This is a genomic window from Rhizobium sp. ERR 1071 (assembly GCF_007828675.1).
Taxonomy (GTDB): domain Bacteria; phylum Pseudomonadota; class Alphaproteobacteria; order Rhizobiales; family Rhizobiaceae; genus Rhizobium; species Rhizobium dioscoreae.
Map to the genome: position 1 here is coordinate 57672 of NZ_VITM01000015.1, position 45575 is coordinate 103246.

Sequence of the window (45575 nt, forward strand, 5' to 3'; positions counted from 1 at the left end):
GGCGGGCCGCAAAGGTAGACGTCGACATCACCGCCGTGCAGGACTTCCGCGGGCATATGCTGCGTTATCCAACCTTTGCGCGGGTGGCTGGACGTGTTTTCGGCGACGACGGTGCTGAAGCTGAAATTCGGCAGGCGATCGGCATAAGCCTCTATCACGTCGACGAGAACGAGATCGAGATCTCGCGTCACCCCATAGATCATATGGATCGACTGGTCAGAGCCGGCGCGAGCGAGCGTTTCAAGCATCGAGAGGAAGGGCGCGAGCCCTGTCCCGCCAGCAAGAAACAACAGGGGACGTTTCACTTCACGCAGATAGAAACTTCCCAGCGGGCCCGTCAGGTCAAGCTTGTCGCCAGGCTTCGCGCCGGCGAGCCAGCCGCTCATCGCACCGTTGGGAATCCGCTTGATGAGAAAGGCGACGCGCTGATCACCCGGAGCCGAGGAGAAGGAGTAGGAGCGGTTCTGACCATAGCCGGGAACGTCGATATTGACGTATTGGCCGGGCAGGAAGGCCGGTAAGGATGCCGCATCCACTCGCAGTTCAAGGACAATCGCAGCATCTAGGTGCGGCGTCACGGCGGTAACGGTGGCCGCGAACTTCTGATGGCCGGTCTTGCAGGCAAGCGAGGTCGCGGGCACTGAAAGAACGCAATCCGATGTCGGTCTCATCTGGCAGGTGAGCACCAGACCGCTTTCCGCCTCGTCCGCGGTCAGGGCGTCGTCGATAAAATCATCACCGAGGTCGTAGCTGCCGCTTTCAGCGCGGCACTTGCACGTGCCGCACACGCCGTCGGAGCAATCCATCGGGAGGTTGATCTTGGCGCGATAGGCAGCGTCGAGAACCTTCTCGCCGCTATTGCATCCGATGAAACGGGTAACGCCGTCCTCGAAGTTCAAAGCGATGTTGTAGCTGGTCATGGAAGCCTCCTCATGCGTTCCAATGCCGTCAGGAGATGCCTGTCAGATGTGATAGACGTCGATGACCTGGCGAATGTAGTCATTCTTCAGCACGATCTTCTTGTTTGAGATCAGCAGTTGATCGCCGCTCCTGCGCAAGGTGACAAACATGGTTCCGAAGAACTGGTCCGTCACCTTGTAGCGGTGATTGAGCGTGTGGAAGTTGCAGCGAATGTCGACCTCCGCTTCGCGGCGAGCCAATACCTCGACATTGGTGACGTTGTGGCTGGTGCGTGGTTCAGGCGTCGATGCACCGGAGCGCTCGGTCTTGATACGGAACACCCGGTCTTCCAGCCCGTCCCGGCTTGGATAGAAAATCAGCGATATCTGGCTATCCGGGTCCTCGGTCAGTTGATCGTCATCATCCCAGGCCGGCATCCAGTATTCGACATCCGGTGCATAGCAGGTCAACCATTCATCCCATTCGCGATCATCGAGCAGTCGCGCCTCGCGATAGAGGAAGGCGCGGATCTCGTCATAGGAAATGCTCATGAGAGGACTCCTTCCTTCTCGGCCGCGAGCGCCTCGCGCATCACCTTCGCCCAATATTCATGCTGGCGGACGAACAGTCCCTCGTCCTCGCTGCGTTCCCCTGACAGCAGCGGCTCCAGGCCCATCCGCCTGGCATTCTCGTCCGGGCCGTCGATCCAGAGGGGCGCCCCGCGCGACAGATCATTCCATAGTGCCGTCGTTCCGGCGTAACCGGCCTGGCAGGCTCGGAATTCCTCCAGGTCATCTGCGGTACCCATGCCCGATACATTGAAGAAGTCTTCATATTGCCGGATACGAAGCGTGCGATCCGCCTCGCTTTCGCCCTTCGGCGCAAAGCAGAAGATGCTGATCTCTGTCTTGTCGACGCTGATGGGGCGGGTCACGCGGATCTGGGTGCTGAACTGGTCCATCAGGAACATATTCGGATAAAGGCAGAGATTGCGGGTCTGGTTGATGATGAAATCCGCCTTGTCGGCGCCCATGCGGGTTTCGATCTCGTCGCGACGGTTATAGACCGGCCTGACCTCCGGGTTCATCGCCCGGGTCCACAACAGGATATGGCCGTTCTCGAAACCGTAGACGCCGGCGATGGACTTGCTCCAGCCATTGGCATCGACGGCCTTCGTGCCCTCCTCGTTGCGCCGTCCCATGGTGGCGGCGTAGTTCCAGTGGACGGAGCTGACGTGATAGCCGTCGCAACCGTTCTCCATCTGCAGCTTCCAGTTTCCGTCATAGATGTAGGACGAGTTGCCACGCAGGACTTCCAGGCCCTCGGGCGCCTGATCCACGACCTGGTCGATGATGACCTTGGCTGCGCCGAGATAATGCTCCAGTGAGGCAACGTCTCCGTTCAAGCTGCCGAAGAGGAAGCCGCGATAGCTCTGGAAACGCGGAACCCGCTTGAGATCGTGCGAGCCATCCTTTGCGAATTGCTCGGGATATTGCGTCGTCTTCTCGTCCTTGACCTTCAGCAGCTTGCCGGTGTTGGAGAAGGTCCAGCCGTGGAAGGGGCAGGTGAAGCTGCCCTTGTTGCCATGCTTGCGGCGGCAGAGCATGGCGCCGCGATGAGCACAGGCATTGATGACGGCATGCAGCTCTCCAGTCTTGTCGCGAGTGATGACCACGGGCTGGCGGCCGATATAGGTGGTGTAATAGTCGTTGTTATCTGGAATCTGGCTTTCATGCGCCAGGTAGACCCAATTGCTCTCGAAGATATGCTTCATCTCCAGCTCGAACAGGTCTTCATTAGTGAAGATGTCGCGGCGGCAGCGGAATATTCCCGCCTCCTTGTCATCCTGCACCGCGGTTGCAAGCAGATGATCGAGATCTCGGGCCTTATCGATGATCGCAGACATGGTTTTTCTCCCGCTCGCGGCGCCTCGGCGCGGCACTAGCAACAATGTCGATGATGAAGAGAGGGGCGGTGGCCGTCCCGGCCACCGCGTCATGCGGTTAGGCTGCCGCGCGCTTGCGCTGCTCGTTGATCTGGTTGTCGACGCCGTTGACGAGGGCTGTCAGATGGAAGTCGAACTTGATTTCGGCATAGGGGCCACTGAGATTATTGGCCTTGATACCGGCCTCGTCGGTGCGTTCGGTGACCTCGGGCACGAGGCCGTCCCTGGTCGCATAGGCAAAGTCGTCATTGACGAGCGGATCGCCGGCGATGTTGATCTGGGTCGTCAGCTTGCGATGGTCGTCGGCGCTGATGAAGAAGTGGATATGAGCTGGGCGCTGGCCGTGGCGGCCGAGTGCCGACAGCAGCTTTTCGGTGGGGCTGCCCGGCGGCACGCCATAGCCATGCGGCACGATGCTCTGGAACTTGTAACAGCCGTTGACGTCGGCGATGATCGTGCGACGCATGTTGAACGGGGCCTGCTTTCCCGTGGGGTCGAAATGCGAATAGAAGCCACGGGTATCACAGTGCCATACCTCGACGCTTGCGCCGGGTAGCGGCTTGCCATCGGCGCCATGGACGGTGCCGTGCATGATGAGCGCGTGGCCGTTGGCATCGGTGCCGTCGTCAAGGCGGGCAAAGCCGTGCGCGACCGGCGCGCCGGCCACATAGAGCGGCCCTTCGATCGTGCGCGGCGTCTCGTTCTTGATGCCGAGCGCGTCGTCGATGGCATCGAGGCGTTCGTCGAGAAAATGGTCCAGCCCGAGGCCGGGCGAGATGAGGCCGGCCTGGCCGGCCGCGCCGAGTTCGTTCAGCCAGGCGATCGCCGTCCAGTATTCGTCGGGTGTGATGTCGAGGTCGTCAATCGCCCTGAACAGATCCGACACCAGCCGGTGGATGACCTGCTTGACGCGCGGATTGCCGCCATCATTGGTCAGGCCGCTGAGCACCTTCAGGAAATCCTGTACGTCAGGCCTGTCAAAAATCCTCACACTCATGTCGTACTCCTCCTCTTTTCCGATCGTTGCGATAGCCGCTTCGAAGACCCTGCGAGCGGCAAGGCCCTCTTGCGGGTCGTCGCCTCAGGTGTCGTCGTCGCGGATCGACGACGGATGCCGCAAAAGCGGCGTGACTTTGATGGTCATGAACTTGAACAGCGGCAATCCACTCAGGATCGCATGCAGCTCTTCATTGTCCTTCACATCGAAAATACTGTGGTTCGCGTATTCGCCGGCAATGCGCCAAATATGCCGCCATTTGCCGCTGCGCTGCAGTTCCTGAGAATAGGCCTTCTCTCTAGCGATAATCTCACCCGCGTCGGTCTGCGGGAGATCCCAGGGGATGTTAACGTCCATTCGCACGAGAAAAAGCATGACCCCTATCCTTTACATAGCGACGCTGACGGTCTTGCGCGGCCCATCGCGCAGGAAGAATTTCACGCGCTCATCGTCGAGCGCGATGCCGAGGCCTGGCCCATTTGGAACGGCGAGCTCGAATTCGCCATAGTCTAGCGGCGTCGCGAGAATTTCCTCGGTCAGCAGCAGCGGCCCGAAGAGTTCCGTTCCCCATTGCAGATTGGCGAAAGTGGAAAAGACGTGAGCGGAAGCGGCGGTCCCAACGACGCCCTCGAGCATGGTGCCACCATAGAGTTCGATGCCGGCTGCATCGGCGATGGACGCGACGCGCTGCGCATTGAAGAGGCCGCCGCTTTGCTCGATCTTGATGGCGAAGACATCCACGCCGTTGGTCTTCGCGAGCTCGAAAGCGGTTTCTGGACCCTGTAGGGATTCATCGGCCATCAGGGCGATGGAAAAGCGGCGCACGAGCCGCGTCAATGCCGCCGCGGAAGCGACTGGCTGTTCGACCAGCTGGCAGCCCGCATCAGCAAGCGCGGCCATGCCGTAGGCCGCTTCGGTTTCGCTCCAGGCCATGTTGACGTCGACGCGAACCGCACCGCGGTCCCCAAGCGCGCGCTTGATCGCCGCGACATGCGCGATGTCTTCGCTGAGCGTCCTGGCGCCGATCTTCAGCTTGAAAATCCTGTGGCGGCGAAGGTCGAGCATCTTCTCGGCCTCGGCTATGTCGGTGGCCGTATCGCCGGAGGCGAGTGTCCATGCGACTGGCAACCGGTCGCGTACGCGTCCTCCCAGGAGTTCGCTGACCGGCAAGCCGAGACGCTTGCCGTGCGCATCCAGCAGTGCCGTTTCGACGGCGCATTTGGCGAAGCGGTTTTCCTTGATCCTTTTACCGACGCGCGCCATCAGGAGCTGTATACGGGTGGCGTCCTGGCCCATCAGAGCCGGCTGAAAATAGGTATCGATCGCGAGTTTCATACCCTCCGGGCTTTCCCCGCCGTAGGAGAGCCCGCCGATCGTCGTTCCCTCGCCAATGCCAACGATGCCGTCGCTGCAATGGATTTTGACCAGCATCAGGCTCTGACCATGCATCGTCGTGACGGAGAGCCTGTGCGGCCGGATGGTCGGCAGGTCGATCAGCAAGGTTTCCACCCCGTCGATGACCGGGGCTATGGGTGCGTTCTGAGCAATGGGTGCGAAAACCGTGTTCATGACGCAAATGTGCGCCGCGGCCGAAGGATCGTCCAACACTGAATAGGTTTATTATAATACCCTGTAGGTATAATGTGCTTCAACCTGACCGGAATGCAGGCTTTCCGCACTACACAACACCAGACGAGTTTAAAAATAAGCGGTGAGTAGGAGGCGTCGAAAGGGACTTCGTCAACTCCGCTCCTCGTCGGCCGACGAGCACCCAAGCGATCCGGTATCAGTTATCGATAATCGCTACCGCGCGGCACCAGCCGGCGGATGCTCGCTCGATCTTGACGGGGAAGCAGCTGATCGTGAAGCCGGCCGAGGGGAGTTCCTCCAGATTGTGCAGCTTTTCGATATGGCAATAGCCGGTGTGCCGGCCGGCCTTGTGGCCTTCCCAGATCAGCGATGCATCCCCGGTCTCGATATATTTTTTTGCGGTATGCACGAACGGAGCATCCCAGCTCCAGCCGTCCGTGCCGGTGACGCGGACGCCCCGGTCCAGAAGGTACATGGTCGCTTCATAGCCCATGCCGCAGCCGCTTGCGACATAGTCCGGCTGGCCGAACTTGATGCCAGCGGATGTGTTGACGACGACGATTTCCAGGGGCTTCAGCACGTGGCCGATACGCTTCAGCTCGGCTTCGACGTCGGCCGCCGTGGCGACATAACCGTCGGGAAAATGGCGGAAGTCGAGCTTCACCGCCGGCTGGTAGCACCATTCGAGCGGCACCTCGTCGATACGCCAGGCCGGTTCGCCATGGTTCATCGTCGGATGGTAATGCCACGGCGCGTCAAGATGCGTGCCGTTGTGGGTCGAAAGCACCACTTTTTCAACCGCCCAGCCTGCTCCTTCGGGCAGGTCCTCGGCCTTCAACCCTGGAAAGAAGGACAGGATCTGGTCGAGGCTTTGGACGTGGTCGATATAGCTCACGGACGGAATCTGGATCGGCGGGTCGGCCGGGATGTCGTTGGCAATCGGGACTGAAAGGTCGATGATACGGTGCGCCATTGTTTCCTCCCAAGGCGATGCGTTCGCGCAATATGGCGTCAGGCGAATTGCCGGACGACCTTGTTCTTCAAGATGCCGATCTTCTCGATCTCCAACTCGACGATGTCGCCGTCCTCCAGGAAGTGGCCGGTTTCCAGGCCGCATCCGTTGCCGATCGTGCCCGAGCCGATAAATTCGCCAGCATGGACGGTTTCGTCCTGCGACATATGCGCCAGGATCTGCTCGAAGCTGAAGAGCATGCCAGCCGTCGTGCTTTCGCAACGGACCTCGCCGTTCACTCGGACGGCAGCCTTCAGCGAATAGGGATCGGGTATCTCGTCCCGGGTCACGATCCAAGGACCGAGAACGTTGGCGCCGTCGAAGCTTTTGCCCTTGGCCGGGCCGAGCCATCCCGGCATTTCCTTGCCCTGCTGGTCGCGCGCCGAAAAGTCGTTGAAGATCGTGTAACCGAAGATGTGGTCTCGGGCGTCTTCGACGCTGATATTGGCGGCGGTCTTGCCCACGACGATGCCGTATTCGAGCTCGTAGTCCATCACCCTGGAATAACGGGGCCATGCCACCGTGGCGCCGGGGCCGCCCACGATCAGCCGGTTTGTGATGTAGTAGATCGGCAATTGACGATAGATATCCGCAAGCGGCGCAAGCGGTTCGGCGTCTATGGCCGCAATGGCCTCGCTGTCGCCCGCGGCCATCAGCCGCCGCATGCCTCGGCCCGACTGCCGTATATGGGTTTCGTAGCTCATGCCGTCGCGCATCTGACGCGGTTCGGGAAGCGGCGCCAGCAATTCGGCCGAACCGACCGGCAGCCCGAGCGCGGCGTTGTCGCCGTGTTCGGCAAACAGGCGCCGGGCTTCCTCAAGCGCGCCATCGCCGCCGTCGATCAGCGCCAGCATCGAAGAAAAGCTTCGCGCATTGTCACTGTGAAGCTCGGCCGCGTGTGTCAAGTCGAATAGGCGCGTATCGCCTTCATGCACGATTCCGACACGTGGGGAACCGTCCGCGTTTCGAAAAGTCGCCAGTTTCATCAGTCTCCTCCGACTTGCGATCATATATATTTTGTGACTATATCGATATTTGATATCATCCCGATTGGGAAGCGGGATTTTGGGAGGAATTTAAATGACGGTTTTCGCGAGGGCCGCGTTCGGAGCGGCACTGGTACTTGCTGCGTGGGCGGACAATGCTACGGCGCAGACGAAGGTCAATATCGGCTGCACGGCGACGACGGATTGCGCATCCGCCGCGGTGGCGCTGCAGGAGGGCATCTTCAAGAAGAACGGTCTGGACGTCAGTCTGACGCTGATAGGGCTGAATTCCAACATTCCCGCGGCCCTGCTCTCGGACTCGATCCAGATCGGGGGGCCGACGCCGTCCGTCTTCTTGCAGGCCATCGATGGCGGGCTCGATCTCGTCGCGGTGGCGGGAGCCAGTTCCACCGCCAACAGTACCTATGACTCGGCAGGGGTGATCGCCGCGCCGGCAAGCGGGATCAGGGGCCCGAAGGATTTCGTTGGCAAGAAGGTGGGCGCACCCGGTATAGGGGCCTTCCTCCAGGTCCTTTTCTCCAAGTGGCTGATCGATAACGGCGTCGATCCCAAACAGGTGAATTTCGTCGAGGTCACCTTTCCGACGATGAGCGATGCACTGAAATCCGGAGCCGTGGATGCCGTGGTCGGGGCCGAGCCGTTCATGTCGCGCATTCTGGCGAGCGGCACAGGCAAGATCGCGGGCTATTTCCTCGAAAAGCTGCCGGAGCGCCGACCGCAGATCCTTTATGCGTCCACTCGTGTCTGGGCGGATGCGAATCCGGATGCCTTGAAGGCGTTCCGGGCCTCCATCCAGGAAGGCGCGAAGATCGTCAACGAGTATCCCGACAAGGGCCGGAAAGCCATCGCCAATTTCACGAAGATTTCGATGGACGTGCTTTCGAAGATGAAGCTTTCTGTTGCGGATCCAGGGATCGATCAGGAACAACTTGATTGGTGGGTCAGCACCATGAGCGAGCAGAATATGCTGCAGGGAAAGCCGGATACGGCGACACTTATCCAGAAATGATCGAAGCTAAAATCAATCCACTGTTCGGGGAGGCTGCGACGGCCTCCGATACCTTGAGCGAGCGCGCCGCGGCGGTTGTCGAGCAGGATATTCTGTCGGGCATCTGGCCGCCCGGGGAACGCCTCGGTATTCAGGCCCTCTCCGAGCGTTACGGCATCGGTGCCACGCCGCTCAGGGAAGGTCTGTCTCGTCTTGTCTCAAGAGGATTGATTTCGGCCGTCGGCCAAAAAGGTTTCCGGGTCGCCGGTGTTTCGAAAGCCGATCTTGCCGACATCACGCTCGTGCGAACCCTGACTGAGCTGGAAGCCCTGCGGCTTTCAATGCAGCAGGGAGGCGATGAATGGGAGGCGGGCATCCTGTCGGCTCTCCACCGTCTTGTCCGGTCCGTCGAACGCGATCCTGAGACGATGCGGGAAGGAACTCCGGAGTTCGACCGCCTGCACAAGGCCTTCCATCGGGCGTTGCTCGAAGCCTGCGGCTCGGAGCGCCTGCTGCGAATACACGATGATCTGTATTACCAGGCTTATCGCTACCGACGGGTGATGATGAGTCGCCTTGCGCCGCATCACGATGCTTTCCTGGAAGCCCACAAGGCGCTTGCCGATGTCGTTCTGGCGCGGCGGTTCGACAAGGCCGAGGCCGAGCTCGCCAGCCATCTCGCCCAGACCCTCGATGTCGTCTACGGCCGAACAGAAACATAAGGGGAAACATGAACATGGCCGTGACAGCCAATCCAACGGCGATAAGCAGGGATGCCGCGCAGTCGGTGATAAGCTTCGACGGGGTTAGCCTTGCCTATGGCGGCCGGGTCATCATCTCCGGATTGAGCTTCGACGTCCGCCGCGGCGAAATCGTCTGCATCATCGGGCCTTCGGGCTGCGGCAAGACCACGGCGCTTCGCATGGCCGGGGGCCTCGTGCGTCCGAGCGCCGGCACGGTGAGGCTGCTCGGCGCCCCGCTGACCGCCCCACGGCAGGACGTGGCGATCGTCTTTCAAGACTACGCCAAGGCGCTACTCCCTTGGCGCACGGCGGCCGCGAATATCTCGCTGGCGCTTGAGGCGGCCGGCGTACCGCGTGGCGAGCGGCAGGCCCGCATCGGGCCACTTCTCACCAAGGTTGGGCTTGCGGGACACGAAGATAAATATCCTGGGGAGATGTCGGGTGGCATGCAGCAGCGCATTCAGATTGCCCGCTGTCTGGCCCAGGAGCCGGCCGTGTTGCTGATGGACGAACCGTTCGGAGCTCTCGACGCCATGACCCGACAGGGCCTGCAGGACGAGATGCTCTCGCTGGTGGCGGAAACAGGGACGACCGTCTTCTTCGTGACCCATGACCTGGAGGAGGCGGTCTATCTCGGCGACCGGGTCATTGGCCTCATGCCTAATCCCGGCCGCATCGGCATCGACCAGCCGGTAGATCTGCCCCGCCCGCGCAATCAACTCGAGACCCGCGAAATGCCCGAATTCCTGCGGCTTCGGCGCGCGCTGTTCGATTTCATTGAGAAGGCTGAACCATGAGCGCTAGCCGATGGAAAGGTTTCGTTGTGCCGGGAGCGCTGCTGATTGCGGCGGAAATCGCCATGCGGACCCGTGAATCGGATTCTCTGTCGCTTGCTGCACCGAGCGACATCGCTGCTGCTCTAGTCCGGATTCTGGTTGACGGATCACTGCTGGCTGCAACGCGTGATACGCTGGTGACCGCAGGTGTCGGCCTGTTTCTCGGCGGAGTGATCGGTTTGATACTCGGCATGCTGTTTGGTCTGGTCGAGACGGTGGATCGTCTGATGGAGGTGACTGTGGAAGCGGTACGCCCGATTCCGTCGGTCGCGGTTCTGCCGATCGCCATGCTGCTATTTGGTTTCGGTTATCGCATGGAGATCGCCATTGTCGCCTTCTCCTGCCTTTGGCCGATCATGATCCTGACTCGCTCGGCAATGAGTGGCATCGAGCCGCGACTGATGGAAGTCGCGCGAGCACTTAGGCTGTCGACCTGGAGCCAGATGCGAAAGATCGTGCTGCCCGCAGCGCTGCCGCGCATCATGGTCGCATTTCGTTTGGCGGCGGCGATTGCGCTTGTCGTGTCCGTCACAGTCGAAATCGCCGTCAATCCAATCGGACTGGGCTACGGCATCCTGATCGCGCAGCAGGCCCTGCAGCCAGCCATTATGCTCGCATATCTGGTCTGGATCGGTATCGTGGGATGGGGGCTGAACGGTCTGTTGTCGCTGGTGCAGAACAAATTTTTTGGCCGCATCGGACGAGTGGAGACCATTACATGAAGGCCTGGCGCGTGCTCTGGCTCGGATTGAGCTTTCTGATCGCCGTTCTCCTCGTCTGGGCATGGCAGATGCTGGCGGAATATAAACTGGTCAGCCCCGTTTTCCTGCCCGGGCCGGATCGCGCCTGGGGCGCTTTGATGAAAGGCTTCATGACCGGCGATCTCGGGAGAAAGCTGCTCTCGACAGTGGGGCGGATGTTCTGGGGATGGCTGATCGCCTCCTTACTCGGCATTATTCTAGGCGCCGCCATCGGCACCTCTCCGCGCCTGCGCGCCTATCTTTCGCCGATGCTGGAGTTCCTTCGCCCGCTGCCGGCCTCCGCGACGATTCCCGTGGCCATCGCGATACTCGGCCTGTCGGACGGCATGGTGCTTGCCGTGATCGCCTTCGGCGCGCTTTGGCCGGTGCTCCTTGCCACCGTGCATGGTTTTTCGGGGGTTGAACCGCGCCTCTATGAGGTCGGGCGAGCGCTAAAACTTTCGCGAGTGGCCGTGATCGGCAAGATTGCATTGCCATCGGCGAGCCCGGATATTCTCGCTGGTATGCGCCTCGGGCTCACGGTGGCTCTCATCCTGTCAATCGTATGTGAGATGATTGCAGGTCGGGATGGACTCGGTAACTGGATTCTGCTCGCCGCACGCTCGTTTCGTGCCCCGGACCTCTATGCTGGCGTGATCCTGCTCGGTGTGCTGGGATATCTGACCGCGGTTGCGATTGGACTTGTCGAGGCCCGATTGCTTGACTGGCGACGGCGCACGAAATAACTCCAAGCAACAGACGTTGAATCTGCTCACGCGCGGCCACGACGGCACTGCTTTTGCAACCTCCGGCGAGCAACCTATCGCTACGGTTCGGAGGTTGGTCAACGGCGCTGTGTCGCAACGCCAGGCCTATTCGGACCCACAGCTAAAGCGGCGCTGGCAGACTTGGAGCGCTTCGACATCATCAAGGAAATAACGGGTCGCAAGCGCGGGAGAGTCTTCAGCTATGGCCCGTACCTCGCAATTCTGAGTGAGGGCACCGATCCGTCGTCCCCGGTCGCGTGAAAAAACAGAATATTTATAGGTCGCTGGGTCGAATCCGTTCAGCTGCAAACAGTACCGGAGATTGCGATTGCTTCTGGCCCAAATCTATTAAGCTGATGCATGACCTGAGATTGATGCGCGGGCGCGACTGGTACCTAAATTTATGACGCCACAAGCCACATATACGCTGCCGCCGTCCAGGAGAAGCCAAGGCCGCCGCAGCCTTCACCAGTGACAGGGTCGAAATATTCAGCAAAACCCTCCGCCTCGATCGCCGAGATGGTCGACTTGCGCAGCTTCTCGGCATCATCTACGCGGCCATTGCGCTTCAGGCCGTCGATCAGCAGCCAGTTGATGATCGCCCAGGCCGGGCCGCGCCAGTACCGTTTCGGCTCCCAGCTGTCGATGCCGGGCTTTACTGTCGGGAAGGCGACTTTCATCCCCTTGGACCAAGCCTTCATTTCATCGGCGAGAGCGCCGACGACTGCCTTGTCGAGATCGAGCGACAGAAGCGGGATGAAGCCCGCCTGTGTCGGCGCCACGATATCCTGGCCAGAAACGAGATCGCGGGATACGAAACGCGACAGATCGGGTCGCCACTGGGCGAGGATCGCGTTACGAGTTTTTTCATTGAGCGCGGCGATCTCGGACGCGTCTTCCATGCGGCCAAATTCGTGGGCGAGTGCAGCAAGGTCTTCGCCGGCCTTGAGCAGGATCGCGGTGGTCTGGATCTCGGCGACCTTGAAAGGTGCCTTCGCCCACTGTCTAGCTGGCTCCCAGGCGCAGGCGGCATAGGTATCAACCAGGTGGATGAAGCGCTGATAGTCCTCGTTGCGGGGACGCATCAAAGCGTTCACGTGGCCGGTATCCTTGCGCACGACCGGCGTGTCGGTGGTGGTGGGAACGCGGGCGAGCGCGACGTCCCATGCGGGAGAATTGTCGCTGCCACTTTCCCAGGGATGGAGCAGGGCAACGAGGCCTGTTCCTTGCGGGTCGCGGGCCGCATACCACCAGCGCTGCCATTTCAGGGCCGCCTCGTAGAGCGGCAGGGTGCGGGTCTTGTCACCGGTGGCTTGGTGCAGCTTGCGCAGCGCGATGGCGAAAACCGGCGGCTGGGTGATGCCGGAGGTGGGGATCGTGTGGTGGGTGCGCCAGACGTTCGGGCCTGGAAAATAGGTATCGCTCGCCTGGTGGAAGACGATATGCGGGATCATGCCGTCCGCCCACTGGCCCTCGACCAGCCGCTCCAGTTCGCGATAGGCGCGGTCCGTATCGTAGAGCGCGAAGCCCATGGCGACGAAGGCGGAATCCCAGTTCCATTGGAAGGGATAGAGCCGGTCCGTCGGCACCGTATAGCCGCCGCGGTCATTGGCGACGAGAATGCGCTTGGCTTGATCGATATGCAGGTTCATGTGGGTACTCCGGTATTGGGGAGGGACGCCCCTAGGCCGTCACGGGCGGAAAGGATTGGCCGCTTTCGGCGGAAAGCCAGGTGATGCGCTTGCGATCGAGCTTCAGGCCGATCGTATCGCCGCTCCTGACGGTTTCGGAGGCAGGCAGGATGACGCGGACGGGCTGATCGTGGATCGAGCCGGTCAGGAGCAGGTGCGAGCCCATCGGTTCGGCGACCCGCACTTTCATTTCAAGGCCCTCGGGCAGGCCCGCGAGCTCGACCGCCTCGCCGCGCAGGCCGAGGATGATCTCCTTGCCGGCTTCCCGCGGTGTATTCAGTTGCTCGATCCCGGCAGCGACCTGGCCGTTCAGGACGGGGACCTTGATGAAGTTCATCGGCGGATTGCCGATGAACCCGCCGACGAAGCGCGTTGCGGGATGATTGTAAACATCGACCGGCGAGCCGACCTGCTCTACGATCCCTCCGTGCATGACGGCGATGCGATCGGAAAGGCCCATCGCCTCCGTCTGGTCGTGCGTGACGTAGATCGTCGTCGTGCCGGCCGACTGCAGCACCGTCTTGAGTTCGGTGCGCATTTCGAGGCGAAGCAGCGCATCGAGGTTGGAGAGCGGTTCGTCCATGAGGAGTACCTTGGGCTCGACGGCAAGCGCGCGGGCAACGGCGACGCGCTGGCGCTGGCCGCCCGAAAGCTTGTTCGGGTAACGGTCGAGATATTGCTCGATATGCAGCAGGCCGGCGGCCTTTTCGACTTGCGCCTTGACGCGTGCCTCGTCCGCCTTCTGCATGCGCAACCCGAAGGCGACGTTTTCATAGACCGTCATATGCGGGAAGACCGCGTAGTTTTGGAAGACCATCGCGAGGCCGCGGTCCTTGGGAGCGAGCCCGAGGACCGACTTGTCGCCGATGCGGACATCGCCGCCGGATGCGGTTTCGAGACCGGCGATGATGCGAAGGAGCGTGGTCTTGCCGCAGCCGGACGGGCCGAGAAGCGAGACGAATTCACCGTCGTTGATCGCCAGCGAGACCTCTTTCAGGGCCTGGAATGTTCCGAAACTCTTGCGGACACGGTCGATGACAATATTGGCCATGGAGTTGGTCCCGTTATTTGGAGGAAATGCCCCAGATCGCGAAAAGGTAGCGCCTGACCGCGAAGATGAAGACAACAGAGGGAAGGATGAGCATCAGGCCGCCGGCGAAGCGGTAATGCATCGGGCTTTCGGAAAGCACCGTCAGCAGATAGGCGGTCAGCGTGCGATTGCGCACCGTCAGCACCGAGGCGGCGAAGACTTCGTTCCACGAGATGACGAACGCGAAGACCGCCGTCGCGACGATCCCCGGCAAGGCGAGCGGCGCCACGACCTTGAAAAAGGCCTGGATGCGGGTGCAGCCGAAAACCCATGCGACTTCTTCCAGCTCCTTCGGGACGCCGAGGAAAATGCCCTGGGTCACTAGAGCCGCGAAGGGGAGCGCCAGGACCGTATGGATCAGGCCGACGCCGACGATCGTATCGTAAAGGCCGAGCCGGATGAAGGAGACGGTGAGCGGCAGCGCCAGGATCGCCAGCGGGAAGGCGCGCGTCAGCAGAACCAGCAGCCGGTAGCTGTCCTTGCCCGGAAAATTGTATCGGGCGAGCGCATAACCGGCAGGTGCCCCGAGCAGGATGGAGAGCGCTACCGTGATGCCCGCGGCGCCCAGCGAATTGAGGAACGAGCGGACGACCCCTTCCGTCTGCAGGAAGAGCATGAAGGGTTCGAGCGAGATACCGGTCGGCAGGCCGGTCTTCGGCCAAATGTAAACGCCCTGTCGTCCGCCGAGCGCGCCTAGCGCCACGAGATAGATCGGCACCAGAACCCAGGCGCAAAGCGCGCCGATACCGCTCCAGAGCAACCAGCGGCGCGATGAAACGAAGCTTGCGGGATTGGCTGTTGCTGCTTCGGAACCGATGGCTTGTGTACTCATGGCAGGCGCTCCGGATCGACCTTGAAGGCCTTGAGATAGACGAGGGTTGCGGCGAGCGAGATGACCATGATCAGAACCGCATAGGCGGCCGCGACGCTGTAATTCTGGTTCTGGTTCTGCCAGTTGTAGGCTTCGCCCACGAGGACCGGGAAATTACGGCCGCCCAGTGCGTATACGACTGCGAAGACCTCGAAGGCGAGCACGGTGCGCAGGATGAGGGCCGATTGCAGCGCCGGGCGGATCAATGGCAGGGTTATTTTCCAGAAGCGCGTCCATGGACCAGCCCCGAAAATTTCGGCGGCCTCCTTGAACTCCTTCGGCACCTGGTTGAGGCCGGCGACGATGATGACCATGACGATCGCCGTGCCGCGCCAGATCTCCGCCACCGCGATGGCGACGAAAAGCGCGACCGGCGTCTGATAGGAGAGCCAACTCGCCTGCCGGCTGATCACGCCGAGGCTGAAGAGCAGCGAGTTGAAATAACCGGTATTCTGCAGGATCGACAGCCAGACGAGGCCGGCGGCGAGATCCGAAATGCCGAGCGGAATCGTCCAGATCCAAAGGATCGTCTCCCGCCCGCGACCGATCTTGGCGACCATCGTGCCCATGGCTAGCGCGATGGCGATCTGGACCGGTACGACCATGATCGTCAGCAGGAAGGTGTTGCGCACCGATTGGATGAAATTGATGTCCGCTACCATGCGCTGCATGTTTGCAAGCGACGGCGCGCCGTCATCCGAGACCGCCAGCCAGATCGTCTGCACCAGCGGCACGATGAAAAGCAGGCCGAGGAAAACGACGGATGGCAGGATCAGCAGATAGGGGATCCAGGGTCGGTTTTGGCTCATAGGCTCCCGCCTCGAAAAGCAGGGTTACGGAAAGAATGACCGGACATTCGCGTCCAGGCACCCCAGGAAGGGTTATTGAACCGGACAGGCGCCGTCACTCTTGGCATCCGGTGCCCAGCAGGAAGCCTTGGTGTCGGTCATCAGCTTGGCCATGACGGCACCCTGCTTGGCGAGCACGTCGCCAACGGGCTGATTCTGCAGCACGATCAGCTGGAAGCTGTCCATATAGATCTTGTTGAACTCGCCGCCCTTGTCGCCGAGGCCCACTGGGAGAAGCGAGATCACCGCGTCCTTGGCGGCCTGGGTCTTGGTGACGGCACCGGCGAGAAGCGCGATGCCCTGATCGAGATCCGGCGGCAGCTGAACGTTCAGCGTTGGAAAGAAGCCGACCTTGGACGCGGTGAGCAGCTGGATCTTCTCAGTCGTCAGTGTTTCGATGATCTTCATCGCGCCCGCCGCATCCGGGGCGCCCTTCGGGATCGAAAGGCCGGCGAGAACGGGCATGTATCCGCGCCCCTTGGGGCCGGCCGGAGGCGGGAATACGACATAGTCGTCTGGCGAGGCGGAAATGGCATTCTTCAGGCGGGCGACATGGTCCCAGGCGACCATGACTTCACCGGCGGCCAGCGGCTCCTGCATGAAGTCGTAATTGGTTGAGTTGGGGTTTACATAGGCCCAGAGCGACTTGAGTTTCTCCCAACCTGCCACGGCATCGGCGTTCTTGAAGGTGCGTACTACGCCGCCGGTGAAGGACGGATAGAAATAACCCTGGAAGTAACGTGCCATCAGGCCCTTGGGACCGGCCGGGAAGCCGATCTGCGGCTGGCCAGTCGCCTGCTGCATGTTCTTGCCCCACTCGATCAGCTGATCGTAGGTGATGGCGTTGATATCGGCGCCCTTTGGCAGGTATTGCAGGGCTTCCTTCTTGGCGGCCATGACATAGGTCGCCTGCATCCACGGAATGTATTGCTGGGTGGATTTGCCGAGCTTGCCGAGGTCGAGGAGCGATTGCGGCATGCCGCCGGCAGCGAGCGTCTTAGCGAGATTATCAAGCGGTTCGAGCTGATCCTTGTCGGCAAGTGGCGAAAGCTCACCGTGCAGCGCGCCGATCAGGCTGACGGTGTGCTTGCCGGCCTTGGCCTCCGCTTCCATGCGTACGGCGAACTGCGGCGGTTCCTCGACCACATAATCCACCTTGCCGGCATCCTTCAGCAGGTCCTGCCGCACGACGGTTGCCTCCTCGATCGGGCGAAGCTGGGTGGATACGAAAACCGTCTGGGCAAGCACCGGCGAAGCAAAGGCCAGCACAGTGGAAGCCAGAATTCCGAATGACGTGATGCGTTTCATGTTCTCTCCTCCTTCATTGTTTTTATCTGTGATGCACTGTGTCGGATCATGCCGCCTTCATTGGACGGCGATGACTGTCGCGATCAATGAATTCGATCGCGTGAAGCTCCTGCAGTTCCTCCGCGGGCTCGCCGGCGATCGCCCGCAACAGCAGCGAGGCGAAGCTCGCGCCGAGGGTTTCGCCGGTCATGCGCATGGTCGAGAGGGAAGGGCTGGTGAAAGCGCCCGTCGGCAGGTCGTCGTGACCGACAATGCTGATCGCGTCGCCGCCGTCGATCTCGCGTAGCGCCCTCAGCGCTCCGATCGCCATTTCGTCCGTGGAGCAAACGAGCGCAGTGGGACGCGAAGGCTGCCGTAGCAATTCCAGTGCGGCGAGATAACCGCCCTGTTCCGTGGGCGCGCCTTCGGCGCAGAGATCGGCATTCAGACCTGCCTCATCCATCGCGGCCTTCCAGCCCGCGCGGCGCGCATGCGCGAAGTAATATTCCTGAGGCCCGGCAACATGGCCGATGCGGCGGTGGCCGGCGGCCTGAAAGCGGACCGTTGCCGCGTGGAACCCGGCAAAGCCGTCGCCGTCGATATAGGGATGCGGCACGAGGCTTTCGGTGCGGCCGTTGGTGACGAAGGGAATGCCACGCGACTGGAGAAATTCGACGCGTTCATCCCGTCGCCTGGTGCGGACGAGAAGCATGGCGTCGACGCGGCGGCCATCAACGAACCGACGGCAGATGTCGAGTTCGCTCTCACCGCGTGGCACGGGTGCGATGACGAGATTGAGGCCAGCACTTGCAAGATGTTCAGCACAGTTGGAGAGCATGTCGAGGAAATGCGGCGGACCGATATGGCCGGGGTCGCTCGGCAGCGTGACGGCAACCAGTTCCGCGCGTTGTTTTCTGAGCCTGCGCGCCGATGCGTTGGGACGGTAACCAGCTATGTCCGCGGCCTCTCTGACCCGCTTGCGGGTCGCGGCAGAGACATCGTCATAACCATCGAGTGCACGGGAAACCGTGGTGATCGACAGTCCGAGCGACTGCGCGAGCTGCTTGAGATTGGCCAAGATCATCCTCCAAAACAGCAAGAAAGATTCTCCAAAACGTTTTGGGAGTCAAGTCAAAACGTTTTGGGTCCATCGATGGGCAAGCTAAGGTGAACACCTGCCGCCTCCCGATGCGCATGTTTCAGATCCCGTTCGCGATCTGACACCAGCCATGTGATCTCATCTATGGAGATCGCGGCTTTTGCATAAGGCCGCGCCGCCTGCTGACAGATCGTCATGCTGGGAAGGTCGATGCTTTGAAGAAACGTCCTTGGAACAATGGTCAATCCGAAGGGCGGATCAAGCGCCTCGAGATGCCGAAGCGAGCCATGGACGGCCGCGCGGCCCAGACTGATGAGAGAGAATGCTGCCGATGAATCACGGAAATCGAGGATGAGCCCCGAGAAGTTACTCGGCTCAGTTCCGCATTGAAACCGACAGCGTGAGTTCTTGGATCTCGGACCCGCCATGCTTCTGTCCCGACGTTTTGCTGCAGGGCCGAAAGCAAACTGGACCCGACGGAGGAGCAGCGATCGAATAACAGGCGCGAGACCCGGACACTATTTCAGACGGAAAGATATCTTATCTCGCGCAGCACGCGCTGTGTCGTCCTTTCGAAAGCGAATATCTTGGCATCGATTATATCCGCTCGAAACCCGATGAAGAGCCTTCCGTTCTCGATATCCGGCGTGCAGGAAAGGGATTGGACCGTTCCGGCCGCCACATAGCGGTTGGCAATGGACGTAGGTAGAATGCCGACGCCAAGAGCCGCGGCAACCAGCTCGCCAATGACCGCGACGCTGTTGCAAATAATAATGCGCTCCGGTTTCAAGCCTTCAAGTGCAAACCAATGCGTCACCTGCCGGTACATCGCGGATGGTGGCGGGTTCGAAATGATCGGCCTGTCGGCCAGCACCTTGGGTGTGATCTCGCCCGGCAGGTGCCACGCCCTCGGAGCGACCCATTGTGTCGGCTGAGGTCCGAGCGGCCGCAGATCGAGCTTCTCGTCGCCCAGCGGATTCAACAGCACCGCCACGTCCAGCCGGTTGTCGATCAGCATCCCCTCTAAGAGCGTACTGGTCGTGACCGTCCACTCGGGCTCCAAGGCAGGATGATCGCCGGACAATCCGGCAAGCAATGGTGCGAGGCAGGTGACGGCGAAACCTTCCGCAAGACCTACGCGCAGTGGACCGACAACCTTCGGATCGAACTCCCGCTCCTTGATGCCTCGCATCTCGGCCATGATGGTTGCCGCGCGTGGCAGCAGGTCGCGTCCCTGCGCCGTGATTTCCAGCCCTCGGCTTCCCCTGTGAAACAAGTCGCTCGCCAGCGTCGTGCTCAGCTCCTTGAGTCTCAGGGATACCGTGGGTTGGGCAACGTGAAGCTGGTCCGCCGCCTTCTGGACCGAGCCCAGCTGGGCTGTCCAATAGAAGGCCTCAATCTGGGCAAAGGTGATCCGCATTATTTAAAAAACCTATATGACGAGCTCAGAATAACAAATTTGCTCAGGAAAATAAATGATTATATAAAAATATCTCGACGGCATGTGAAGGGCCGCTGGGAGGAGCAAGATCATGACTGAGCGTTCGGATATCATTCTCAAGGTAAGGAGGAGGGTCATTCCGATCCTGCTGCTTTGCTATTTCGCGGCCTTTCTCGACCGCGTGAATATCGGCTTTGCGGCACTGACCATGAACGCCGATCTCGGCTTCAGCGCATCCGCTTTCGGCTTTGGCGCGGGAATATTCTTTCTCGGGTATGTTCTTTGCGAGCTACCGAGCAACCTCATGCTTGCAAAGGTGGGGGCGCGGCTTTGGATTGCGCGCATATTGATCACTTGGGGCATTCTTTCGGCGCTCACCGCATTCGTCTGGTCGCCCGCCAGCTTCTATGTGGTCCGGGTACTTCTCGGTGCCGCGGAAGCCGGTTTCTTTCCGGGCATCATCTTCTACATTACGCTTTGGTTTCCGAGAGCATATCGTGGCTCGACCTTCGCACTCTTCAATGTCGCCGTTCCTTTGGCCTCGGTAATCGGTGCGCCGCTATCTGGATTGATTTTGCAGGGGTTCGACGGCGTGGCAGGCCTCCATGGCTGGCAGTGGATGTTCCTCATCGAGGGGTTGCCCGCATTCATCATGGGCTTCGTGGTCCTCTTCGCCTTGCCGGAATTACCTGAAACAGCGCGGTTTCTCACCCACGATGAACGGGGCTGGCTCGTCGACGCCCTGCGAAGCGATCGGCAGATGCAGGAAGCATCCGGACGTTTTTCCGCCGTGCAGGCGCTCTTCGATCCCAAGGTATTGTTGATGTGTCTGATTGCCGTCGGGCTGGTCATGGGCACGACCGGCATTGCCATCTGGATGCCGCAGTTCATCAAGCAATTCGGCCTCTCCAATCTGCAGACCAGCTTTATGGCTGCTATTCCATCTGCTTTCATGGCAGTTGCAATGATCGTGGTGGGCCGGAGTTCGGATCGCAGGCACGAGCGCGTCTGGCATACCGCCGGGCCATTTATGGTGAGCGCTCTCGGATTTCTGATCGCTGCCTTCTCGGGCAATCCGGTTGTTTCGGTGGTGGGCCTGACCCTGGGGGCGGCCGGAATTGGCGGCGCGTCGCCGACTATCTGGACATTCCCATCGACGCTGTTGACGGGCACCGCCGCCGCTGCTGGAATCGCACTCATCAACTCGGTCGGCAGTACCGGCGGTTTCTTTGGGCCCTCGATTATCGGTTGGGTTCGCGACGCGACGGGCGGCTTTCAGGGAGCACTCATATTCCTGGCGATCGTCATGGCGATCACCGCCAGTCTCATCCTCATTCTCGGCAGAAGCATGCGAGAGCTCCTTTCCCCGCTCGGTCGGGGCCGGACTCCGACAAAGGCATGATCATGAAAATCGACGAAATACGCCTCTATCATCTAGTCGCCATGTTGCCGGAGCCAATCGGCAACGCGCTGGTCTCCTTTGCGAAGCGGGAAACCTTGCTGGTGGAAGTCGCGGCCGGTGACCTGACGGGCTGGGGGGAGGCGTGGCTCGCGCCCAGAACCGCGGCTGCCGCCATCGAGTTTCAGCTCGCGGGGCGGATACTCGGGCAGGATCCCTCCCACATATTGTCGGTGTGGCGAAATTTGCGGCAGGCCGTCGAGGGAGAAACCGCCGCACCTGCCATCGCCGCCCTGGATATGGCGCTGCACGATCTGACCGCGCGCGCCTACAAGATTCCGGTGTCCACGCTCATTGGCGGCGCCCGGCGCCAACGGGTGACGGCCTATGCAAGCGGGCCGTTTTTCAAGCCTGGCGGACATCCTTACCGCGACTTTGAGCGGGAGATCGATGGATATCTCGAGGCGGGCTTTCGGGCCATCAAGCTGAGAAGCGGATACACGGTTGAAGAAGATGCCAAGACGGTCCTCGCCTCTCGACGGCAAATCGGCGCTGATCGCGATCTGATGGTCGACTTCAATCAGTCCTGCTCGGCCCGGCGCGCCATGCGAACCGCCGATCTCATGAAAGATGCCGAACTGCTGTGGATCGAAGAGCCGACTAAGCCGACGGATATCGGCGGTTATCATGCTTTCGCTGCTCATGCCGCAACCGCGCTTGCTGGCGGAGAGACATTCACCAATGCATCGGCGTTCCTCCCGTTCCTAATGGGCGGATGCCTGGATATCCTGCAACCCGATATAGCGATCTGCGGCGGGCTGACCGGGGTCTCACAGGTAGGCCTGCTCGCCGACCTTTACGATCGACCGCTTATACCGCATGTCTGGGGAAGCATCGTCAATTTGCATGCCGCCCTGCACTTTGTTTCGACATTGCCGGAACATAGAGGCGGTGGGCAAGCGCATTTTCCCTATCTGGAATTCGACGTCGGTCCCAATCCCTTGCTCGATCTTGCGCAAAGACCTGTCCTGAATGCCGATGGAACGATCAGCGTGCCGGACCAGCCAGGCCTTGGCCTGAATCTCAAGGCGGAAGACTTGCAACCCTATACCGCCGAATTCAGGAGGATCGCCTGATCGGGCATCACGACGCCGGCTATGCTTGCCGCCTACAAGTTCACGCTTAGCGAAGTCGCCAACCTCTCCGAAGGTTTCGATCCGCTTCATTGGGGTGCCGTTTGACTATCCTTGGATTGAGCGCATTAGCGGCCTCAAGATAGCGCGCTATTTCCGGACCAAGCTGAAGGTGAAGTGGCTGCCGCGATGATAGTCGACGGCGTAGATCACGGGAACTCCGACATCATTAAAGCAGGTTTCAGTAATGAGGAGGGCAGGGCCGAAATCCTTGAGATCGTGGCGCTCAGCCACCTGTTGGGGAAGCATGACGGCGCTAACGGACGCGGACGACATTCGGGGGCGGTGCCGGTATTGCTCCAGCAGAGACAGTAGCGATCCGCTCCAGTCGATATCGTATAGCCGAGCGGGAACGATACGACGTGGTACGAAGTCAAGGCAATACATGATCGGATTATCGTTCTCGAGGCGTACCCGCTCCAGACGGATGACCGTCTCCTTATCGTCCAGCCGTAAATGCTTGGCGACCGTCGCATCGGCAATTTCCTCGGAGATGGAAAGCACCTTGTTCACGGTCTTATAGCCGTAGGCGAGCGTCATGTCGGTGACGCTTTCGAAGACCGTGATCGGGCGATCGACGTGGACGGCCGACATTGCGGAGACAAAACGGCCGCGGCCATGCTCGACATAGATATCGCCCTCCTGCTCGAGCAATTTCAATGCCTCGCGCAGGGCGGGTCGGGAAACGTTGAAGCGCTGCGTCAGCTGGGCTTCGGTTGGCAATTTTTCGCCGGGCCTTAGTCCCTCGCTTTGAATGAGGTCAGCGATACGGTCGCGAAGCTGGATCACGATGGTGCGCGTATCGCGAATAGACTCGTCCAATTCATCCCTCTCACAACAATTTCATCACATCCACCGTCTTGTCTGACAAATATCGCTTGGTCAAGGCTTTCATGCAAGGTCGAAGGCTTCTCCAACTCTGCCAGTGCACGCGTAGGCACCAATGATCGCATGATCAACGTCTTGACAGTTAGACTCGATGATGTCAGTTGTCTTACAACTTTGCTGGATCGGCGAAGCTACACCCCAAAGCGCGTCCATGCGACGTCATCAACCGAGAGACACTCATGCTGAATTTTGATGAAGAGCGGTTCCTGCGTATTCAGTCCGGCGCTTTGGCGCTGGCCCAGCGCCTCGACCACGTGATTGGTACCTGCCTCGCCGCGGGTGCGCAGAATGTATTTTTCCTCGGAACTGGCGGCGCCGCCATTCTCATGCAGCCGGCGGCCCAATTGCTGCAGCGCAATTCGTCCTTCCCAACCTTCATCGATCTGACGGCTGAGCTTTATATTTCCTCCTCTGTCAACCTGACTGCAAGATCCATCGTCGTCATGCCTTCGCTTTCCGGGACGACAAAAGAGAGCGTCGCCATGCTCTCCAAGCTCAAGGAGATCGGCGCCACCGTGCTGACGCTGGTCGGGCATGAGGAAACGCCTCTCGGCAAAGGCGGCGACCATGTCTTCGTCAACTTCGCCGAGGATGATACGTCCTGCGAATCCTTCTATCTGCAGTCACTTATTATCGCTCTGTCGATCATGAAGCATCGAGGTGAAATCTCCAACTATGACAGCATAGTCAGGGAGCTGACGACACTTCCCAAACTTCTGCTGGAGGTGAAGCGCGATTTCGAGGCCAAGGCCGAAGCCTATGCGACGGCGTTCGCATCGTCTGATTATCACATCATCACAGGCGCCGGAAATGTCTGGCCGGAGGCCTTCTACTACGGCATGTGCATCCTTGAAGAAATGCAGTGGATCCGCACGCGCCCGGTCCACGCGTCCGATTTCTTCCACGGCACGCTGGAGTTGGTCGACAAGGACGTCAGCGTTATCCTGTTTAAGGGCGAGGACGCCTTCCGGCCAGTGGCCGAGCGCGTTCAGAACTTCGCCCCGAACTACACGGAAAGGCTCAGCGTGCTGGATACGGCGGAATTCACGTTGTCGGGGATATCAAAGGAGGTCCGCGCGCTGATTTCGCCGGTGCTGCTTGCAACCGTGCTGGAACGCATCAGCGCGCATCTCGAGATCATGCGCAATCATCCGCTGACCACCCGTCGGTACTATAAGCGGGTTGCCTATTGAGCCACCCGGCGAAACAAGCAGCCTAGCCGCGGACGCTGAAGGCGCTCGCGGCTGCAAGCGTCATTAACAGCTGGTTTTTCCGCGGGGGGACGAATGCCGCCTTTTCGATTTGCGACCGTCGGTGACAATTGTATCGATCGCTTTCTGCCGCCGGTGGCCCAGTCGCTCGTCGGCGGAAACGCCGTGAATGTCGCGGTTCAACTCGCCCGGCTCGGTCACTCGGCCACCTATTTTGGGGCGGTAGGCGATGACCTGGACGGTGTCCGGACAAAACACATACTCAAGGAGAATGGCGTTAAAACCGATCATGTTCGTCTCCGTCCCGGCGTGACCGCCTATACGGACATCGAGCAGACCGCTGTTGGTGACCGGATCATGGTCTTTGAAGAGTTCGGCGTCTGCGCGGGCTATCGACCGAGCGAGAGCGAGGTTGCTATTCTGAAGGATGTCGATCACGTCCATCTCGGCTGGATGGATGACGGCGGCGCCTTGCGTCGCCGGCTCGCCGTTGATGGCGTGAGCGTGTCCCAGGACATTTCCGTCAATGCAAGTCCTGAAAATCTGGGCGTCGCGGGACTGACAGTCGCTTTTGCTTCCGCCGGCGCTCGTGGTGACAAGGCCGAAGCCATGCTGTGGCATATGATCAGGGGCGGCGCGATCTGTGCCGTCGTTACGTGCGGCGCCGACGGGGCGATTGCCTCGCGCGGATCGGAGAGGGCCGAGATCGGCATTTCCAAGGTTCAAGTCATCGATACGACAGGGGCAGGAGACAGCTTCATTGCTGGCTTCCTTGCGTCTTTCATTGCTTCGATGCCGCTGTCGGCCTGCATGGCGGCCGGCCGCGACAGGGCCGCGATCACCTGCACCCATGTCGGCGGCTTTCCTCAGGCGCCGATGCCGCTCAGGTCCGCGGCGCGATAACTCGCGCCGCGAAAGTGGCGGCCGGCCCTGCCTTCAATGCAGGATCTGGCTTAGGAAGAGTTTGCTGCGCTCGTTCCGAGGATTGTCGAAGAACTCCGCCGGCGTCGCTTCCTCGACGATCGCGCCGCGATCCATGAAGATGACGCGGTCGGCGACCTGGCGCGCGAAGCCCATTTCATGGGTGACGCAGATCATCGTCATACCGGTATCGGCAAGCGATACCATCGTATCGAGAACTTCCTTGACCATTTCAGGATCGAGCGCCGAGGTTGGCTCGTCAAAAAGCATGACCTTCGGCTGCATGCAGAGCGCGCGGGCGATCGCGACGCGCTGTTGCTGGCCGCCGGAAAGCTGGGCAGGAAACTTGTCGGCGTGCTCGGGAATGCGAACCCGTTCGAGATAATGCCTCGCGATTTCGATTGCTTTGTACCTGTCCATCTTACGCACCCAGACGGGCGCAAGAATGCAGTTTTGCAAAACAGTGAGATGTGGGAAGAGATTGAAATGCTGGAAGACCATTCCAACCTCGCGACGGATCTCGTCTATGTTCTTCTCGTTTTCCGAAAGCTCGGTGCCGCGCACGGCGATCCGGCCCTCCTGGTGCGCTTCGAGCCGGTTGATGCAGCGGATAAGCGTCGATTTTCCCGAACCGGACGGGCCGCATATGACCACGCGCTCGCCTTTGCGGATCGAAAGATTGATATCGTCCAGCGCATGGTAGTGACCATACCATTTATGTACGCCTGACAGTTCGATTTCCGGCTGTTCGATGCGGGGCTGTGACATCAATTTATCTCCCTGGATGACTTGAGAACGAGCCAGCCCGACAGGATGATGATAACCCCGCCGGCGATCGTATAGGTTTCAATCGGATTGCCGAACAGCATCACGCCATAAAGGCAGCCCCAGATGATCTGACTGTATTGAAAAGGGGCGAGAACAGAGGCATCGCCACTGCGAAAGGCGCGCACGAGAAATGCATGTCCGGCGTAGAGCAGTGTGCCCGCCAGCCCGGCATACGCCAAGGTGGGCAACGCGACGCGGCCGAAGCCGCCCGTCGCCATGGTGACGCCAAATGCGCCGCAGCCAAGCATGAAGAGAAGGGCGGCGACCAAGGCATCGTCGCTTTCTTCTGCCTCGATGACGCGCAACAGAATGAGCGAGGCGGCGAACAGGAGCGCCGAGCCAATCGCCGCGGCGTGGCCGAAGTTCAGCATCACGCCAGCGGGCCTGAGCGCGACGGCCACGCCGGCAAAACCAAGCAGCACACCCAACTGACCGGTCCAGGACAGCCGCTCTCCCAAAAGGATATAGGCGAGAACGGCAACGAGAACCGGTGTCAGGAACGCTAGGACATAGGCTTGCGCGAGCGGAAGCATCGCGAAAGCATAATGGATGAGGAGCGTATCGCCGGCGAGTAGCAAGGCGCGCAGAAGCGCAAGCCGCGGCCGTTTCGGCACCAGTCCGCTGAGCGTGCCGTTCGAGGCCGCGCGTCCAATGACGAGCACAAATGCCGCGCAGCTGGTCATGAATGTCACCTGTGGCACCCGCAAATCCGCACTCATCAGTTTCACCAGCGCATCGCAGCCGGAAAAGACGCCGAAGGCGGCCAGGACGCCGCCTATAGCGGGCAGATTGGCGCTGGCCCTGAGGGTCGGCGGATGAGGGCTATCGGGCATTGAAGCGGCCAAATCGCTCTTCGATGCGAGCCTGAAGGAATTCCAGCGCCATGGAGAGAATCCAGTAGATCATCGAAGCGGTGATAAGCATTTCGATGTGGCGGAACTCCGTTTGACCCTGGGTGCGGGCAAGATACATGATCTCCCAGACGCCGACGACCGAGACGAGCGAGGAATCCTTCAGCATGGCGATGAACTGATTGCCCGTTGGCGGGATGATGACGCGCATCGCTTGCGGAAGGATTACCAGGAACATGGTCTGGTTCGGGCTGAGCCCCAGAGCTGTCGCGCCTTCGGATTGACCGCGCGGAATGCTCTGGATACCGGCGCGAAAGATTTCCGTCATGTAGGCACCGTAGCACAGGGAAAGCGCCAAGATGCCCGCCGGTATGGCGCTGATGACGTAACCGACCTGAGGCAGGCCGAGATAGATGATATAGATCTGCATCAGGAGCGGCAGACCGCGAAAGAGCGAAGTGTAGAACGTCGCAAGGCCGTAGATGACGCCGTTTCGCGACAATTTCGCGATGGCGCCCGCCAGCGCGATCACGGTGGCGATGATGATCGATATGGCGGATATGTAGAGTGTCGTCACCACACCCTGTGAGATGAGGAACCCGATCTTTTTGGCAATGAAGGTATAGGAAAGATCGAATGTATAAAAGAAGAGCAGCAGGAGCGCGAGGAGCTCGATCCACACACCCACGATCTGCTGACCGCGCGGCAACAATCTCAGAAGCTTGATGTTGACGGCGATGATAAGGGAGATCAGCACGGCGGAGACGAGCCGGCTTGCCTGGGGACTGTCCGTCAGCCAGCCAACCGTCATCGGCACCAGCTTGCCAATCCAGGCCGAACTGATGCCAAGCGCGTATAAAACAGCGGTCATCAGCGTCAGCAGGAGCAGCAGCCCGGTTCGTCGTGCCGCGTCCGGGTAATTCAAGATCAATCTTCCAAGCATCATCGTTCCCCTTGATGATCTTTCTAGGCGGCTCTTTCGCGCCACCAGTCCTGTGCCTGCAGCTTCCAATAGGTGAGTTGTGCCGCCGCGAGTCCGGCAATCCCGCCGGCCCAGACGAGACCGAAGGGCTGAAACAGGCGGTAACGATCGGATTGGCCCAGAATCCCCTCCGCCACGATCTTGCCACCAATCGCGGTCGTATTGAGACCGTGGCCACCAAACGCGGTACAATGCCAGACACCCGGCATCATCTCGCCAATTTGTGGCATGAGGTGACGGGCGTAGGACATTAGCCCTGACCAGGCGAGCTCGGTCTTGAGTTCGGAGAGTTGCGGGTAAGTCCCAGTCATTTCGCGACGCAATTCGCGGGCGAGCGCTACCGGCGAGGCGGCGCGCGTGGTGATGCGCCCGCCCCAGAGAAGACGCCTGCCGTCTTCCACGACGCGATAATAGTCCCCGGCGCGGCGGTTGTCGCCGATCGCGCAGCGTGTCGTGATCGCTTGGGCGATCAGATCGGGATTTTCCTCGGAGATCATCACATAGGTGGCGATCGGCAGGAAAGAGCGCTTGAGCTTGCCAACCAACTGGCCGGTATAACCGCCCGTCGTCAGCACGACCCGGCGCGCCTTCACATGGCCACGCGCCGTCTGCACGATCTTCTGGGCGCCCGCGAGCTGGCAACCGGTCGCCGCCGAACTTTCATATATGCGACCGCCGAGGCGCTCGAATTCGCGGGCTATCGCTCGCAGATAATTCAGCGGATGGATGTGGAAGGACTTCTTGCTGTGGAGGGCCTGAAAATAGCGATTGGATTTCAAAATGGCGCGAAGCTGATCGCGGTCCATAAATTCGAGATCGCTGCCGAAATCGCGGTTCATGTCTTCGGCATAGCGCTTGAGGCCGTCACCGCCGTCATATCGCAGCGCGCTGATGATGCCCGGCGTCAGCTTAGCGTCGGCAATATCGAGATCGCGGATGGTATCGCGAACGAAGTCGACGCCCTCGATGGAAAGGCGGTGAATGGCCTTTGCGGTTTCGGTGCCGGTGACGCGGGCGATCGCCGCGCTGTCGGTGGCAAACCCCGCGCTGACGAAGCCGCCATTCCGGCCGGAAGCGCCAAAGCCGACGGATTCGGCCTCCAGCACGACGACGTTGAGATTGGCGCGTGCGAGTTGCAAGGCCGTCGTCAATCCGGCAAGGCCGCCGCCGATGATCACCGTGTCGCATTCGACCGGGCCACTCAGCGCGGGCCGTGCGGCAGTCTCACTCATCGTTCGGCGATAATAGGTGTCGGGATACGACATGGTCGATCTTTCAAGGCAATCGGGAAGAAAAAGGGTCGGGGCTGCCGCCCTGACCCGAGCTTGATCAGTCGGTGCTGTAATCCGCGCCGTACCACTTCTTGGTAAGCGTTCCGAGCGTGCCGTCGGCTTTCATGGATTTGATGATCTCGCCAACCTTGGCGGTCCATTCTGAATCACCTTTTTCCGCGATGACCACAAGTGGTTCACGAAAGGCATATTCGCCTTGGATGATGCGAAGCGGATAGCCGTTCTTGATCGCATTCAAAGCGGTCTGTTCTGGCGCGATGACGGCGTCGAGGCGTACGCCCGGACCGAGGCGCAGGTCGTCGAAGGGAAGCATGGAATCAGCGAAGGTACGCACTTCGCCAGGCTCGACCTTATATTGAATTGGCGGCATACCTGGCGCGTCGATCTGCAAATTGCGGCGAATGAAGTCTTCCGAAGTGGTTGCCGTTTCGACCCCGATTACCTTGCCGTTGAGATCGCCAACGGACTTCAGCGGGCTGTCTTTATGGACCACGTAGACATAAGGGCTGTAATAGTAGATGCCGGCGAAATCGATGACCTGGGCGCGGGATTTGGTGGGTGTAACCGAGCCGACACCGACATCGTAGCGGCCCTGCCAGTGCCCACCCGTGAGGGTTGCCCAGTCTGGGGTCTGGAAGCTGACCTCCACGCCAAGGCGCTTGCCGATCTCTCGGGAGACGTCGATATCGAAGCCGACCATCTCATTATTGTCGTTGAGGAAGCTTTGTGGTGGCCAGCCGCTGTTCGTCGCGACCACCATGCTTTTCTTTGACATGACGCGGTCAAGCGTTGCGCCCGCATGCGCGAGGGATGCCATTGCGAGGACGGCCGCGGCGATTGCCGTACATTTCACGAAACGTTTCATAGATCCTCCATTGCCAGGCACTCGTTCCACTCTATGTAAGATGTCTGACAACTGGAACTAGATTGCATTGGTCCTAGAGTGTCAAGGCTCCTGTCCCAAAAACTTTATGACCCTTCGGCAATAACTCATGAAATCCCCGCATAGCAACTCCCGAGAACACCAATAGCGCGGGTGTGGAGGGATCGAATCCGTGAGAAGTGGTGTCAGACGAGTTTCGCCCACGCACCGAAACTGTGTGCTTTGCGCATTTGCTTATGCGCGCCAGGTCCGGAGATAACCTCTCGGGCTATTCCAACCGGATAATGTCCAAGCAGCGTTGCCGCGTGGACCATATGGCACCGTCGATCCTGGGCTGGACGGAAACTGAAATGTTGGGCCAGACGCTGGAGCGCATGTTTACCGACCAGCACCGTCAGCGAGACATATTGGGAAATGAGATGCGCGACGCGCTGGCATACGGATGTGAAGAGGTTTCGACGATACTCGGCCACTAGGCGAGCCGTGTGGAACATTATTTCACTTTGGCAGTTGATCATAAGGGAAATTAAGGAGGATACGCAAATGCGAAAGATAATTATTGCCTGTGCGGCCATCTTCATCGGTGCTGGTTTACCTGTGGCTGCGGTTGCGGAAGAGGTCGTCATTGATGGGCCTTCCTATGATCAGGGCTATCGCCATCATCGCCATCACCATCCGTATGTTGCCTTAACCGATCGGGGCGTTGCCATTGGATCGGTTCGCGATCGTGACCGTTACGATCGATATAATGATCGCGGCGGCTGCATGACAAGGACTGTCACACGCACCGATGAAAACGGCGACCAGATCACTAAAACCATTCGGCGCTGCGATTAACAGCGCCGATGGGTGATTGCTCCCTGCGAGCATCTATCCCTAACGTCACTGGGAGTGGCACGGTCGTTGATTAAACTTCTGCCGGACTGGCACGCGAAGAAAAAGCGCCGCAAGAGATCGTGCGCCCCCAGCTTTTCTGCGCCAGTGCTTGGGCTTGGCGAAGAGCTTATAAGATCGGTCTGAGGCCGCACGAGTACTTGGACGGGAAGAGAAGGCGCACCCCGGCTTTGCGAATGGCGAGGCGCGGCGCCTTGCCCCTGTGACTATGCTCCCGGTCTCGGCCACCTGCTTCGCGATTTAATTGGCGCCCTGTGGCTGACGCCGCGCCGAGCAGAGGCCGCACCCCGCGAAAGCCTCGCGCGAATTAGTCGAATACCCAGCTACCGAGACCGGCCTCCTGTTGGATGGTGGTGCTCGTCGATCAGCAAGGTTTTCGCATCGATACATCTGGCGCTTCATTCTGCTGGCAGGCCGCGGTCCCAACACGATAGCGGAGGTATTCTATTGTCAAACAGCCGCTGGCCTCACTTGCAGACTCAATTCGATAAACTCCCTCCGAAGGAGATAAGAGCGCGCAGCTGGTGAATTGGAGGTGGCCTGATTGGCTCTGCCTCCAATTTCCAATTCATACATACTCGATAATTCGGCGGATGGCTGGATTACAGCGAGATTTCGCCTACGATGCCGCGGGCAAATATCCCTCCCGCGGATCATCGATTGCGGTCCCATTGATCGTGATCGCATATCCTCCTGTCGGATCAACTCTCGAAACCGAAATTTCGTATCGACCGCTGGGCAGTTCCAGCGCAGCCGAGTAGCCGTCCCATCCGGCCGGCAGCGCAGGCTTGATGTGCAATCGCCCGCTGTCGGTGCGAATGCCGAGGATACCTTCGATTGCGACGCGATAGAACCACCCGGCCGAACCGGTGTACCAGCTCCAGCCACCGCGGCCCCTGAGGTCGCCTTCTCCATAAACGTCGCCGGCGATGACATAGGGCTCGACGCGATAGGTCTCCGCGGACGATTTGTCGAGCGCGTGGTTGATGGGGTTCAGCATTTCGACCGCGCGCCAGGCGTCCTCGCCGCGGCCCATCCGGGCAAGGGCAAGAGCCGTCCACATGGCGGCATGCGTGTATTGGCCGCCGTTTTCGCGGACACCTGGCGGGTAGGCCTTGATCACACCGGGATCATTGACCGGCTTGACGAAAGGTGGCGTCAGCAGGCGGATGAACTTGCCCTCCTCATCAACCAGCTTATCGAGGACCGCGTTCATGGCCATGTTGCTGCGATCGGCATCTCCCTCGCCGGAGAGCACGCTCCAGGATTGGGCGATCGAGTCGATCTTGTCTTCCGCCGATTGGCTGGAGCCGAGAGGCGCGCCGTTGTCGTAGTAACCACGGCGATAATATTCGCCATCCCATCCGGCCGTTTCGATCGCGGCCTTGAGCTTTTCAAGATGATCCGCCCAACGGCTGACGCGTTGCGTGTCGCCGCGCTTTTCCGCATAGGCGATGAAGCGACGCAAGGCGCCCGCGAGGAACCAGCCCAGCCAAACGCTTTCACCACGTCCGGCGATGCCGACACGATCCATCTTGTCGCACCAGTCACCGCTCATCATCAGCGGCAACCCGTTGACGCCCGTGCGCTTGATCGCGAGATCGAGGCCTAGAGCGGCATGTTCGTAGAGCGATGCGGTCTCGTCGGAGACACGTGGCTGCAGGAAGGCGTCGTACTGGCCGGGGCTGAGCTGCGCGCCTTCGACGAAGGGCAGCATCTCGTCCATGATCGAGGCGTCGCCGGTCACCGTGCAATATTGGTCGAGGGCATAGGCAAGCCAGACCGGATCGTCGGAGATGTTCGTGCGAACGCCGGCACCGCTATCTTCCAGCCACCAGTGCTGGAAATCGCCTTCTGGGAACTGACGGCGGCCGGTATTGAGGATCTGCTTGCGGGCGATCTCAGGCGAATGCAGCAGGAAGGCCAGCGAATCCTGCAGCTGGTCGCGCAGGTTCCACGCACCGCTCGATTGGTAAAAGGCGGTACGGGCCATGATGCGGCAGCCATAGGTCTGATAGGGCAGCCAATTGTTGACCATGAAGTCAAGCCGCTTGTCCGGTGTCGAGACCTGCGTCTTGCCGGTGAAGCTCTTCCAGAACTCACGCGTCTTCTCTAGAACCTCCGCAAAACCGATGGAGCGGATGTCGGCGATGAGAGCGGCGGCTTCCTCCTGCGAGGCGGCATCACCCATATAAAAGCAGATGTCGCGCACTTCACCTGACTCGATCGTCAGGTCGAATGCCAGAGCGGCTGCGGGATCACCATCGAGATCGACGGCATTGGAGAGCCGCGAGCCGGCCGAAACCGTGCGCGGCTGCTGGATCGTCCCGTGCCGGCCGATGAACTCGCGACGGCTGGTGGAGACGCTCGACGGTGCTTCGCTTGCAGCAAAAGCCGCAACTCGCGTCCCGAAGCTTACGCTGAACGGATTTTTCGCAAAGACCGCTCCGCTCGCGCTGTCGAAGCTCGAGATGATGAAGGGCTTGCTCTTGGTCGGGTTGTTGCCGAAAATCCATTCGGCATAGCCGTAAAGCCGCAGCTTGCGTGCTTCGCCTGCATGGTTGCGGATACGCAGTTGCGTCAGCTTGACGGGCTTTTCCATGTCGAGGGTCTGGGTGACCTCCAGGGAAATCTCGTCCTGAACCGTCGAAAAGATCGAGTAGCCAAGGCCATGCCGGGCTTCGAAGCGCGTGTCTGCGCGCTGCGCGAGCGACGCGTAGGGCACGATGACGGAGCCGCGGTCGAGATCCTTCAGATAGAAGGCCTCACCTGGACGGTTTGTGACCATGTCGTTGGTCCAAGGCGTCAGCTGATGATCGCGGGAATTCTGGCTCCAGGTGAAGGCAGCGCCTTCCGCCGAGACATGGAAGCCGAAGCTCTCGTTGGCTATGATGTTAACCCACGGATGCGGCGTCTGTTCGCCGCCGGACAGGCGCACGACATATTCGCTGCCATCGGCCGCAAAGCCGCCATAGCCGTTCCAGAAGGCAAGATCGCTGCCATCGACCGGGGGCGTCCCGGCAGTGTCGCGAACCATACGTGGCACCAGGGTAGAATCACCCCACTGACCAAGGAGCGCAGGCGAACCGGAAATGGAACGGGCCTTCTGCACCTGATCGATGAGGCTGCCATCGCGACCACGCAGCACGACGCGCGAGGCGGCGATGATGGCGTCATAGGCTTCCGGAGTCGTCATATCCCTCCGCAGGACATAGATATTGCGCTGGATACCGGCAACCTCGCTGGCGTGACGCGCCGCGTCACAGAGCTGGTCGATGGTGCGCTGCATTTCGGCAGCCGCCTCGCCGGTGCGCTCGTTGAAGATGACAAGATCGACCTCGACGCCGCGCGATTGCAAGAGGCCTTGCGCACGCAGGAGTTCCTTGACGAGATCGGTGCCGAGCTCGTCGGTGATGCGCAAGGTCATCAGTGGTGCATCGCCGGACAATGTCGCGGCCCAGAGCACGGACTGCGACTTGAGGCCTTCGCGGACCGTCTTATTGTCGGCACGCAGCGCCATGTCCGGATAGATGATGTAGCGGGCAAAGCGTTGGTAGGCGGCCGCCTCCTTCGAATTGACGCCGATCTGGCGCAGCTGGCTCTGCGTTCTCGTCCAGGCCTGAACAAGACCTTGGGCAAAGCTTTCCGGCTGGCGATAGTGCTCGACCGCAGCCTCGAGCTCGGTGCGTTCGGCCGCGGCAATGGTCCAGAAGGTTACGCTGACCTTCTCACCGGCCGGCACGCGAAGCGTCCGGCGCAGCGACAGGCAGGTATCCATCGTGAAGCCGCTCGAGTTGGAAAGTTCCGCACCTGCGTCGAACGCGGCAGCTTCCGTTAGCGTGCGCCCCCGCCCAAGGAAGCGCATGCGGTCCGTCTCATACTGTGTCTGCAGGCTCTCGCCCGACGTATCGACGACGAGATGGGCGATGGCGACCTCTGGATCCGTCACGCCACGCTTCTGCCGCTCGACGAAGATTGCGTCACCTTTCGGGGCGATTTCTGTCTTCAGGAACATGCGGGCAAAGACGGGGTGACCAGTATCGACGGCATCGAGAGTGGCGACAGGCTCCATATAGGAGGTCACCTCGATCACTCGATCTTCCGTGCCGGTGTTGCTGATCGTCAGACGGCGGCCTTCGGCATCGTAATTGCTTGCGACGAAGACTTCCATTTCGCTCGTCAGCTCGCCGACGGTCTTGATGAACTCCGCCTTGTCGTCACTGAAGCTCACCCGAACATGCTCGTTGGCGATCGAACGCGGCTCCGCCGTTGCGGACCACCATTCGTTCGATGCGGTGTCGCGCAGAAAGACGAACGATCCCCATCGATCCTCGGTCGGGTCGGCACGCCAGCGATTGACGGAGAGATTTTTCCAGCGGCTGTAGCCGGAGCCGGTCGCCGTCAGCATCGTGGAGTAACGGCCGTTCGACAACAGCAGCAATTCGCGCTCGCGTGAGGCCGGATCTTCCAGGCGCCGCACTTCCGGACGCATCAGGTCGCCTTGGATGGTCGCGGGCGCGTCGGTTTCGTGCTTCGAGGCCATGACGGGAATATCGCGCGGCGCTTTTTCCTGCAGCAGCAATTCGGCTGCCTCGATTACCGGATCCGCATGGAACAGCTCGCGCAGCAGGCCGTCGAAAGCCACGTTGGCGACAGCGGCGATCGACATGCCGTGATGGTGCGCATAGTAGTTGTAAACCACCGCGCATTGCTTGCCTTCCGGCACGCGGCTTGCCGTGAAATCGACGGCATCATGGAAACCATACATGCCGAGCGCGCCGACGGCCCGCAACCGCTCGAGGTTTTCGAGGGCCGCGACCGGATTATATTGGCTGGCGAGCAACGAGGCGTAAGGCGCGATGACGGCGTTCTGTCCGAGACCGCGTTTCAGGCCGAGCGTCGGCACCCCGAAGTTGCTGTACTGATAGTTCATCTGATGATCGCGGGCGTTGAAGGCCGCTTCCGAGATGCCCCACGGCGTGCCAAGCTTGCGCGCATAGTTCATCTGCTCGAGAACGATCAGATTGTTGGTCTGGTTGAGAATCCCGCCGCTGCGCTCCTGCATGACGAGAGGCGGCATCAGATATTCGAACATCGAGCCGGACCACGAGACCAGCGCACCGCGCGTGCCGACGGGCACGACGTGGCGGCCGAGCTTGTACCAGTGCTCGGTCGGGAGATCACCTTTTGCTACGGAGAAGAGGCTCGTCAGACGAGCTTCCGAAGCAAGTAGATCGTAGCAGGCGGCATCCACTTCTTCCGTCTCGACGCGGAAGCCGATCGATAGCAACCGGCGCTCCGGGCGATAGAGGAAGCTGAAATCCATATCGAAGGCGATTTCACGGGCGCGATTGCCGATCCGGATCAACCTTTCGCTGATATCAGGTGCCTGGGCGGGATCGAAAGCCTTGTCGACCTGATGGAGTTCGCAGGTTTCGACCAGCTTCTCCGCCCAATGGACGACTTCCTCGCTCCGCGTGGTCTTGACTTCCCTGTCAAGGCTTCCGGCAAGTTCGCGGATTTCCCGAGCCTGCCCGGCAAATCGTTCGATGAGGCCCGAGGAAAATTCCTTCTCGCGTTTACCGGTCGCGACCGCCGCTTCAAGCTCGGCGATACGGCCGTCCAGCCGGTCATGAAGGGATCGGTTCGACCGCGTATCGTCATCAAGCTCCGAAAGCACCTCGCGCAGAATTGCCGCGACATCGCCGATGCCGTCGAGATCGGTGTGGATATGGGCAAGAGGAGACTGGGCCCAGATGCGGCATGCGGATGAAACGGCGATCAGATGGCCGGCGAAATTTCCGCTATCGACTGAGGATACATATTTGCGGCCCAGCGGCTTCAAGGTGTCCGTATGATACCAGTTGAACAGGTGGCCGCGATATTTTTCCAGCTTTTCGACCGTCTCGATCGTCTGTTCGATGCGCTTGACCGCGTCCTCGAACGAAATCCAGCCGAAACGACGCGCCGAAATGACCGACAGCAGATAGACGCCGATATTGGTCGGCGATGTACGCATGGCGACGACCGCATGCGGCGTCTGCTGAACGTTGTCGGGCGGCAGGAAGTGCTGATCGGGAACGACGAAGTGGTCGAAGTAGCGCCAGGTACGTCTCGCGATCTTGCGCAATTCGTTGCGGACGTGGTCGGGCACAACAAGCCGATCTTCGGTTTCCGCCGTCTGGCTGACCAGCCAGGCGATGGCTGGCGACAGCACCCAGAGAAACGCGAAGGGAAGTCCGACCAGCCAGGCTATGTCGCCGGAAGAGGCGGCGAAGACCAGCGCCACAATGGCCAGCAGAGGGGCGCGCCACATAACCTTGTAATGGCCGAGGATCGTCGTCTGCGCCATGGCCTGCGCACTTGCGGCGGTGCGCCACTGCAACATCAGCTTGCGGCTGACGAACATGCGGTAGAGCGAGCGGACAATCGCGTCCGCCATGACGCAGGCGATGTCGGCGATGAAGATGATGCGCAGCGCCACCTGGGCATTGGCATTCTCAATATCTTTCCAGACGGTATGAAGATGCGCCCGCAGGATGATGTCGCTGGTTCGCGGGATGATACCATTGATCAGCGACAATGTCGGGGCAACGAACAGGCTGAAGATCAGCAGGATCTGCCAGATGAGCGCGCCGAAAGGATCCATCCAGTACCAACCGAGCACGGAAGCGAAGAACCAGGCGATCGGCGTCAGCGAGCGACGCAAATTGTCGAGCATCTTCCAGCAGCCGAGCGCGGTAATGCCACGGCGCTCGTCGAAAATGTACGGAATAAGCTGCCAGTCGCCGCGAGCCCAGCGATGCTGACGCGAGACTTCGACCTCGTAGCGAATGGGGAAATCTTCAACGAGCTCGCAGTCCGTCACCAGACCGCATCGCGCCATCGAGCCTTCGAGCAGGTCGTGGCTCAATATCGAGTTCTCACTGATCCGACCCTTCAGCGAGGCTTCGAAGGCGTCGACGTGATAAAGGCCCTTGCCGGTGAAGGTACCCTCACCGGTGATGTCCTGATAAACGTCGGAAACCGCGAAGACATAAGGGTCTAGACCGCGATTGACCGAAAAGACACGCTGGAAGGTCGATGCGTCCTTGCCCGTCGTCAGCGACGGCGTCACGCGCGGCTGCAGCACGCCATAGCCATCGACGACGCGCTGCTTCTTGTCGTCGAAAACCGGGCGATTGATCGGATGGTGCATCTTGCCGACGAGCTTCGTGACGGTATCACGAACAATGCGCGTGTCGCTGTCCAGCGTCATGACGTACTTGACGTCGGCCGGCACGACATCGAAGCCCGCGATAAAGCTCGTGTCTTGGCTGCCGCGCAGCAGCATGTTGAGCTCGTGCAGCTTGCCCCGCTTGCGCTCCCAGCCCATCCACACGCCTTCGGCCGGGTTATATTGCCTGCGGCGATGGAGCAGATAGAAGCGCTGCCTGCCTTCTTCCGAATAACGTGATTCCAATTCGGCGATCTTGCCGCGCGCATAATCGAGAACGTCGAGATCGCGGGCGGTCTGTTCTTCCTCGGCATCCGGCCAGTCGGTCAGGAGCGCGTAATAGATCTCACCTCGAGCATTGGCAAGGTAATGTACCTCAAGATTGCGGACGAGTTCATCGACGTGCTCACGCCTGCCGATCAGGGAAGGAATGGTGACAAGCGTGCGGGCGTCCGCCGGCAAGCCCTTCTTGAATTCATAGCCGACGAGACGATCCGGTGTGATGAAGAACGTGGCGAAGAAATTGAAGAGGCCGGTCGCGCCCTCGGATGCTGGGAGCGCGAACATCAGCAGCAGGACGATCGTCGCAAACAGCGGCATTCCCGCGTCGACGAATGCCCATTCGACCAAGACGAGCGCCAGCAAAGTCAGGAGAAGCACGGGAACGGCGATCGATAGCCAGTTCAGCTTGCGGACCATCCGCATGAACCGCAGGCCGAGCGTCGGTCGGAAGCCGATTTCCGCCTCCAGTGCCGGGCGCCCGTCGCCGACGAAATAGTAGCCAACGTTGCTTGCAGATCCGTCCCTGCTCTCATTCTTTGCACGGTCGGTCAGCCGCACGGCGGCCTCGGCGATATCCATCTCCGTCTTGTCGGACCGCTTCGCGAGCTTTTCGATCTGGCGGCGGTAGCTGTTGCGAGATCCGGCATCGAGCTCTGCATAATCCGTCTGCTGCCAGAGCAGCTTGTCGATGGTGCTGACCTCTTCGACCCACTCCGACCAGTCGGTGTCGTTGATCTCGCGCAGGCTCTTGATGATGCTGCCCATCAGCGCATTGGCCGCGCCGAGACGGGTCTGCTCAGCCGACATGACGGCTTCGGCATCCGTTTCCTTGGCGGAAAGTTTGGCCTCCAACCAATTCAACGCAGCTTCTGTTGGTTCGAGTGCATTGCGAAGACGATAGTGGAGCTGCGTGACGAAGGTCGTGTCGTCGAGATTGGCAGCGAGCGTTTCCAGATGTTGCGCCGCGCCGGCGTCACCGAGCGAAATTGCCTCGGTGGCCGCTGCATTGGCCGCCGCGCGCATTTCGCGGCTCTTATCGATCTGCGATGCCACCCGGCGAAGATTGTCGATCAAGACATAGCGCACCAGCGAGGGCAGCGCCCAGAGTTCGCCGATCCGTAAGGTTTCGCGGTCCTGGAACCCTTCGGTGACTGCGGTCATGCCAGCATTGCTGATATTGCTGTGCGCATGCGCCATGTAGAGCCAGGCGAGCGCGAGGGTGCGCGGCACCTCCGTGCCGTCGAGATTGATCTTGCGCAGTTCGCGATAGAATTTTTTCGGAAAGTCGCGGCGAACTTCCTGGATTGCCTCTTCGACAATGTAGTGGTTGTCGAGCAGCCATTCGGCAGCTGGCGTGATGCTTTCGCCAGCATCGACATCCGCGGCGGCGGCGCGATAGACCCGCAGGATCTCGTTTTCGTTCTCCTTGTGTCGGAGATAGAAATCGAAGCCACTGAATTTTAGGAGATCAAGCGTGCGAGTTTCTGCAAACTTCGCTGCCATGGTTCTCAGCTGATCGTTGGACAAGAGAGTGGCGCGAATTCCGAATTCGCGATCCAGATGAGCCATCTGAGGAGTTGGAGCAGAATCGTTGACAGTATCTTTAGATGACATGTGTCTTTCGCTTTTGTCTCGTCGTTTCCCAAATGCAGAGTTCCAGAAACGACAACCCGGAGCCTGAGATCTTCATTGCAGCGCCCCAGTTGACGGTAACTGGGGCGATGATTGCCGCTTAACTACCCGCACCACCCTGAACGCAGGATTAATTGTCTGGGCCGGCGACGTTGGCGGCCGTCGGAATTGCCGTCTCGAAGCAATCGGCCATTCTCGCTGAGCTTTCCTGCAAAGCTCCTTAGAGGCAAAACAAAATCATCTTATTCCTGAACTACTGGCACACAATCTGACGGCGTATTTGATCCCGTAATTCACGAAGGAATGAATTACCAGAAGGGGAGCTTAAATGTCCGTAATCGCACCGACACTTTCCCATGTGCTTCAAAATATCGAGCGGTTCAAGGCAGAGCTAGACAGCAGCGCCGACCTTCGGCGTCGCCTGGCACATGCTCGCGCTTGGTATGCTCTTCAAACCGAAGATGGCAAGTGGCTCTTCGCGCCAGACGCGATGGGCGTCGAGTGGAGAAACAGCTGCAATCCTGGTTGACCTCCGTGCCCCAAGCCGATCATCTTCATCAGGAGTTGACGGAAGCGCTCACGACCTTTCTTGCCAGCTACGGCAAATCGCCGAGCACAGCCTGTCGGATCAGCGTAACCAGCGATTTCTACCAGAGCCAAAACAACCGATCGGCAGATGATCATGTTTTGACCAATCTCTTGATTGCCGTGGCAAGTCGCCTGTCACCTGAGGAGCGCCTCGGACTGAGAGCCGCCCTCTAGGCGGGAATCCTCGCATATCCTGCGGTTTTCAGCCGAATTTCATGCCACTGCGCGGGCTTACCACGCAGACGCCGTCGAGACACCTAGAATGTGGCGATATTACAATGTGTTAGAGGAAAGAGGGCACCACTCCCATCAAAAGCATGAATAAGATGAAGGCGACTCCAACCGGACACCTGCGTGCCTTCCCGATAGTCGGCACGCGTTCGCAATGAAGCTCCGAAACGGACGGCTACAAATTCCGGATCGGACGCATGTAAGTTCCAACTTGAACGCGCTGGCTATCTTAATTCGCGCCACGGTCGTTTGGTGATAATACGACCGAAAGGTGGCCCCTGTTGGCTTTAGTCGCGCCAAGGCGCACCAACGCATATCCGGCACCGCCGATCTCAATCAAAAGGTCTGATCTCATTTCCCGATCGGTGACCACCTTGATTTTGGTCCATTTGTCTATCTTGGTGTCGTGCGGGAGAGGCAATCCCTCTCGCAGCAGGAGGGTGAGCTCAGGTGCTCTTTCCGACTTATAAATACAAATCCTCATCGCGCGGAACCCTAACTGCACAGATTTGTGACAGCTATATTGCAGTGCGTTATCAACTATTGCAATGCCGCGAAATCATTCTTTGCAAATGGCCGACGAATATGTCTGTCCTCCTATCCATGATTCTACCGCTACGCGTATGAGATAACGATAGATCAATCAGCTCCGGCATTCGACCGCACGCCTTGATCCAACGGCCTCATTGGCTCGTGAGCCGACACGTGGAGCCTCGACAACAGGGCACCACGTCCGCTGGCGCCGAGCTTCGATGTGTCAGCTTTTATAACGAAAGCCATTTTTGGTGGCATGCACCATGAAAAGCAATGATTGCAGTCCATTCAAGTGCTGAAGCTCAGGTCGGTGGAGTGCCGATGAGCTGCTCACGAGCGCAATGCATTCTCGCCGTGACGGTCAGAACGCGCTCTTCACCACGCCGCCATCAACCCTGAGCGCTGCACCATTGGTGGCCGAGGAAAGCGGGCTCGCGATATAGGCGACCATGGTTGCTATTTCTTCGGGCGTTGTGAAGCGCTTGATCAGTGAAGTTGGTCGGATTTTCTCGAAGAATTCGGTCTCGAACTGCGCGAAGCTCTTTCCTTCGGATCCGGGCAACGCTGCGACGAAATCCTCGACCCCGCGCGACTTCGTTGGACCAGGCAGCACACTGTTGACCGTGATCGCGGTGCCGGCAACGGATTCGGCGATACCGCGCGCTGCCGCGATCTGAGCCGCCTTGGTCACACCATAATGCACCATCTCGGCAGGAATATGCACGCCGCTTTCGCTCGATATGAAGATGATGCGCCCCCAGTTATGCCGGCGCATCGACGACAGATAAAGACGCGCGAGACGAACGCCCGAAAGCACGTTGACATCGAAGAAACGTCGCCAGTCAGCATCGGGGATTTCTTCGAATGGCTTGGGTTCGAATATGCCAAGGTTGTTGATCAGGATCTCGACGTTTGGGAAGCGCTTCGTGACCGCATCGGCCGCCGCCTCGGTGCCGAGATCGCCGGCAAATCCGTCAACGTGGCCACTTCCGATCGCGGCAAGTTCGGCGACCGTGCGATCGACCGCATCTTGGGTTCGTCCGTTGACGATGACATGGGCGCCTTCGCGAAGGAGAGTTGCCGCGATGGCATGACCGATGCCGGCGGTGCTGCCGGTGACCAGAGCCAGTTTACCGTTAAGCTCGAGGTTCATGAGGGTTCTCCAATGAGAGATATGACAGGAAGAGCACGCGGAATAAGCATGTTTCGCAAGGGAAGGCTATTTGCTTTGAGAACCGCCACCCTACGACGGATCCGGTTGATTGACCAGCGCACTTCCTTGGTAGCGATCGCCGATGGGATATGACGATCAACGCATTATCCGTAAGCGATCGTGCGAGATCCTCTGCCTCATTCCATGGTGCCGCCATTCAGCCTCGGCTTCTTCTTCCGGTCAGCAACAGCACCGGTATGGCATTGCCGTCAATTGGTTGATCAGATTATTCGCGTCGGTCGTTCCTCGCGTCTCTGTTAAAGGCAGCGAGACGGCGTCACGTCCTGGTGAATGCCGGGATTTATGCGGAAGGCGCATAAATTGCATGTTCAAATCTCGTTTGTGGCCGAATTCAAAAGCAACGTAAGCTTTTCCCATTAGAAAACGGAAGCTCACCAACGAGCTCAGGGGATCGAAATTTGATGAATTCAGCGCCACTGGACGTGAATGCGCTTGTGATCGTGCCGCAGCGAAAAATAGGCACGAAGATCATGGCGGCGATCTGCGTCATCCTGCTTGTTCTTCTGGCGAGAGCCTTCTGGAAGGGCGATATCGCCTGGGAATATGTCGGACAGAACCTGTTCACCAGGGCCGTCATGGCGGGTGTCGGCAACACGATCATCATGACCTTCTGCGCCATGATCGTCGGCATCGTTCTCGGTGTCGTTGCCGCAATCATGCGCATGTCGGACAATCCGGTTCTGCGCGGTATCTCGGTCGGCTATATCTGGCTGTTCCGCGGCACGCCGGCGTTGCTGCAGCTTCTCCTGTGGTTCAATCTTGCCTTGATCTTCCCGACGATCGGTATTCCCGGATTGTGGTCGCTCCGCACCGTCGATGTCATGACACCCTTCGTTGCCGCCCTCTTTGGCCTTGGCATTCAGCAGGGTGCTTATACCGCCGAAGTCGTGCGCGCCGGCCTTCTGTCGATCGACAAGGGGCAGATGGAAGCAGCCCAATCGATCGGCATGACGAAACTGCGGGCAACACTGAAAATCGTTCTGCCGCAGGCCATGCGTGTCATCGTCCCGCCGATCGGCAATGAAACCATCGGCATGGTGAAGCTCACCTCGCTTGCCAGCGTCATTCAATATTCGGAAGTGCTCAAAAACGTCGAGGACATCTACTATGTCAACTCGCGGGTCATCGAACTGCTGATCGTCGCCGCCATCTGGTACATGGTCGTCGTCACCATCCTCAGCATCGCACAGATCTATATCGAGCGGCATTTCTCCAGGGGCTGGGGCAGGCGGGATGCGGGCGCCCAGCAGGCGGCCAACCAGACTCTCACCGGGGAGGCAAGCTGATGGACGCGATCATCAAGGCGCACGGCCTGCAGAAGTACTTCGGCACGTTTCATGTCCTGAAGGATATCGATTTCGAGATCAAGAAAGGCGAAGTCGTCTGCATTATCGGACCTTCCGGTTCGGGAAAAAGCACCTTCCTGCGCTGCATCAACCAGCTCGAACAGATCGATGCCGGCTATGTCACGGTCGAAGATGAAATCGCCGGCTATCGCCGCGAAGGCAATCGGCTCTTTCCGCTGCCGGATCGGGAGATCGCCCGCCAGCGGCAGGCCGTCGGCATGGTCTTCCAGAAGTTTCATCTCTTCCCGCATCGCACGGTCCTCCAGAACATCATCGAAGGTCCGGTCGGCGTGCAGAAGCGGCCGAAGCAGGAGTGCCTCGCCGAGGCGCGCGTTCTTCTGCGGCGTGTCGGCCTCGCCGACAAGGCGGGCGCCTATCCAGGCGAGTTGTCCGGTGGTCAGCAGCAGCGCATCGCCATTGCCCGTGCGCTCGCCATGAAACCGAGGGCCATGCTCTTCGACGAGCCGACCTCGGCACTCGATCCCGAACTTGTCGGCGAAGTCCTCGGCGTCATGAAGGAGCTTGCCGCCTCCGGGACGACGATGATCGTCGTCACCCATGAAATCGGCTTTTGCCGAGAGGTTGCCGACCGTGTCGTCTTCATGGATGCCGGCATGATCGTCGAGACCGGGACGCCCAACGACATATTGGAAAACCCCAGGAATCCCAGAGTGAAGAACTTCATCTCTGCGGTGCTTTAACAAGAAAAATCCGAAGCAAGATCATCAGAGGACAATCGCATGAAACTCATTCGTCTCGCCGTTTCGGCGGCCCTGCTTTCGCTCGCGGCCACTGCCGCCTCCGCGGACTCGAGCCTGAACCTCATCAAGGACGGCGAGTTACGCATCATGACCAACCCGATCTATCCGCCCATGGAGTTCGTCAATCCGGATACCGGCACGATCGATGGCTTCGACGTCGACCTGGCGAATGCGATCGCCAAGAAGCTCAACTTGACGACCGTGTTCGTGACCTCCGCCTTCCAGGAGCTGCAGAGCGGCCTTCAGACCGGCCGCGCCGACATGATCATCTCCGGCATGAGCGACAACGTGAAGCGCCAGGCCAGTATGGACTTCGTCGATTACATCACCAGCGGCCCGATCCTCTTCACCGTCAATGCCAATGCCGCCACCTACAAGCAGGCGACCGACCTTTGCGGCAAGACAGTTGCCGGAAGCCGCAGCACCTCCTTCGGTGATAATGTCAAGGCCTGGAGCGCGCAGAATGAGGTGGCTCGGTTTGTCTGAACAGTTCCGGGCGTTTTGCTAAGTGGATTTCCGCCTCGGTTATGCCGCCACCATCATCGGTGTCAGCGCGT

At 59.8% G+C, this 45575-nt stretch carries 36 protein-coding genes and 2 pseudogenes (1 of these 38 only partly in view); 15 read left to right on the forward strand and 23 right to left on the reverse strand.

Features of this window, described 5'->3' with window-relative positions; translation table 11 throughout:
* The 8 genes from benC to FBZ99_RS29970 form a co-directional block, all read right to left on the reverse strand.
* Positions 1 to 920, reverse strand: the 5' portion of a protein-coding gene (gene benC, locus FBZ99_RS29935) for a benzoate 1,2-dioxygenase electron transfer component BenC (protein ID WP_113352195.1). The gene continues 109 nt to the left of window position 1, outside the view; 920 of the gene's 1029 nt are visible here — the first part of the coding sequence; its start codon is at positions 918 to 920; its stop codon lies beyond the left edge, outside the window.
* 42 nt (positions 921 to 962) lie between these two features.
* Positions 963 to 1451, reverse strand: coding sequence for a benzoate 1,2-dioxygenase small subunit (gene benB / locus FBZ99_RS29940; RefSeq protein WP_113352194.1), 489 nt, complete (start codon positions 1449 to 1451; stop codon positions 963 to 965).
* Positions 1448 to 2806 carry a Rieske 2Fe-2S domain-containing protein gene (locus FBZ99_RS29945; protein ID WP_113352193.1) on the reverse strand — a complete coding sequence of 453 codons (1359 nt, stop codon included), beginning with the start codon at positions 2804 to 2806 and terminating at the stop codon, positions 1448 to 1450. Before FBZ99_RS29945 ends, benB begins: the two co-directional genes overlap by 4 nt.
* 97 nt (positions 2807 to 2903) lie before the next feature.
* On the reverse strand, positions 2904 to 3842 hold the full coding sequence (gene catA, locus FBZ99_RS29950) for a catechol 1,2-dioxygenase (RefSeq protein ID WP_113352192.1): 939 nt from the start codon (positions 3840 to 3842) through the stop codon (positions 2904 to 2906).
* 84 nt (positions 3843 to 3926) lie between these two features.
* A complete protein-coding gene (gene catC, locus FBZ99_RS29955; RefSeq protein ID WP_113352191.1) occupies positions 3927 to 4217 on the reverse strand; it encodes a muconolactone Delta-isomerase in 291 nt (96 codons plus the stop codon).
* A gap of 12 nt (positions 4218 to 4229) precedes the next feature.
* On the reverse strand, positions 4230 to 5411 hold the full coding sequence (locus tag FBZ99_RS29960) for a muconate/chloromuconate family cycloisomerase (protein ID WP_145636519.1): 1182 nt from the start codon (positions 5409 to 5411) through the stop codon (positions 4230 to 4232).
* Positions 5412 to 5628: 217 nt separating this feature from the next.
* Complete coding sequence (locus tag FBZ99_RS29965; RefSeq protein ID WP_113352189.1) at positions 5629 to 6405, reverse strand: cyclase family protein; 777 nt, start codon at positions 6403 to 6405, stop codon at positions 5629 to 5631.
* A 38-nt stretch (positions 6406 to 6443) separates the two neighbouring features.
* The gene (locus FBZ99_RS29970; protein WP_113352188.1) at positions 6444 to 7430 is read right to left on the reverse strand and encodes a fumarylacetoacetate hydrolase family protein; all 987 of its coding nucleotides are present in this window, start codon (positions 7428 to 7430) and stop codon (positions 6444 to 6446) included.
* 94 nt (positions 7431 to 7524) lie between these two features.
* On the opposite strand from FBZ99_RS29970, the gene FBZ99_RS29975 reads away from it, so the two are divergent.
* From FBZ99_RS29975 to FBZ99_RS33960, 6 genes and pseudogenes are all read left to right on the forward strand, one after another.
* Complete coding sequence (locus FBZ99_RS29975; RefSeq protein ID WP_113352187.1) at positions 7525 to 8460, forward strand: ABC transporter substrate-binding protein; 936 nt, start codon at positions 7525 to 7527, stop codon at positions 8458 to 8460.
* The gene (locus FBZ99_RS29980; protein ID WP_145636521.1) at positions 8457 to 9161 is read left to right on the forward strand and encodes a GntR family transcriptional regulator; all 705 of its coding nucleotides are present in this window, start codon (positions 8457 to 8459) and stop codon (positions 9159 to 9161) included. The genes FBZ99_RS29975 and FBZ99_RS29980 overlap by 4 nt, the downstream gene beginning before the upstream one ends.
* A 14-nt stretch (positions 9162 to 9175) precedes the next feature.
* Complete coding sequence (locus tag FBZ99_RS29985; RefSeq protein WP_145636523.1) at positions 9176 to 9979, forward strand: ABC transporter ATP-binding protein; 804 nt, start codon at positions 9176 to 9178, stop codon at positions 9977 to 9979.
* Positions 9976 to 10740, forward strand: coding sequence for an ABC transporter permease (locus tag FBZ99_RS29990; RefSeq protein ID WP_145636525.1), 765 nt, complete (start codon positions 9976 to 9978; stop codon positions 10738 to 10740). The genes FBZ99_RS29985 and FBZ99_RS29990 overlap by 4 nt, the downstream gene beginning before the upstream one ends.
* Positions 10737 to 11504, forward strand: coding sequence for an ABC transporter permease (locus tag FBZ99_RS29995; RefSeq protein WP_113352183.1), 768 nt, complete (start codon positions 10737 to 10739; stop codon positions 11502 to 11504). The genes FBZ99_RS29990 and FBZ99_RS29995 overlap by 4 nt, the downstream gene beginning before the upstream one ends.
* 111 nt (positions 11505 to 11615) lie before the next feature.
* Positions 11616 to 11786 (forward strand): annotated as a pseudogene (locus tag FBZ99_RS33960) (Fic family protein); the annotation flags it as partial.
* Between the two features lie 140 nt (positions 11787 to 11926).
* Here the strand turns inward: FBZ99_RS33960 and FBZ99_RS30005 are convergent.
* The 6 genes from FBZ99_RS30005 to FBZ99_RS30030 form a co-directional block, all read right to left on the reverse strand.
* A complete protein-coding gene (locus FBZ99_RS30005; protein ID WP_145636527.1) occupies positions 11927 to 13177 on the reverse strand; it encodes an MGH1-like glycoside hydrolase domain-containing protein in 1251 nt (416 codons plus the stop codon).
* Between the two features lie 31 nt (positions 13178 to 13208).
* Positions 13209 to 14267 (reverse strand): ABC transporter ATP-binding protein, encoded by a 1059-nt coding sequence (locus FBZ99_RS30010; RefSeq protein ID WP_113352181.1) that lies wholly within the window; start codon positions 14265 to 14267, stop codon positions 13209 to 13211.
* Positions 14268 to 14280: 13 nt separating this feature from the next.
* The gene (locus tag FBZ99_RS30015) at positions 14281 to 15138 is read right to left on the reverse strand and encodes a carbohydrate ABC transporter permease (RefSeq protein ID WP_113390684.1); all 858 of its coding nucleotides are present in this window, start codon (positions 15136 to 15138) and stop codon (positions 14281 to 14283) included.
* Complete coding sequence (locus FBZ99_RS30020; protein ID WP_113352179.1) at positions 15135 to 15986, reverse strand: carbohydrate ABC transporter permease; 852 nt, start codon at positions 15984 to 15986, stop codon at positions 15135 to 15137. The genes FBZ99_RS30015 and FBZ99_RS30020 overlap by 4 nt, the downstream gene beginning before the upstream one ends.
* A gap of 72 nt (positions 15987 to 16058) precedes the next feature.
* The gene (locus FBZ99_RS30025; protein WP_113352178.1) at positions 16059 to 17333 is read right to left on the reverse strand and encodes an ABC transporter substrate-binding protein; all 1275 of its coding nucleotides are present in this window, start codon (positions 17331 to 17333) and stop codon (positions 16059 to 16061) included.
* A 46-nt stretch (positions 17334 to 17379) separates the two neighbouring features.
* A complete protein-coding gene (locus tag FBZ99_RS30030) occupies positions 17380 to 18390 on the reverse strand; it encodes a LacI family DNA-binding transcriptional regulator (protein WP_145636529.1) in 1011 nt (336 codons plus the stop codon).
* Between the two features lie 103 nt (positions 18391 to 18493).
* Here FBZ99_RS30030 and FBZ99_RS33965 point away from each other — a divergent pair.
* Positions 18494 to 18746, forward strand: a pseudogene (locus FBZ99_RS33965) (hypothetical protein); the annotation flags it as partial.
* Positions 18747 to 18934: 188 nt separating this feature from the next.
* Here the strand turns inward: FBZ99_RS33965 and FBZ99_RS30040 are convergent.
* The gene (locus FBZ99_RS30040) at positions 18935 to 19831 is read right to left on the reverse strand and encodes a LysR family transcriptional regulator (protein ID WP_113390683.1); all 897 of its coding nucleotides are present in this window, start codon (positions 19829 to 19831) and stop codon (positions 18935 to 18937) included.
* Between the two features lie 112 nt (positions 19832 to 19943).
* Between FBZ99_RS30040 and FBZ99_RS30045 the strand changes: the two genes are divergently transcribed.
* Both FBZ99_RS30045 and FBZ99_RS30050 read left to right on the forward strand, forming a co-directional pair.
* Entirely contained in the window at positions 19944 to 21254 is a 1311-nt protein-coding gene (locus tag FBZ99_RS30045; RefSeq protein ID WP_145636535.1) for an MFS transporter, read from the forward strand.
* On the forward strand, positions 21251 to 22387 hold the full coding sequence (locus FBZ99_RS30050) for a mandelate racemase/muconate lactonizing enzyme family protein (RefSeq protein ID WP_145636537.1): 1137 nt from the start codon (positions 21251 to 21253) through the stop codon (positions 22385 to 22387). The genes FBZ99_RS30045 and FBZ99_RS30050 overlap by 4 nt, the downstream gene beginning before the upstream one ends.
* A 147-nt stretch (positions 22388 to 22534) precedes the next feature.
* Here FBZ99_RS30050 and FBZ99_RS30055 read toward each other — a convergent pair whose 3' ends face one another.
* Complete coding sequence (locus FBZ99_RS30055) at positions 22535 to 23266, reverse strand: GntR family transcriptional regulator (protein ID WP_145636539.1); 732 nt, start codon at positions 23264 to 23266, stop codon at positions 22535 to 22537.
* A gap of 245 nt (positions 23267 to 23511) precedes the next feature.
* Here FBZ99_RS30055 and FBZ99_RS30060 point away from each other — a divergent pair, with 245 nt between their 5' ends.
* A complete protein-coding gene (locus tag FBZ99_RS30060) occupies positions 23512 to 24525 on the forward strand; it encodes an SIS domain-containing protein (protein WP_145636541.1) in 1014 nt (337 codons plus the stop codon).
* 93 nt (positions 24526 to 24618) lie between these two features.
* Entirely contained in the window at positions 24619 to 25446 is an 828-nt protein-coding gene (locus FBZ99_RS30065) for a PfkB family carbohydrate kinase (protein WP_145636542.1), read from the forward strand.
* Between the two features lie 33 nt (positions 25447 to 25479).
* Here the strand turns inward: FBZ99_RS30065 and FBZ99_RS30070 are convergent, their stop codons facing one another.
* From FBZ99_RS30070 to FBZ99_RS30090, 5 genes are all read right to left on the reverse strand, one after another.
* Positions 25480 to 26232, reverse strand: a complete 753-nt coding sequence (locus FBZ99_RS30070) for an amino acid ABC transporter ATP-binding protein (protein ID WP_113352170.1) — start codon at positions 26230 to 26232, stop codon at positions 25480 to 25482.
* On the reverse strand, positions 26232 to 27125 hold the full coding sequence (locus tag FBZ99_RS30075; RefSeq protein WP_145636544.1) for a DMT family transporter: 894 nt from the start codon (positions 27123 to 27125) through the stop codon (positions 26232 to 26234). The genes FBZ99_RS30070 and FBZ99_RS30075 overlap by 1 nt, the downstream gene beginning before the upstream one ends.
* Complete coding sequence (locus FBZ99_RS30080) at positions 27115 to 28086, reverse strand: amino acid ABC transporter permease (RefSeq protein WP_113352307.1); 972 nt, start codon at positions 28084 to 28086, stop codon at positions 27115 to 27117. The genes FBZ99_RS30075 and FBZ99_RS30080 overlap by 11 nt, the downstream gene beginning before the upstream one ends.
* 23 nt (positions 28087 to 28109) lie before the next feature.
* Complete coding sequence (locus FBZ99_RS30085) at positions 28110 to 29390, reverse strand: NAD(P)/FAD-dependent oxidoreductase (protein WP_113420268.1); 1281 nt, start codon at positions 29388 to 29390, stop codon at positions 28110 to 28112.
* 64 nt (positions 29391 to 29454) lie between these two features.
* On the reverse strand, positions 29455 to 30282 hold the full coding sequence (locus FBZ99_RS30090) for a transporter substrate-binding domain-containing protein (protein WP_113420267.1): 828 nt from the start codon (positions 30280 to 30282) through the stop codon (positions 29455 to 29457).
* 501 nt (positions 30283 to 30783) lie between these two features.
* On the opposite strand from FBZ99_RS30090, the gene FBZ99_RS30095 reads away from it, so the two are divergent.
* On the forward strand, positions 30784 to 31137 hold the full coding sequence (locus tag FBZ99_RS30095; RefSeq protein WP_145322941.1) for a hypothetical protein: 354 nt from the start codon (positions 30784 to 30786) through the stop codon (positions 31135 to 31137).
* Between the two features lie 676 nt (positions 31138 to 31813).
* Here FBZ99_RS30095 and FBZ99_RS30100 read toward each other — a convergent pair.
* Positions 31814 to 40306: a GH36-type glycosyl hydrolase domain-containing protein gene (locus FBZ99_RS30100; protein ID WP_145636548.1), complete on the reverse strand. Its 8493-nt coding sequence runs from the start codon at positions 40304 to 40306 to the stop codon at positions 31814 to 31816.
* Between the two features lie 1732 nt (positions 40307 to 42038).
* On the reverse strand, positions 42039 to 42830 hold the full coding sequence (locus tag FBZ99_RS30105; protein ID WP_113352158.1) for an SDR family NAD(P)-dependent oxidoreductase: 792 nt from the start codon (positions 42828 to 42830) through the stop codon (positions 42039 to 42041).
* Positions 42831 to 43312: 482 nt separating this feature from the next.
* Here FBZ99_RS30105 and FBZ99_RS30110 point away from each other — a divergent pair, with 482 nt between their 5' ends.
* Genes FBZ99_RS30110 through FBZ99_RS30120 form a run of 3 tightly spaced genes read left to right on the forward strand, consistent with a single transcriptional unit; the run spans position 43313 to position 45504 of the window.
* On the forward strand, positions 43313 to 44197 hold the full coding sequence (locus tag FBZ99_RS30110; protein ID WP_113420262.1) for an amino acid ABC transporter permease: 885 nt from the start codon (positions 43313 to 43315) through the stop codon (positions 44195 to 44197).
* On the forward strand, positions 44197 to 44958 hold the full coding sequence (locus FBZ99_RS30115; protein ID WP_145322945.1) for an amino acid ABC transporter ATP-binding protein: 762 nt from the start codon (positions 44197 to 44199) through the stop codon (positions 44956 to 44958). Before FBZ99_RS30110 ends, FBZ99_RS30115 begins: the two co-directional genes overlap by 1 nt.
* 39 nt (positions 44959 to 44997) lie before the next feature.
* A complete protein-coding gene (locus FBZ99_RS30120; RefSeq protein ID WP_246661228.1) occupies positions 44998 to 45504 on the forward strand; it encodes a transporter substrate-binding domain-containing protein in 507 nt (168 codons plus the stop codon).
* Positions 45505 to 45575: the final 71 nt, after the last annotated feature.

Bases quoted from the DNA above. Each gene is read 5' to 3' on its own strand.
- benB (WP_113352194.1), bottom strand. From the start codon at position 1,451: ATGAGCATTTCCTATGACGAGATCCGCGCCTTCCTCTATCGCGAGGCG.
- FBZ99_RS29945 (WP_113352193.1), bottom strand. From the start codon at position 2,806: ATGTCTGCGATCATCGATAAGGCCCGAGATCTCGATCATCTGCTTGCA.
- catA (WP_113352192.1), bottom strand. From the start codon at position 3,842: ATGAGTGTGAGGATTTTTGACAGGCCTGACGTACAGGATTTCCTGAAG.
- catC (WP_113352191.1), bottom strand. From the start codon at position 4,217: ATGCTTTTTCTCGTGCGAATGGACGTTAACATCCCCTGGGATCTCCCG.
- FBZ99_RS29960 (WP_145636519.1), bottom strand. From the start codon at position 5,411: ATGAACACGGTTTTCGCACCCATTGCTCAGAACGCACCCATAGCCCCG.
- FBZ99_RS29965 (WP_113352189.1), bottom strand. From the start codon at position 6,405: ATGGCGCACCGTATCATCGACCTTTCAGTCCCGATTGCCAACGACATC.
- FBZ99_RS29970 (WP_113352188.1), bottom strand. From the start codon at position 7,430: ATGAAACTGGCGACTTTTCGAAACGCGGACGGTTCCCCACGTGTCGGA.
- FBZ99_RS29975 (WP_113352187.1), top strand. From the start codon at position 7,525: ATGACGGTTTTCGCGAGGGCCGCGTTCGGAGCGGCACTGGTACTTGCT.
- FBZ99_RS29980 (WP_145636521.1), top strand. From the start codon at position 8,457: ATGATCGAAGCTAAAATCAATCCACTGTTCGGGGAGGCTGCGACGGCC.
- FBZ99_RS29985 (WP_145636523.1), top strand. From the start codon at position 9,176: ATGGCCGTGACAGCCAATCCAACGGCGATAAGCAGGGATGCCGCGCAG.
- FBZ99_RS29990 (WP_145636525.1), top strand. From the start codon at position 9,976: ATGAGCGCTAGCCGATGGAAAGGTTTCGTTGTGCCGGGAGCGCTGCTG.
- FBZ99_RS29995 (WP_113352183.1), top strand. From the start codon at position 10,737: ATGAAGGCCTGGCGCGTGCTCTGGCTCGGATTGAGCTTTCTGATCGCC.
- FBZ99_RS30005 (WP_145636527.1), bottom strand. From the start codon at position 13,177: ATGAACCTGCATATCGATCAAGCCAAGCGCATTCTCGTCGCCAATGAC.
- FBZ99_RS30010 (WP_113352181.1), bottom strand. From the start codon at position 14,267: ATGGCCAATATTGTCATCGACCGTGTCCGCAAGAGTTTCGGAACATTC.
- FBZ99_RS30015 (WP_113390684.1), bottom strand. From the start codon at position 15,138: ATGAGTACACAAGCCATCGGTTCCGAAGCAGCAACAGCCAATCCCGCA.
- FBZ99_RS30020 (WP_113352179.1), bottom strand. From the start codon at position 15,986: ATGAGCCAAAACCGACCCTGGATCCCCTATCTGCTGATCCTGCCATCC.
- FBZ99_RS30025 (WP_113352178.1), bottom strand. From the start codon at position 17,333: ATGAAACGCATCACGTCATTCGGAATTCTGGCTTCCACTGTGCTGGCC.
- FBZ99_RS30040 (WP_113390683.1), bottom strand. From the start codon at position 19,831: ATGCGGATCACCTTTGCCCAGATTGAGGCCTTCTATTGGACAGCCCAG.
- FBZ99_RS30045 (WP_145636535.1), top strand. From the start codon at position 19,944: ATGACTGAGCGTTCGGATATCATTCTCAAGGTAAGGAGGAGGGTCATT.
- FBZ99_RS30050 (WP_145636537.1), top strand. From the start codon at position 21,251: ATGATCATGAAAATCGACGAAATACGCCTCTATCATCTAGTCGCCATG.
- FBZ99_RS30060 (WP_145636541.1), top strand. From the start codon at position 23,512: ATGCTGAATTTTGATGAAGAGCGGTTCCTGCGTATTCAGTCCGGCGCT.
- FBZ99_RS30065 (WP_145636542.1), top strand. From the start codon at position 24,619: ATGCCGCCTTTTCGATTTGCGACCGTCGGTGACAATTGTATCGATCGC.
- FBZ99_RS30070 (WP_113352170.1), bottom strand. From the start codon at position 26,232: ATGTCACAGCCCCGCATCGAACAGCCGGAAATCGAACTGTCAGGCGTA.
- FBZ99_RS30075 (WP_145636544.1), bottom strand. From the start codon at position 27,125: ATGCCCGATAGCCCTCATCCGCCGACCCTCAGGGCCAGCGCCAATCTG.
- FBZ99_RS30080 (WP_113352307.1), bottom strand. From the start codon at position 28,086: ATGCTTGGAAGATTGATCTTGAATTACCCGGACGCGGCACGACGAACC.
- FBZ99_RS30085 (WP_113420268.1), bottom strand. From the start codon at position 29,390: ATGTCGTATCCCGACACCTATTATCGCCGAACGATGAGTGAGACTGCC.
- FBZ99_RS30090 (WP_113420267.1), bottom strand. From the start codon at position 30,282: ATGAAACGTTTCGTGAAATGTACGGCAATCGCCGCGGCCGTCCTCGCA.
- FBZ99_RS30100 (WP_145636548.1), bottom strand. From the start codon at position 40,306: ATGTCATCTAAAGATACTGTCAACGATTCTGCTCCAACTCCTCAGATG.
- FBZ99_RS30105 (WP_113352158.1), bottom strand. From the start codon at position 42,830: ATGAACCTCGAGCTTAACGGTAAACTGGCTCTGGTCACCGGCAGCACC.
- FBZ99_RS30110 (WP_113420262.1), top strand. From the start codon at position 43,313: ATGAATTCAGCGCCACTGGACGTGAATGCGCTTGTGATCGTGCCGCAG.
- FBZ99_RS30115 (WP_145322945.1), top strand. From the start codon at position 44,197: ATGGACGCGATCATCAAGGCGCACGGCCTGCAGAAGTACTTCGGCACG.
- FBZ99_RS30120 (WP_246661228.1), top strand. From the start codon at position 44,998: ATGAAACTCATTCGTCTCGCCGTTTCGGCGGCCCTGCTTTCGCTCGCG.